This is a genomic window from Streptomyces sp. NPDC001732 (assembly GCF_053596315.1).
This window is the reverse complement of the sequence record NZ_JBSFFY010000003.1, coordinates 1-56811: the sequence shown is the minus strand read 5'-3', so window position 1 is coordinate 56811 and position 56811 is coordinate 1. Positions and strand designations below refer to the sequence as shown.

The window sequence follows — 56811 nt, the reverse complement described above, 5'->3', positions numbered from 1 at the left end:
CCGACGAGCACGTCGCGCCGCCGGAACGAACCGAGGCGGCCTCATGACCCGCCGCGTCGCGGTCACCGGCATCGGCGTCGTCGCCCCCGGCGGCGTCGGTACGCCGGCCTTCTGGGACCTCCTCGCGAACGGGCGCACCGCGACCAGGGGCATCACGCTCTTCGACCCGACCGGCTTCCGTTCCCGCATCGCCGCCGAGTGCGACTTCGACCCGGCGGCGCACGGACTGGACGCGGACACGATCGCCCGGTCGGACCGCTACATCCAGTTCGCGATGGTGGCCGCCAGGGAAGCCCTCGACGACGCGGGCCTGGACGTGGAGAAGGTGGACCCCTGGCGCATGGGGGTGTCACTGGGCACCGCGGTCGGCGGCACCACCCGGCTGGAGCACGACTACGTCGCCGTCAGCGGCAGCGGCGCCCGCTGGGACGTCGACCCCGGCCCGGCGGGCCCGCACCTGGAGCGGGCCTTCTCGCCCAGCTCCCTCGCCTCGGCGGTGGCCGAGCAGGTCGGCGCGCACGGCCCGGTGCAGACCGTCTCCACCGGCTGCACCTCGGGCCTCGACGCGATCGGCTACGCCTTCCACTCCATCGAGGAGGGCCGCGTCGACGTGTGCGTGGCCGGGGCCTCGGACTCCCCGATCACCCCGATCACCGTGGCGTGCTTCGACGCGATCAAGGCCACCTCGGCGAACAACGACGACCCGGAGCACGCCTCCCGGCCGTTCGACGCCCGCCGCGACGGCTTCGTCATGGGCGAGGGCGGCGCCGTCCTCGTCCTGGAGGAGCTGGAACACGCACGGGCCCGCGGTGCCACCGTGTACTGCGAGATCTCGGGCTACGCCACCTTCGGCAACGCCTACCACATGACCGGTCTGACGCCCGAGGGGCTGGAGATGGCCGAGGCGATCAACCGGGCGCTGGACCATGCCCGGATGGACGGCTCGCAGATCGACTACGTCAACGCGCACGGCTCGGGCACCAAGCAGAACGACCGGCACGAGACGGCGGCCGTGAAACGGGCGCTGGGCGCGCACGCCCACGACATCCCGATGAGCTCGATCAAGTCGATGGTCGGTCACTCGCTCGGGGCCATCGGGGCCATAGAAATCGCGGCCTGCGTGCTCGCCCTGGTCCACCAGACGGTGCCGCCGACGGCGAACTACGAGAACCCCGACCCCGAGTGCGACCTCGACTACGTGCCGCGCACTGCACGCCCGCTGAAGCTGCGCAGCGTCCTCTCGGTGGGCAGCGGCTTCGGCGGCTTCCAGTCCGCGGTGGCCCTGACCCGGCCAGGTGGGAGGACACCATGAGAACCCGCAAAGCCCGGCGCACCGTCGTCACCGGCATCGGTGTCGTCGCCCCCAACGGCACCAACACCGAAGCCTTCTGGAAGCGGACGCACGAAGGAATGAGCGTCCTCGACCGGGTCACCCGCGAGGGGTGCGAACACCTGCCGCTGAAGGTCGCGGGAGAGGTGCGCGGTTTTGAGCCGGCCGAACTGATCGAGGAACGCTACCTCGTCCAGACCGACCGGTTCACGCACTTCGCGATGGCCGCCGCGGACATCGCGCTGGACGACGCCCGGCTGGGCCGCGCCGACTACGAGAACTCCCCGTTCGACGTCGGCGTGGTCACCGCGGCCGGCTCCGGCGGCGGCGAGTTCGGCCAGCGCGAACTCCAGCGGCTGTGGGGGCAGGGCTCCACCTATGTGGGCCCCTACCAGTCCATCGCCTGGTTCTACGCGGCCAGCACCGGCCAGATCTCGATCCGCGGCGGCTTCAAGGGCCCCTGCGCGGTCGTGGCCAGCGACGAGGCGGGCGGCCTGGACGCGCTGGCGCACGCCTCCCGCTCGATCCGCGGCGGCACCGAAGCGGTGGTGGTCGGCGCGGCCGAGGCCCCGCTGGCGCCCTACTCGGTCGTCTGCCAGCTCGGATACGCGGACCTGAGCACCGTCGACGACCCGCTCCGCGCCTACCGGCCGTTCACCTCGGGCGCCTGCGGCTTCGTGCCCGCCGAGGGCGGGGCGATGCTGGTGGTCGAGGAGGAGGAGTCGGCACGCCGGCGCGGCGCCAAGGTGCGGGCCGAACTCGCCGGACACGCCGCCACGTTCACCGGGGCGGCCAGGTGGGAGGAGTCCCGCGAGGGCCTCGCCCAGGCGATCATCGGAGCGCTGCGGGAGGCCGACTGCGCCCCCGACGAGATCGACGTCGTCTTCGCGGACGCCCTCGGCGTACCGGCCGCCGACCGGGCCGAGGCACTCGCGATCGCGGACGCGCTCGGCGCGCACGGCACCCGGGTACCGGTGACGGCGCCCAAGACCGGGACCGGGCGCGCGTACTGCGGCGCACCGGTGCTGGACGTGGCCGCCGCCGTGCTCTCCATGGAGAACGCGCTCATACCGCCGACCCCGAACGTCTACGAGGTGTGCCACGACCTCGACGTGGTCACCGGCTGCGCCCGCCCCGCCGAACTGCGGACGGCGCTGGTGCTCAGCCGCGGGCTGATGGGCTCGAACGCGGCGATGGTGCTGCGGGGCTCCACCGACACCCAATCGTGAGAAGGAGAAGTCCTCATGACCGACCGACTGACCTACACGGAACTCGCCGCCCTGATGAAGAAGGGCGCCGGTCTCACCGTCGACCCGCGCGACATGGAGAACCGCCCCGGCTCGGCCTTCGACGAGTTCGGCCTCGACTCGCTGGGCCTCCTCGGCATCGTCGGCGTGCTGGAGAACCGGCACGGCCGCGCGCTGCCGGCCGACGCGGACCGCTGCAGGACCCCGCAGGAATTCATCGCCCTCGTCAACAACAGCCTCATGACAGGAGCTTGACATGCCAGGACACACCGAGAACGAGATCACCATCGCCGCCCCCCTGGACCTGGTCTGGGACGTGACGAACGACCTGGAGAACTGGCCGCGGCTCTTCAGCGAGTACGCCTCGGTCGAGATCATCGAACGGAACGGGAACAGCACCACCTTCCGGCTGACGATGCACCCCGACGAGAACGACAAGGTGTGGAGCTGGGTCTCCGAGCGGACCGTGGACCGTGCCGGTCGCACGGTCCGCGCCCGTCGTGTCGAGACCGGCCCGTTCCAGCACATGGACATCCGGTGGCAGTACTCGGAGGTCCCCGGCGGGACGAAGATGCACTGGACCCAGGACTTCGCGATGCGGCCCGACGCCCCCGTCGACGACGCGTGGATGACCGACAACATCAACCGCAACTCCAAGATCCAGATGGAACTCATCCGGGACAAGATCGAGCAGCGTGACCGGGAGCGCCGTACGGCTCCGGCCGGCGCCCGCTGACCCGCCGTCCGCCCACGGCCCGCCACCCGGCCACCCGGCCGGGTGGCGGGCCGGGAACCAGAAAGGCATCTCCCGATGCACCACGCCCTGATCGTCGCCCGGATGGCACCGGGATCGGCGCCGGACATCGCCGAGCTGTTCGCGGCCTCCGACAGCACCGAACTGCCGCACCTCGTCGGCGTCACCAGACGCAAGCTCTTCCAGTTCGGCGACGTGTACCTGCACCTGATCGAGTCGGAGCGCCCGCCGGGCCCCGAGATCGCGAAGGTGACCGGGCACCCGCAGTTCAAGGACATCAGCGAGAAGCTCAGCGCCTATGTCAGCGCCTACGACCCGCAGACCTGGCGCAGCCCCAAGGACGCCATGGCCCACGAGTTCTACCGGTGGGAGCGCGACGCCACCTCCTGAGACGGACGATCGCCCCGGGCCCGGCCGAGAGGCCGGACCCGGGGCGATTTCCTGTCGTGCCCGGGGGAAGGAAGGTCAGTCGGGCACCACGCACTCGAACGCGTGCAGGTAGGCGTTGACCGGGACGACGTCGCCGATCAGCAGCCCGGCGTCCGAGATCCGGGTCACCAGGCTCTCCCTGGTGTGCTTCGCGCCGCCGACGTTGAGGAGCAGCAGCAGGTCCATCGCGGTGGTGAAACGCATCGACGGGGTGTCGTCGACGAGGTTCTCGATGACGACGACCCGGGCTCCCGGGCGGCCCGCGGCGACGACGTTGCGCAGTGTCCTGCGGGTGCTGTCGTCGTCCCACTCCAGGATGTTCTTGATGATGTAGAGGTCGGCCTCGACGGGGATGGCCTCGCGGCAGTCCCCGGCCACGATCCGGGTCCGGTCGACGAGCGCACCCCCGTCCCGCAGCCGGGCGTCGGCCCGCGCCACCACGCCCGGCAGGTCCATCAGGGTGCCGTGGAGCGACGGATGCTTCTCCAGCAGGCTCGCCAGTACGTGCCCCTGGCCCCCGCCGATGTCGGCGACCGAGGACACCCCGGTGAGGTCGAGGAGCTCGGCGACGTCCAGCGCGGACTGCACGCTGGAGGTGGTCATCGCCCGGTTGAAGATCTGCGCGGACTCGTGGGCGTCCTGGTGCAGGTAGTCGAAGAACCCCTTGCCGTGCACGTCCGCGAAGACGCTCCTGCCGGTGCGCACCGCGTCGTCGAGGTGCGGCCAGACGTCCCAGGTCCAGGGCTCGGTGCACCACAGCGAGATGTCGCGCAGGCTGTGGGGGTCGTCCTCGCGCAGCAGGCGGGACATCTCGGTGTGGGCGAACCGTCCGTCGGGGGTCTCGGCGAAGATCCCGTAGCAGGCCAGGGCGCGCAGCAGCCGCCGCAGCGGCACGGCCTCGGCCTTCACCAGCTCCGCGAGCTCCTGCGCGGTGGCGGGCGTCTCGCCCAGCGCGTCGGCGACGCGCAGCCGGGCGGCTGCGCGCACGGCGGCGGCTCTGGCGGCGCCGAAGACGAGTTCGCGCAGCTGCATGGCCGGCTGCGGGGGAGTGACGGGGTGGGGGAGCGCGGCGTGGACGGAGGCGGGCGGGGGGGTGGGACTCACGGTGGTCATACTGTTTCGCTTCTCCTCGGGCGGGGGTGCGCCGGTCAGCACATCCCGGCAGGTGTGGACTTCGCGCAGACGTTGTCGGCGAAGGTGTTGTTCTTGCCGGCGGGGTCCCCGTTGGCGAGGTCGGCCGGCTTGTTGCCGAGTACGACGTTGTCGCTGATGACGTGGCCGGTGTTCTTCGTGCCCACGAAGCTCTTGAACAGCACGATGCCGCCGGACATGGGCGTGTTGCCCGCGTTGTCGCGGATCGTGTTCGAGCGCACCTGGGTGTCCGCGGCGCCGGTGAGCACGATGCCGGAGCCCTGGAGGGCCGACAGCCGTTCGGTCGGGGCGCAGGACTTGTTGTTGCCGGTGATCCGGTTGGACCTGATCGTCATGGCTCCGGCCTGCGGCTTTCCTTCGTCGCCCACGACGAACACACCGCTGCAGTTGCCGGTGACGGTGTTGTCGCGGACCGTCAGGTTCCGTACCCGCCGGGCGGTGAAGCCGATCCGGTTGTCCGCCAGGGTGTTGTTCCGGAGCTCGGTGCCCCGGGTGTCGGTGGCGCCGCCCTCCTCGTCGACGCTGTTCGCGACGAAGATGCCCGCGTCACCGTTGGCGCGGGCAGTGTTGCGCTCGAACACCCCGCGGGTGGAATGCTCCTGGGCGATGCCCCAGACACCGTTGTGTTCGGAGGTCACACCCCGGACGGTCAGCCGGTCGGTCCAGGAGGCCCAGACGCCGTTCTTCTTGAAACCGGAGAGGGTCAGCCCGTCGATGCTCACCCCGTCCATGGTCCGGCCCGCACGGCCCAGCACGCAGATGCCGTTTCCGGCCTGCGCGCAGGCGCCGGTGGCCCGCGTGTCCGGAGTCGGGGGCCGGATCACGGTCCGGCTGCCGGAACCGCGCAGGGTCAGGCCGGGCGTGGTGACCAGGACGCTCTCGCGGTACGTGCCGGGCAGGACGACGACGGTTTCGCCCGACCCGGCGGCGTCCACCGCCTTCTGGATCGACTGACCGGGGTGGACCACGCGCGCGCTCTTGGCGCAGGCGGCCGGAACGATCGCGCCGAGGCCCGCGGCGGAGAGGACCACGACCGGCACAAGGATCTTGATCTTTCGTTTCCTCATGAGCCGAAGCTATGGGCGATCCTCTCCCGTTGCCACATAGGGTGAGCGGATGGGTTCGGAGCGTGCCCGAATGGGTGAGGGTGTGTTTCGAAAGTCCCGTCCGGCTGGGCACGGCCACCGCCCGCGGGCCTCCCGGACGGTTCCCCGCCGCGGTCCGGGCCCCGAGGCAGCCGGGGCCGATGGCCCGTCCGGGTGGTCCGCGGGGTTCAGTCGCCGGGCTCGGGCCGGGGCGCGACGACCGAGCGGGCCCACCGGTAGTCGGCCTTGCCGCTCGGCGAGCGCCGGATCCGCCCGGCGATCACCAGCCGGCGCGGGATCTTGTAGCCCGCCAGCCGGCTCCTGCAGTGCGCCTGGATGTCGTCGAGCGAGGGCTCGGACGCCCCTTCGCGCAGCTGCACCACCGCCGCGACGCGGTTGCCCCAGCGTGCGTCGGGCGCCGCGGCGACCAGTGCGTCGTACACGTCCGGATGGGCCTTGAGCGCCTGCTCGACCTCCTCGGGGTACACCTTCTCGCCCCCGGTGTTGATGCACTGCGAGCCCCGGCCGAGGACCGTGACGATGCCGTCCGCGTCGACCGTCGCCATGTCGCCGAGCAGCACCCACCGCTCCTCGCCCCGCCGGAAGAACGTCTCCGCGGTCTTGGCAGGGTCGTTGTAGTAGCCCAGGGGTACGTGCCCGCGCTGGGCGATCCGCCCCGGCTCGCCCGGCGCCACCGGCTCGTACGTGGCCGGATCGACCACCGCCGTACGGGAGTTGACCCGGAGCCGGAAGCCGTTCTCCGGGCCCGAGTCGTCCGTCGCCGTGCCGTTGAACCCGGACTCCGAGGAGCCGAAGTTGTTCAGCAGCAGCACCGTCGGCACGAGCGCCTGGAACTCCGCGCGCACCGAGTCCGACATGATCGCGCCCGAGCTGGAGACGGAGAACATCGACGAGCAGTCGGTGCCCTTCAGCGGGCCCTTCAGCGCGTCGATCAGCGGTCGCAGCATCGCGTCGCCCACCAGCGACACGCTGGTGACCTTCTCCTTCTCGATCGTGCGGAGCACCGCCTGCGGATCGAACCTGCGGTGGAGCACGACCCGTTGCCCGAAGTTGAAGCCGATGAACGCGGTGAGGGTCGAGGTGCCGTGCATCAGCGGGGGAGTGGGGAAGAAGGTGATCCCGTCCCCGCCCGCCGCCACCCGCTCGGCCAGCTCCTGCGGGGTCTTCACCGGCTCGCCGGTCGGCGCGCCCCCGCCGAGCCCGGAGAAGAACAGGTCCTCCTGGCGCCACATCACCCCCTTGGGCATCCCGGTGGTGCCGCCGGTGTAGATGATGAACTGGTCGTCGGCCGAACGCGGCGGAAAACCGCGCTCCGGGCTCCCCTCCGCCTCGGCCTTCGTGAACGCGACCGCCTCCGGGCCCCGGGCGCCCGCCGCCGGGGTCCCCACCCGGACGAGGTGGCGCAGCAGCGGGGCCTTCGCCGCGGCCGCCGCGACCCGTTCGTCGAACTCGGCGTCGAAGACCAGGGCAGCCAGGTCCGCGTCCCGATAGAGGTAGGTCAACTCCTCTTCCACGTAGCGGTAGTTCACATTGACGGGCACGATCCGCGCCTTGAGGCAGGCCAGTACGGTCTGCAGGTACTCCACCCCGTTGTACAGGTGCAGCCCCAGGTGCTCGCCGGGGGCGATGCCCGCTCGGATCAGGTGGTGGGCGAGGCGGTTGGCGGCCGCGTCCAGCTGCGCGTACGTGAGCCGGCGCTCCGCACCGGTGCCGGGGTGGTCGAGGCAGACGAGCGCCTCGCGTTCCGGGACCGCGTCGACGACCGACTCGAACAGGTCGGCAAGGTTGTACTCCACCGTTCCTCCTGACCCCGGAAGCTGACTGGCTCGGCGGTCATTAGAGCGCCGGGAGCCACAAGTGGGAAGGGGAGCCGCCGAAGAAAACTGACTGACTGTCAGAAAACTATTGAACTGGGCCCCCGCCTACTGCAACCTGTTCTGGGCCGTGTCCGGCGCATCCCGCCCGGCGGCCCGGGGTCCCGAGACGGGAGGCAGGCAATGGGCGGTACGGAACACCTCACCGTGCGGCGCGAGGGCGCCACACTGGTGCTCACCCTGAACAGGCCGGAGGCGAAGAACGCACTCTCGCTCCCGATGCTGGTCGGGCTGTACGACGGCTGGCTGGCGGCCGACGAGGACGACACGGTCCGCTCGGTGGTCCTCACCGGCGCGGGCGGCTGCTTCTGCGCCGGAATGGACCTCAAAGCCCTGGCTGGCCAGGGCATGGAAGGGGAGCGGTACCGCCACCGGACGGCCGCCGACCCCGATCTGCACTGGAAGGCGATGCTGCGCCACCACCGCCCCCGCAAACCGGTGGTCGCCGCGGTCGAGGGCCACTGCGTGGCGGGCGGGACCGAGATCCTCCAGGGCACCGACATCCGGATTGCCGGGGCGGGCGCCACCTTCGGCCTCTTCGAGGTCCGGCGGGGCCTCTTCCCCATCGGCGGCTCCACGGTACGGCTGCCCCGCCAGATCCCCCGCACCCACGCCCTCGAAATGCTCCTCACCGGCCGCCCCTACAGCGCCGCCGAGGCCGCCGCCATCGGCCTGATCGGCCGGGTCGTCCCCGACGGCACCGCACTGGAGGAGGCCCTGGCCGTCGCCGAGCGGATCAACGCCTGCGGACCGCTCGCCGTCGAAGCCGTCAAGGCGTCCGTGTACGAGAGCGCCGAACTGGCCGAGACCGAGGGCCTCGCCGCCGAACTGGAACGCGGCCAGCCGATCTTCGCCACCGCCGACGCCCGCGAAGGCGCCCGCGCCTTCGCCGAGAAACGCCCACCCGTCTACCGTCGCGCCTGAGCCGAGGAGGCAACCGTGCCCGACACCCTCAGCGCACCACTCGTGGTCGAGTTCCCCTTCACCCGCTCCCTCGGCCCGGTCCAGAGCGCCTTCCTCACCGGACTGCGCGAACGCACCGTGCTCGGCGTCCGCACCGAGGGGGGAAAGATCCTGGTCCCGCCCGTCGAGTACGACCCCGTCACCGCCGAGGAGATCCGGGAACTCGTCGAGGTCGCCCCCACCGGCACCGTCACCACCTGGGCCTGGAACCCCGCACCGCGCCGCGGCCAGCCCCTCGGCACCCCCTTCGCCTGGGTCCTCGTCCGGCTCGACGGGGCCGACACCTCCCTCCTGCACGCCCTGGCCGCGCCCGGCCCGCACGCTGTGCGCACCGGCATGCGGGTACGGATCCGCTGGGCGGCCGAACGGACCGGCGCGATCACGGACATCGCCTGCTTCGAACCGTACGAGGGCGACGGGGGCGGGCCGCCCGTCCCGCACGACGGCACGTTCCCCGACCCCGTCACCGGCATCGTCACCCCCGCCCGGCTCGACTACCGGTACACCCCCGGCCGAGCCCAGAGCGCCTACCTCCAGGCCCTGTCCGAGCGGCGCATCGTCGGTGAACGCTGCCCGTCCTGCGCCAAGGTGTACGTACCGCCGCGCGGCGCCTGCCCCACCTGCGGCGTCGCCACCGCGGAACAGGTCGAGGTCGGCCCGCGCGGCACCGTGACCACGTACTGCGTCGTCAACATCAAGGCCGCTCACACGGCGAATCTCGACATCGAGGTCCCCTACGTCTACGCGCACATCGCGCTCGACGGCGCGGACCTCGCCCTGCACGCGCGGATCGGCGGCATCCCGTACGACCAGGTGCGCATGGGGCTGCGCGTCGAACCCGTCTGGACCGAGGGCGTACGCCACCCCGACCACTACCGGCCCACCGGCGAGCCGGACGCCGACTACGACGCGTACAAGGAGCTGCTCTAGATGCGAGACGTGGCGATCGTCGCCTTCGCGCAGACGGACCATCTGCGGCGCACCGACGAACTCTCCGAGGTCGAGATGCTGATGCCGGTCCTGCACCGGGTCCTCGACGCGACCGGCCTGCGGGCGGGCGACATCGGCTTCACCTGCTCCGGCTCCAGCGACTACCTGGCGGGCCGGGCCTTCTCCTTCACCATGGCGCTCGACGGCGTCGGCGCCCACCCGCCGATCTCCGAGTCCCACGTGGAGATGGACGGCGCCTGGGCCCTCCACGAGGCCTGGGTGAAGATCCGGGCGGGCGAGGCCGACACCGCGCTCGTCTACTCCTACGGCAAGTCCTCGCCCGGGGAGCTCCGCGACGTCCTCACCCGCCAGCTCGACCCGTACTACGTCGGCCCGCTCTGGCCGGACTCCGTCGCACTTGCCGCGCTCCAGGCCCAGGCACTGATAGACGCGGGCGACACGGACGAGGCCGCCCTCGCCGCGATCGCCGCCCGCAACCGCGCCGCCGCCGCGGACAACCCGCACGCCCAGCTCGCCGGCCCGGTCCCGGCCGGCGACTACGTCGTGCGACCGCTGCGCACCGGCGACTGCGCACCGATCGGCGACGGGGCGGCCGCCGTGATCCTCGCCGCCGGGGACACCGCCCGGCGGCTGTGCCCCCGCCCCGCCTGGATCCGCGGCATCGACCACCGCATCGAGGCGCCCGGCCTCGGCGTCCGCGAACTCACCTGCTCCCCCTCCACCCGGCTCGCCGCGACCCGTGCCGGATTCTTCGAACGCCCCGTGGACACCGCCGAGTTGCACGCCCCGTTCACCTCCCAGGAGGTGGTGCTGCGCAAGGCGCTCGGACTCGACGACGGCGTCGCCGTCAACCCGTCCGGCGGGGCGCTCGCCGCCAACCCCGTCATGGCCGCCGGGCTGATCCGGCTCGGCGAGGCCGCCGCCCGCATCCACCGCGGCGAGTCCGACCGGGCGCTCGCCCACGCCACCTCCGGGCCCTGCCTGCAGCAGAACCTGGTCGCCGTCCTCGAAGGGGAGAGCGCTCATGTCAGCTGAGCCCGTGGCCGTCGTCGGCGTCGGCCAGACCGCACACGTCTCCGCCCGCCGGGACGTCTCCATCGCCGGACTGGTCCGCGAGGCCGCCGTCCGTGCACTGGACGACGCCGGACTGACCTGGGCGGACATCGACGCCGTCGTCATCGGCAAGGCCCCCGACTTCTTCGAGGGCCTGATGATGCCGGAGCTCTACCTCGCCGACGCCCTCGGCGCGGTCGGCAAACCCGTGCTCCGGGTGCACACCGCGGGCTCCGTCGGCGGCTCCACCGCGCTCGTCGCCGCCAACCTGGTCTCCGCACGGGTGCACCGCACCGTCCTCGCGCTCGCCTTCGAGAAGCAGTCCGAGTCCAACGCCATGTGGGGCCTCTCGCTGCCGATCCCCTTCCAGCAGCCGCTGCTGGCCGGCGCGGGCGGCTTCTTCGCCCCGCACGTGCGGGCCTACATGCGGCGCACCGAGGCCCCCGACACGATCGGCTCCCTCGTCGCGTACAAGGACCGGCGCAACGCGCTCAGGAACCCGTACGCCCACGTCCGCGACCCCGGCATCACCCTGGAGAAGGTGCAGGCCGCACCGATGCTCTGGGACCCGATCCGCTACTCGGAGACCTGCCCGTCCTCCGACGGCGCCTGCGCGATGGTCCTCACCGACCGGGCCGGGGCGGACCGCTCGCCGCACCCGCCCGCATGGGTGCACGGCGGTGCGATGCGCAGCGAGCCGACGCTCTTCGCCGGCAAGGACTTCGTCTCCCCGAGGGCGGGCAGGGACTGCGCGGCCGAGGTGTACCGGCAGGCGGGGATCACCGATCCGCGACGGGAGATCGACACCGCCGAGCTGTACGTGCCGTTCTCCTGGTACGAGCCGATGTGGCTGGAGAACCTCGGCTTCGCCGACGAGGGCGAGGGCTGGAAGCTCACCGAGTCCGGCGCCACCGAACTCGACGGGGACCTGCCCGTGAACCCCTCGGGCGGAGTGCTCTCCACCAACCCCATCGGGGCCTCCGGCATGATCCGCTTCGCCGAGGCCGCGTTGCAGGTACGGGGCCGGGCGGGCGAACACCAGGTGGCGGGGGCCCGGAAGGCGCTCGGCCACGCGTACGGCGGCGGGGCGCAGTTCTTCTCCATGTGGCTGGTCGGATCCGAACCGCCCACCGGCTGACCGCGTGCGCCCGCCCGCCCGGTGGGTAGCGTGGTCCCCGTGAGTGGCGAACGCGATCTGCGGACCCTGCTGAGCGGTTTGCGACCGGAGCTGAACCCCGGCCGCTACGTCTTCACGACCGTGCCCGGCGGTGCGGTGCCCGAGGGGGTGAACCCGGTCGCCACCGTCGTCGAACCCGAAGGGCTGAGCCTGGTCCTGCCGGAGGCGGAAGCCGTCTCGGCGGGGCTGGACCACGACTGGGCCGCAGGCTGGATCACACTCCGTGTCCACTGCGCACTGGACGCGGTCGGGCTCACCGCCGCCGTCTCCCTGGCCCTCACCGATGCGGGACTGAGCTGCAACATCGTGGCCGGATTCCACCACGACCACCTCTTCGTCCCGTACGACCGGGCCGAGGAGGCCGTCCACGTGCTGGAGACACTGGCCGCGGAATCCGGCTGAGGGACGGCCCGGCGGGCCCCGGCGGGCCGACCCGGACCGCCCGGCCGACCCCTCCGCGACCGGCCGGGCGGGGCCGTCGGCGCTCCGGCCTGCGCGGACCCGACTCTGCAACGTGAGCCCGGACACGTACCATGTCTGCATGTCCTTCCTCCGCCGCCGTAGCGCCGCCACACCCGCGGGCCCCGACTTCGACGTCCTGGCCATGGACCCGGGGGACTGGCCCGGAAATCTCGGCGCCGGCCTGCTGCCCGCCCCCGACGGGAGCTGCCAGGGCGTCTTCCTGCGCTACGACCTGTTCGGCGGACGCGGCCCCGCGATGATCATCGGCAACCTCCCGGAGGGCTCGCCCGCCCGCGAGACCGAGGAGGGCCAGGTCCCGTTCGAGGTCGCCCAGCTGCTGCTCGCGCTGGAGAACGACGAGCCGGTCGAGGTCACCGGCACCGAGGACATGCCCGTCATGCAGGGCGACAACCTGCTGATCGTCCGCCGGGTCAAGCTCTCCGAAAGCCGCATCTCCTGCGTCCAGTTCGACCGCAGCGACGGCGTGCTCGTCACCATCGCCAGCTGGGACCGGCCGATCACCGACGACCTGTACACCCTCCTGAAGCCGCTGCCCGCCGAGCTGTTCCAGCAGGGCTGAGAGAAACGTCCCGCCTCGTGGCCGCCCGCCTCTCGCGGGCGGCCACGGGCATGCGGGCTCCCGCCCGGACGGCCGTTACACGCCGCTCGCCGCGGTCCGGGCGAACAACGCGGTCACCCGCGCCGCCGAGACACCGATCCCCGTGGGACCGCTGATGTGCCACGGAACGCCGCTGCCCCGCTGCAGGTCCTGCTCGCGGTAGCGCCGGCAGTCCCGGTGCCAGATCAGGATGCCCGCGAGCCAGTGCTTGAGCTCCTGCACATACCCGGCCAGGACCTCCCGCGCCTCCGCGTCCAGCCCGAAGTCGTCGTAGAGCACCGGCAGTTCACGCTCGGCCACGTGCAGGAACTGCCGCAGCCGCGACTTCATCAGGTCGTGCACGATCGCCACCCCGGTCGGGTAGTCCACCCCGAAGAAGTTCTGCACGACCAGGACGCCGTTGTGCACCTCGCCCTCGTACTCGATCTCCTTCTGGTACGAGAACAGGTCGTTGAGCAGACACGCGTAGTCCGCCGCCGCGTTCTCCAGGGAGCGCATCGGCCCGCTGTGGTAGATCTCCGGCGGAACCCTTTTCCCGTGCCCCAGCCTGCACAGGCTCATCGTGAGGTCGGAGCCGAAGGTCATGCGCCGCATCTCGACGTAGTCCACCGGGTCGGGGATGCGGTTCTGCACCTGGTTCGCCAGCTCCCACACCCAGCTCGCGGTCATGTCCTCGACCGCCTTCCGGAACGCCCGCCGCCCGCTCGCGTCCATCGGGGCCGAGGTCTTCGCCCAGAGGTCGGCAAGTCCCCGCTCCAGCGCGTTGACCGGCTCGGGCGTCGCGGACCCGTCCAGCGGCATGAACGACGACAGCCGCTCGTTGGCGAGCTTGGCCCCCGCCAGGTCCCGGGGCCGCCCGTGCACCACCGGGAACCAGTCGTCCCCGTACGTCCCCCAGGTCAGCCACTGCGACGCCAGATCGAGCTCCTCCGGCGTCGCGTCCGGGTGCAGCCCCGCCGCGCACAGCGGCAGATCGGTCGCGACGAGCCGCTCCTCGTCCCAGATGTGCGAACCGGGCACCCCCGGCTGCGCCTCCAGGATGCCCATGCGGTTCGCCCAGTCGACGATCCGCAGTCGCGCCCCGTCCAGATGGGGGCTGAGCGTCGTGCCGAAGGGCAGCTCGAAGTCGGGCAGCAGGGACGGGCCGACCCGCTGGTAGGGCACATGGGTGTGGCTGCGCAGCCGGGCCGACTCCGAACGGGGGGTGAACCGGAGCGAGGCCGCGGCCATGCCGAAGCCGGTCGAGGCCGCTTCGACCGCACCGTCGTTCATGTAACGGCTGGAGCGCATGTGCCACTCGTGACCGCCGGACTGCCAGTCCTGCAGGCCCTTGACGTACGCGAGGACCGCCGCGGCCTGGGCGGGATCGAGACCCTTCTCCGCGCAGAGCGGGCCGAGTTCGGTGAGGACGGTGTTCTCGAACTGCTGCAGCCGGGACGTCAGAAGGTCGTTCACGGCCTCGGCGGCCTCCTGCGTGGAACAGCCGAGGAAGCGTTCGAGGACCAGCACCCCGTTGCTGTTCTCGCCCTCCTCCTCGACCTCCCGCTGGTACGAGAAGAGGTCGTTGCGCAGATGCACGCCGTCGGAGAAGGCGTCCCGCAGCACCCGCAGCGCCCGCTCCCCGGCCACCCGCTCGGGCACCTCCGCGCCGGCCGCGTACTCCACGAGCCCCGCCGACCACGGCGCACCGCCCACCTTGCGGCGCATCTCGATGTACTCGACGGGGTTCGCGATGCGCCCCTCGTCGATGTTGGCGAGCTCCCACAGCGACTCGTTGAGCAGGTTCTTCGTCGCCTCGGCGAACCTGACCCGCCAGGCGTCGGACATGCTCGGCACCGTCCGCGCCCACAGGTCGGCCAGCCCCGCCTCGACCGGATTCGTGGGCTTCGGCACCGGGGCCCCGCGGTCCATCGGCATGAACGCGGGCAGCCGGTCCAGATACCGCTTGCCGCCCTCCCGGTCGCGGGTGCGCTTGAACAGCTCCAGGAAGTGGTCGTCGAAGAAGAAGACCCACACGTACCAGTCGGTGACCAGACAGAGGGCCTCGGACGAGCAGTCGGGATGGGTGTACGCGCACAGCAGCGCGTAGTCGTGGGAGTCGAGATCCTTCTCGTCCCAGATGCCCGAACCCTCCACCATCCCTATGCTGCGGGCCCACTTCTTGGTGTGCACCCGCGCCTCCTCGACGTGGGCGTTGAGCCGCGCCGGATACGGAACATAGAAGTCCGGCAGGGTGAAGGGCTGAGGCATGTACGTCCGGCCTTTCCTGGATCGCCGCACGGCTGTCGCGCGGGCTCGATCGTGTCCGCGCGAGCACTACCCTTCGGCCGTTCGGGGCACGCATATCCAGGATTAGTCAGATAAAAAGAACGCTCATGGCTGGTGCCCGAGATGCGCCCGATGTCGTGCGACCGCTCCGCAAGAACCGGGTAACGGGCCACCGTCGACCATTGGTCGAATCTTTCCGCGCGCAGGTCAGACCCCCTTTCAGTGGTCTGGTCCACTGGCTCGGCCCGTGGTCTCACCTGATCCCTTGACGCGCTGTCATGTCAGGTCGGAGAGTGTGCGCGCACAGCGGAAGAGCGAGATCGGATCACGCACGGCTCAACACGCACGGCTCCAAGAAGGGTTGTCATGACGTCCAAGCAGAGGACCGGACTCGCACTCGCGCTCACCGGCGTCGGCGCACTGAGCATGGCACTGCTCAGTCCCGTGGCGCAGGCCGGAGCGGACGGGGTGCGGCCGGAATGCCCGCGCAGCCTCGCGTGCGACTGGGTGCCGGCGGCCTACCAGCAGACGGGCGACCCCGCCGACAAGGAGACGTACGGGAACTACGACACCGCGGACCGGCCGCACACCAACAAGGTCCGGTTCATCGTCCTGCACGACACCGAGGAAGACTTCGACACCACCCTGAAGATCTTCCAGAACCCCCTGAAGCAGGCATCCGCCCACTACGTGGTGCGCTCGGCCGACGGCCACGTCACACAGATGGTCAAGGGCAAGGACGTGGCCTGGCAGGCGGGCAACTGGTACGTCAACAGCCACTCCATCGGCATCGAACAGGAGGGCGTCGCCGTCGACGGCGCCAAGTGGTACACCCCCGAGATGTACCGCTCGACCGCCAAGCTGGTGCGCTACCTCGCCGCCAAGTACGACATCCCGCTCGACCGCCAGCACATCATCGGCCACGACGGAGTGCCGCCCACCACCGCGGCCGGAACCAGGAACATGCACTGGGACCCGGGCCCGTACTGGGACTGGAACCGCTTCATGAAGCTGCTCGGCAAGCCCACGGTGCCGAGCGCGCCCCGGAACAGCGAACTCGTCACCATGAACCCGGACTTCAAGGAGAATCAGCAGCTCTTCCGCGACTGCGAGAAGGGCGTGGACCTGCCGGTCCAGGGCTCCAGCGCCGTCCCGCTGCGCACCGCGCCCTCCGCCGACGCGCCCCTCTTCTCCGACCCCGGCCTGCACCCCGACGGCTCGCCCGGCACGAACTGCGCCGCCGACTGGGGCAGCAAGATCAGCGCCACCCAGCAGGCGGTCGTCGCGGACCACGCCCCCGGCTGGACGGCGATCTGGTGGTACGGCCAGAAGGCGTGGTTCCAAACCCCGGCCCACACCCGGAACACCACCCCGACCTCCGGCTACGTGGTCAGGCCGAAGGACGGCCGCACGGACGTCCCGGTGTACGGGGTGGCGTACCCGGAGAAGTCCGAGTACCCCGCGGACTTCGGGGACAAGCGGGTGGGCTCGCCGCTCCCGTACACGATCAAGGCGGGCCAGTCGTACCCCGGCGGTGGCGAGGCACCCACGGGTTACTTCTACGCGCCGACGATCGACTCCTCGGCCCCCTTCGACCACACGTACTTCGCCGGCGGGCAGAAGTACGTGACGGTGCAGATCGGTCACCGGATCGCCTTCGTGAAGGCGGCCGACGTGGACATCGTCCGTACGCGCTGAACCACAACGACGCGCCGCGGACCCGGTGTGTCGGCACCGGGCCCGCGGCGCGTCCCTCTGGGCAGGGTCAGCGAGTGCCGACCGCGGCTCGTACGGCCCTGCGGGCCATGGCGCAGTCGTCGTGCAGCCGGCGCAGCAGCAGCCGCTGCTCCTCGCTCGACGACAGTGCCCCGGGCCGGTCCTGACCGGCACCGGCGGGCCCCGGATTGCGCATGGCCCGTTGGACAGCCGTCTCGTACGTGCGGATCTCCCGGGTCAGCACCAGCATGAGGTTCACCAGGAATGCGTCACGCGCCGCGGGCCCCTTGGCCTGGGCGAGCTGGCTGATCTGACGCCGCGCCGCGGGCGCGTCCCCGAGAACCGTCCAGAGCGTCGCCAGGTCGTAGCCCGGCAGGTACCAGCCCGCGTGCTCCCAGTCCACCAGCACCGGACCCGTGGGCGACAGCAGGATGTTGGAGAGCAGCGCGTCACCGTGACAGAACTGCCCCATGCTCTGCCGGCCGCCCGCGTGCGCCAGGCCGTGCAGCAGCTTCTGCAGGTCGCCCAGGTCCCGGTCGGTGAACAGCCCCAGCTCGTGGTAGCGGGAGATCCGCGAGGCGTAGTCCAGCGGGGCGTCGAAGAGCCCCGGGGCCGGCCGCCACTCGTTGACCCGGCTGATCGCCCCGAGCACGGCCCGCACATCGGCACGGGGCGGGGCCTCCGACGGGTGTCTGGTCAGCGCCGCCACCCGGCCGGGCATCCGCTCGATCACCAGCGTGCAGTTCTCCGGATCGGCCGCGATGAGACGCGGCACCCGCACCGGGGGACGGTGCCGGACGAACGCACGGTATGCAGCTATTTCGTGCCGGAATCGCTCTGCCCACGCGGGCGAGTGGTCAAGTAAGCACTTGGCGACCGCGGTCGTCCGTCCGGTGGAGCCGACGAGCAGGACCGAACGGCCGCTGCGGCGCAGTACCTGCACGGGATTGAACTCGGGGCAGATCCGCTGCACCGAGGCGATCACCATCCTCAGCTGCGCGCCCTGCGGGCCGGACAGGTCCAGCCGCCCGCTGAGCGCCGGACCACCGGGACCCGCGGGTCGACGCGGGCGGACCGTGCCGGGCACCGGGTGAGCGGTGTGCGGAGCGAGATACGGTCCGCCGCCCGCCCCCAGGGGACGGAGCGGCCGGGGCGGGGCGGTCACGGAGGACGATGCTGTGTACATGGGCGAGACAGATCCCTTCGCGCGCCGACAAGTTGCGTGCGCCGCCCCGGCCGGCGACCGTTCGGCACCCTGGGGAGTACCTAGGGCTGCCGGGCGGGGTGGCGCTTTCCTACCTGACACCGAACTTCGGGTGGCAGACCATGTGGCGTGCCCTGGCGAACCATGGCGAATAGTCGCAAGGCATCTGACAGGGGGTTACTGTCAACACAGCCGAGAACCTGGGGGCTTGACGTGACCGGAGAACCCAACACCCGCCTGTCCGACCTGTTCGGCCTCGCCGGCTGGTCCAAGGGCGAACTCGCGAGAATGGTGAACAGACAGGCGGCGGCCATGGGCCATCCGCAACTGGCCACCGACACCTCGCGGGTGCGGCGTTGGATCGACATGGGGGAGTCACCCCGCGATCCCGTGCCCGAGGTGCTGGCCGCCCTGTTCACCGAGCGACTCGGTCGTGTCGTGACCATCGAGGACCTCGGGTTCGGCCGGCGCGGGCGTGCAGGGAAGCGGCGGGGCGTCGGGACGCAGCAGAATCCCGACGGGCTGCCGTGGGCGCCCGACCGGACGGCAGCGGTCCTCACCGAATTCACGGGAATGGACCTCATGCTCAACCGACGCGGCTTGGTGAGCGCGGGCGCCGCGCTCGCCGCAGGATCGACCATCACCGGCCCCATGTACGACTGGCTGCACACGGATCCCGTGCTGGCGGCCGACGTCCCACGGATCGACGACCCCCTGTACGCGGAGGCGGCCGGTTTCGACCGGTACGAGGCCGCACCCATCGGCTCGGAGGAGATCGAAGCGCTCGAACGGTCCGTCGAGGTGTTCCGCGCCTGGGACGCGTCACGGGGCGGCGGCCTCCAGCGCAAGGCCGTGGTGGGCCAGCTCAACGAGGTGGGCGGCATGCTCGCCTACCGCCACCCCGAACACCTGCGACGCCGTCTGTGGGGCGTGGCGGCCAACCTGGCGGTGCTCGCGGGGTGGATGTCCCACGACATCGGACTCGAACCGACCGCCCAGAAGTACTTCGTCATCGCGGCCCACGCGGCGCGCGAGGGCGGGGACCGCCCACGGGCGGGCGAGGCGCTCTCCAGAGCGGCCCGGCAGATGGTCCACCTCGGCCGTCCCGACGACGCCCTGGACCTGATGAAGCTCGCCAAGTCCGGTTCGGGCGACACGGTGCTCCCGCGCACCCAGGCGATGCTGTACACCATCGAGGCGTGGGCACAGGCGTCCATGGGCCGGGGCCAGGCGATGCGGCGCACGCTCGGCAAGGCCGAGGAGCTCTTCGTCTCGGACAGGACCGATGTGCCGCCGCCCAGTTGGATGCAGATGTTCGACGAGGCGGACCTGCACGGCATGCAGGCCCTGGCGTTCCGCACCCTCGCCGAGCACGATCCGTCGGCGGCGATCGTGGCCCAGCGCCACGCCAGGCAGGCGCTGGAGCTCCGGCCCGGCGGACGCCAGCGGTCCAAGATCTTCGACTACATCTCGCTCGCCTCGGCGTGCTTCATCGCCGACGATCCCGAGCAGGCGGACCGCTACGCGCGACTCGCCTTGGTGACGATGGGGGAGACCTCCTCGCACCGCACCTGGGACCGACTGCGCGAAATGTACCGGCTCACCGGCCAGTTCGCGGGCTACGCGAAGATCAAGGACCTGCGCGAGGAGATCAAGCTCTCCATGCCGCAGGCCATCGTCAAGCAGCCGAGGCGTTCCGCGGAGATCTGACCGGGGGCGCCACGACGAGGGGCGCCGACCGTCGACCGTCCGGACGCCACGGTCCGGCTGACGTCATGTCGTCCGACCGTAGCGGTCCGGCCCAACCACCGTCCGACCATCGGCCGCTCGGGCACTGCTCCGTGAACAGGCGGATTCGCCCTGCCGTGCCTCGTGCGCTGTCGCGGGTGTCCGTTCCTTTCGTACGGGTGCCGCCGTGCCGTGCTACGCCCCGAGGCGGGCGACGAGCACGCACGCGTCGTCCAGGCGCTCGGTGCCACCGAACTCCGTGAGGACGATCCGCAGGCACTCCTGCGCCGAACCGGCCTGTGCGAAGCGCGGTGCCAGAGCGAGCAGCGCGTCCGGCTCCGCATCCCGGCCGTGGGGACGGTTCAGCCCGTCGGTGCGCAGCACCAGCACATCGCCCGGCAGCAGGTGCACTTCGTCCTGCTCGTACGTGACCCCGGAGGTCGCGCCGAGCAGAACCCCGTCCGGTGGGGGCAGCGGGCGCCCCTTCCCGGCGCGGAACAGCAACGGCGCGGGATGCCCGGCCTGGGCCCAGGTCAGGGCGCCGGTCGCCGGATCGAACCGGCAGCACACCGCGCTGCCGAGAGCGGGTTGGACGGAGGTTTCCAGCAACTGGTTGAGATGTCCCATGAGAACGCCCGGCTCGATTCCGGCCACGGCCATTCCGCGCAGCGCGCCCAGCAGCATTGCCATGGCCGAGGTGGCCTGGATGCCGTGGCCGGTCAGGTCGCCGACCGTGAGGACGGTTCTGCCGTCCGGCATGTCCAGCGCGTCGTACCAGTCGCCGCCGATGAGTGAACTCGACTCCGAGGGGAGGTAGTGGGCCGCGACGTCCAGCGCGCCGGCTCCTCGCGCGGGGGACCGTGACGAACCCCGCCACGGGGGGAGCACGGCCTGCTGGAGCTCCACGGCCATGCGGTGCTCGGTCCACGCCCTGTCCTGGCGGCGACGGAGCGTGTCGTGGCTCTGTCGCACCGCCTGCTGGCTCCGCCGCAGTTCGCTGACGTCGCGCAGGACGGCCCACATGGAGGCGGTGCAGCCGTCCGTGTCGAGGACGGGCTCGCCCATCATGTGGAGCGTGCGGGTCCGGCGGTCGGGCCGCACGATGCGGAACTCGCCGTCTATCGGCTTCCCGTCCACCAGACAGCCCGTCACCAGCGCGGTGAGCAGGGGTTGGTCCTCGGGAACGAGGGTGGAGGGGAGTTCGTCCAGCGAGAGCGGGCCGGCTTCGGGGGACCTGCCGAAGATCGGGAACAGCTCCTCGGACCAGCTGACCTCGTCGGTGAGCAGATTCCACTCGGCGCTGCCCACCCGGCCGATCAGCGATCCCTGCCCCGATTCCTCGGGGGGCTCCGCCGCGACGTCCTGCGGCGGCGGGCCCCCGAGCTGCTCCGGCAGCTGCGGTCGCAGGCCGTCCCGCAGTTGCCCCAGATGCGTACCGAGGTTGTCGAGGTGGCGGACCGCCAGGTCGCAGAGCGCCCGCTGCCACCGCGCCTGCGGGTCCTCCTCGTCCACCGGGACCGCGTCGCGCCGCACGGCATCCACATCGCCGCGCAGCCGCCGGGTCCGGTCGATCAACGCGGCCACGGCATCGTGCTCGGGCGGTTGGGGGGCGGGGCGGTCCGCGGACAGCGGGGACGGCATCTCTACTCCGATACAGGCACGGCGCGGCCAGGTCTGAAGGGTGGACCGAAGACGACTGTGGCACAGGCCGGAGGAGCCCGTAAGGGGTTTGGCAACACTCGATGGGCTGTTGCTCCTGGCATATGCCACAGGCTGCGCGATGCGTCGATCCGTCGAACAGCTTTGCTGGCGGCGGACGTTGGCGCAAGTGATCCGGAGTGTGCAGACGGTTGCGCGCCCGCGCGTGTTCTCGCGGTCCATGCGCCGGGCCGGAAGGTGGCGAATGCGAAGAGGGGGCGCCCCGGGCGGTGACGGACTGCATGTCCACGGCTCCGGAGCGCGGGGTTCCGCCCCCGTTCCCGACCGGGGTGCGGGGGTGGGAATGCGGCCGGGTACTGCCGCGTTACGACACCAGAACGAAAACGAAACCCATTCCAATGAAGGGGTGGGGTTCGGTGGAGAGGAAGTCCGGAGGTGCCCATGGCCCGCAATGAGACCCGTCCCGTCGTGACGCTCCGGTCGACGGCCGGAACGGGGTGGAGCTACGTGACCCGCAAGAGTCGTCGGAACGATCCCGACCGGCTGGTCCTGCGCAAGTTCGACCCCGTCGTGGGGCGGCACGTGTCGTTCCGCGAGGAGCGCTGACCCGCCGGCCCGGAGGCGTCCCGTCTCCCGCGTCGCCCGCAGGGGTGGCGCTCCCGCAGCAGCAGAGGAGGGAATGGGCATGAAGCCCCGTATCCACCCCGTCTCCCGGCCGGTGGTCTTCCGTGACCGGGCCGCGGGAGCCGCCTTCCTGATCCGTACGACCGCGACCGCGGACGAGCGGGTGACCTGGGAGGACGGCCGGAGCTACCCGGTGATCGACGTGGAGACCTCGTCGGCGAGCCACCCGTTCTGGACCGGGGGCCGACAGGTGCTCGACCCGGCCGGCCGCGTCGAGCGCTTTTGTCGCCGCTACGGTGCCGAGGCGCCCGTCGGCGGCTGAGTGGCTCCATCGGCGGCCCGCCCCCGGTGCTGTGAGTCACAAGTCGGGGGCGGGTTTCCGGGAACGGAGCGTGGTGGTTTATCGTTCACCTACATGTGGATGTCGCGTACCGCGCCCACAGGACAAGCCGCCCCGGCTGGATTCCCCCGATCCGGCCGGGGCTTCTCCTCGACTCCGTCCTTTCGCCGCCCGCATTGGTCGGCCGTGCCGCCCCGGAGCCGTTCCCGGGGCCCCGCAGGGGCACCCGACCGGCCCACGAGCGATTGCGGAACCTCCATGTCCGACCCAGCGTGGGGTGACGTCGTGTGTGCCGATGGCGTACGGACCACCCCCCGACGAGGAGCGACATGGCTGACGCCCAGTGGAGTCCGGCGCCCAGGGCATGGGTCGCCGACGAGCGGCTGCCCGTGCTGGATGTCATCGAGCCACCGCGCCAGCGCCGACTCACCGTCCTGCTGCGGCTGTTGCTCCTGGTCCCGCACTTCGTCGTGCTGTTCTTCCTGGACCTCGCCGCAGTGGTGATCGTGGTCCTCGGCTGGTTCGCCGCCCTGTTCCTGGGCAGGCTGCCCGGACCGGTCTTCCGTTTCCTCGCCGGATACCTCGGCTACCACCTACGGGTCGGTGCGAGCAGCCTGCTGCTCGTGGACCGCTACCCGCCGTTCACCCTCGACCCGGCGCCGGACTACCCGGCCCGCATCGAGGTCGCCCCCACCACGCTCAACCGGCCGGCCGTCCTCTTCCGTCTGGTCCTGATGATTCCGGCGGCGATCGTGCAGGGCCTCGTCCTGTCCGGCTGGTGGACGGTGGCGATCGTTTGGTGGCTGATCACCCTGATCCTGGGCCGCATGCCGCGTCCCCTCTTCGAGGCCACGGCCGCCACGCTCCGCTACACGATGCGCTTCTACGCCTACTCCCTGATGCTCACCCCGGCGTACCCCAAGGGCTTCTTCGGCGACGACGACCTCTCCGTACCGCGACAGCAGATGCGTTCCGCCACCCGGCCGCTCGTCATGAGCGGCACGGGGAAGGCACTGCTCGTCCTGTTCCTGGTGCTCGGCGCGGCCACTTCCCTCACCACCTCCACCACGAGCACCTGGACGACCGAGTACGACGACGAGATGTGAAATCCCTGGCTCGCCCCGCGGCGCACGAGGCATGATCATGCGATGACATGGACCGCACCCGAAGTGACACGCAAGTCCGGCTCGCTGGTGGCCGATGAGCGGGAGATGCTCACGGACTACCTCGCGTGGTTCCGCAGCACCCTTCTGCACAAGTGCGCGGGCCTGACCGGGGAACAACTCGCCGAACAGACCGTCGAGCCGTCCAACCTCACGCTCCTGGGGCTGATCCGCCACATGGCGAAGGTCGAACGCGTCTGGTTCCGGGAGCGGTTCGCCGGCCGGACGCTCGACCCGATGTACGACCCGGAGAAGGGCAAGGACGCGGACTTCGAGGACCTCGACCCGGCCCGCGCCGCCGAGGACCATGCCCGCCTCGTCGAGGAATGGCGGCTGGCGGACGAGATCGTCGCGGGTGCCTCGCTGGACGACACCTTCACCCACGCCGGGGAGGTGTACTCACTGCGCATGATCCATCTGCACATGATCGCCGAATACGCGCGCCACATCGGCCACGCCGACCTGGTGCGCGAGCGTCTCGACGGGGTGACGGGAGGGTGACGCGTCCCTGAGAACGGCCGGGTCTCCACGGCGCGGCGGACGCCGCCGAACGCGTCCGGACCGCCCGGTCCCCGCCCGGTCCGGAGCCGACCGGGCAAGGGGACCACGGGGAAGGGCCCGCTACGTCGCGAGGCCGTCAGGAGCGGGTGCGCGCCGGGCATGCGGGACGGCGGGGACGTCGGGTGCGGCATGCCGCTCCTGGGGCCGGTGCGCCGGTTCCCCGGCGGCCGGCCGCAGGTCGGTCCAGTAGATGTCGAGCATCGTGCGCAGAGTCGTCGGTTCCTGGGTGGGGCCCGTGGGCACGGTCAGCCGGTCGAGGTGCCGCCACAGCTCGTGGTCCGCCGGCTCGGCGACGCCGCCGTCGCGGGCGTGGACCGCCTGGTGGCGCTGGACGGCCAGGGCCAGTTCACGGAGCGTCTCCCGGCTCTGCTGACCCGAGCTGTGGCTCTGCGCGCGGTTCACGTTCCGCTGCTCCTCGCCCAGTTCGGAGATGGCCCGCTGGACCCGCTGGTGAAAATTGGCGGTGCGGCGGCGCAGCGACTCGAACTCGGCGCGCGTCGCGAACCATTCGCGCTTGCCGGCCTCGCCCCGGGCGAGGCACTGGGCGTGGAACTCCTCCCGCTCGGTCTTGCGGCGGCGCAGGACGCTCGCGGTCCGTTCGTGGACGTGGGTGAGGATCTTCCGGGCCCGCGGCAGATTGTCGGGGTGGGTGATCGCCTCCCATGTTCTCGCGTCACGGGTGGGCGGGTGGATGTTCGAGGTGAGCATCTGCTCGAACTCCTTGTCGGCGAGCTGTGCGAGGTCCTGGGCGTCCACTACTGGCCTCCAAGCCGGTGTTGGGCGGTATGGGTCCAGCGTGGCGTACCGCACAGACAAGCACGTAGAAATCCGGAAATGGAATGCGCCAAAGCTGAGGGCCGCGGCAGGGTGGTCGCGAGGGCCCGGCGGCCGCCAGCCGGCGGTCCCGCACCGGCCGGCGGCCGACCGGCCCCGACCGGTGCGGGACCGTACCGGCAGCGTGTACGGCACACCCCACCGACGTCGTACGCGGTCCCCGGATCCGCGCCGTGACAGCGGCGGTCCACGGCGGGCCGCCGACCCCTCGTGAGGTGCAGGGACCGTCGTTCGGCTGTCCGAAACCGTACGTTCCCCAGGACTTCCACCACCGGTGGCGCACACCTCGGCCCGGGGCGGGCGGCCGTCGCACCGCTCAGGAGCGCCACCACGGCGCACGGACCTCGTCGTTCTTCAGGACCCCGCAGTTGAGGCCGTTGACGACCTCGTCCGCCTCGATGTCCCAGCCGACGACACCGTTGCCCTGGCGGCCCAGCTCCACCAGGCGCGCTCGCTCGGCCCCCTGCCCGGTGTCGATGTCGCACTCCACGACGCAGGCCGTCACCAATGGGCGGACGAGCGGGGCGCCCGGCCGTACACGGGCGCTGCTCCGGGCGACGAAGTAGGCGTACGTGATGCGCGAGACCACGACGGAGAGCACCGTGGTGAGCAGCGCGTTGCCGAGGAACACGCCGATCAGGACGTTGGGCCGGTTGGCCGGTTCCATGGCGACGAGCGCCTCGCTCGCCGCGCCACCGCCGCCCAGCGTCCAGGCCAGTTTGAGGACGGGCACGGCGAAGACGACCGCCAGCAGTACGAGGGGACCGGGGCCGCCGTGGAGGTCCTCCGACTCTTCGCTGTTGCTCATGGCCCAAGTCTTGGCGGGGGCCCGGAACCAGGCGAGGCGACCGTACGGGGCCGCCCCGCCGGGCGGTGGGCAACGGGCCGGTGGCCCGGCACGGACGGGCGGTCCGGTGCGGTGCGGCGAGGGGGCGGCCCGGGGCACGCGGCACGGAGGCGGTACGGGGAGCGGAAGCCCGGCCGGACGTCACCCGATCGGCGGTCTCCGGGCCGGTCCGTCACCCGGCCGGGGCGTCCGTGCCGCCATGACGAAAGCCGACCGCGGACGGCGGGCGATCCTCCCCGGCGTTGCGGGACCCCGCCCACGTTGGTCTAGTGAAAACACCTTCCCAGGGGCCGCGAGGAGACCTCGACGACCGATGAACCCCCGGATCCGGCGCACGGCGGTCCGGTCCGACGATTCCTCGCGCCCTCTCCCCGCCCCGCACACACCGGATGGTGATCATGACCATGTCCTCCTTCGGCTCCTTCGGCGGCCCGGACCCGTTCTCCGAACTGCTCAACCGCTTCTTCGGGATGTCTCCCGCCTCCTCGCCTCCCCAGGTGCAGCGGGTCCCCATCGGGCGGCTGCTGACGGAGTCGGCCCGTGAGCTGATCGGCCGCGCGACCACGCGCGCGACCGGCGACGGCAGCCGGGACCTGGACACCGAGCACCTGCTGTGGGCCGCCACCCAGGTGGAACCGGCACGCACCCTGCTCGCACGGGCCGGCGCCGATCCCGAACAACTGGCCAAACAGATCGAGGACGTCCTGCCCGGGGAGAGCGCCACACCGTCCGCGGAACCGAGCCTGACGCCCGCCGCCAAGCGCGTACTGCTCCGGGCGTACGAGCGCTCGCAGGCGGCCGGGGTCTCCTACATCGGGCCCGAGCACATCCTCGGCGCGCTCCTGGACACCAGGGAGTCCGGCGCGGCCAGACTGCTCGGCGCCTACGGCACGGACACCGACCGACTGCGGCGCGAGGCGGACAGTACGGCGAGGGCCGAGGGCACTTTGGCGACCGGTACGAGCGACACCCCCACGCTCGACGAGTACGGACGGGACCTGACCGAGGCGGCGAAGGCCGGGAAGCTCGACCCCGTCGTCGGCCGGGCCGACGAGATCGAGCAGACCGTGGAGGTCCTCTCGCGGCGTTCGAAGAACAACCCGGTGCTCATCGGGGAGCCCGGTGTCGGCAAGACCGCGATCGTCGAGGGCATCGCCCAGCGCATCGTGTCCGGGGACGTCCCCCGGACGCTCAAGGACAAGCGGGTGGTCGCCCTCGACCTCTCCGGGCTGGTGGCCGGCGCCCAGTACCGGGGCCAGTTCGAGGAACGGCTGAAGAACGTCATCGACGAGGTCGGGGCCGCCTCGGACTCGACGATCCTGTTCATCGACGAACTGCACACGGTGGTCGGCGCGGGGGCGTCCGGCGAGGGCGCGATGGACGCGGGCAACATCCTCAAACCCGCCCTGTCGCGGGGCGAACTGCACGTCGTCGGCGCGACGACCATCGACGAGTACCGCAAGTACATAGAGAAGGACGCCGCTCTGGAACGCCGCTTCCAGCCCGTCATGGTGCCCGAGCCGACGGTCGACGAGACCGTCCAGATCCTGGAGGGCCTGCGGGACTCCTACGAGGCGCACCACCAGGTCCGCTTCGCCGACGACGCGCTGGTGGCGGCGGCCGAACTCTCCGACCGTTACATCGGCGACCGCTTCCTGCCGGACAAGGCCATCGACCTCATGGACCAGGCGGGCGCCAGGGTGCGGCTGCGGTCGCTCGGCAGGTCCACCGAGGTCGTCTCCCGCGAGGACCGGCTCGCCGAGCTGAAGCGGGAGAAGGACGAAGCGGTGGCGGCCGAGGACTTCGAGAAGGCGTCCGGTCTGAAGGAAGAGATCGCCGAGACCGAGGCCGAACTCGCCGGCATCGAGGAACGGCGCGAGGGCGTCATGGACGTCACCACCACCGACATCGCCGATGTCGTCTCCCGCCGCACCGGCATTCCGGTCGCACAGCTCACCGCCGGCGAGAAGGAGAAGCTGCTCGCACTGGAGGACGCGCTGCACTCCCGCGTGGTCGGCCAGGACGAGGCGGTCACCGCGATCGCGGAAGCGGTGCGCCGCAACCGCGCGGGCATGGGCGACCCGAACCGCCCGGTCGGCTCCTTCCTCTTCCTCGGCCCCACCGGTGTGGGCAAGACCGAACTCGCCAAGGCACTGGCGGATCTGCTGTTCGGCGACGAGAAGCGCATGGTCCGCTTCGACATGAGCGAGTTCCAGGAGAAGCACACCATCTCGCGGCTCGTCGGCGCGCCTCCCGGATACGTCGGCCACGAGGAGGCCGGGCAGCTCACGGAGAAGGTGCGCCGCCGGCCGTACAGCGTGCTGCTCTTCGACGAGGTGGAGAAGGCCCACCCCGACATCTTCAACGCGCTGCTCCAGGTCCTCGACGACGGGCGCCTCACCGACGCGCAGGGACGGACGGTGGACTTCCGCAACACCGTGGTCATCATGACCTCCAACATCGGTGCCCAGCGCATCCTCGCCCACAAGGGGGACGTCTCCGAGATCCGGGACGACCTCATGGGCGACCTGCGGGGCCACTTCCCGCCGGAGTTCCTCAACCGCGTCGACGAGACGATCATCTTCCACGGCCTGGGCAAGGACGACCTCGGCCGCATCGTCGACCTCATGCTGGACGGCAGCAGGCGCCGCGTCCGCGCCCAGGGGCTGGAGCTGGACATCACCGAGGCGGCGAAGACCCTGCTCGTCGCGCACGGCCACCAGCCGGAGTTCGGGGCCCGCCCGCTGCGCCGCACGATCCAGACCGAACTCGACAACCGCGTCGCGTCCCTGTTGCTGAGCGGTGAGGCGGAGCCGGGCGACACCATCGTCGCCGACGTCCGGGACGACGCCCTGGTCTGCACGATCGGCCGCCCGAAGCCCTCCGACGAGCCCGGGGCCGGGGTCGGATCCGGGACCACCAGTACCGGGCCCGAGGCCGCCGGAGCCGGGTGACCATCACCTGAGCCGGAGCCGGAGCCGGAGCCGGAGCCGGAGCCGGAGCCGGAACCGGAGCCCTCCGGCCGGGGCGAGTCCAGTGCGCTCAAGGTGTGCGGGATCCCCGCCCCGGGCCCCGGCCCGCCCCGGTCCGGCCCACGGGAGGGCGGCAGGAACGAACGTTCACGGGGTGAACTCGATGGCACGTACGGGTGATTGCCCTTGGTCGTGATGCGACGTCACCCGGGAGTGGGGCTATCTCTGCTGCTTGTGATCGAGAAACTGCTGCGTGCCGCCACGGTGGCCGCTCTCACCGCCCTGTCCCTCACCCCGGCGGGCCCGGCGCTCGCGGACGAGGCGCCCCTCGTGCCGCAAGCGAGCCCGTGTGCCGCCGTCGTGGCGCCCGCCGGTCAGATCTGTGTGCCGTCGCCCAAGCAGTGCATCAAGGCGCCGTGCCCCCAGTACGCCCTCCTCCACATCCTCCCGTACCACTCCCTGCCCTCGTACGAGGAGGTCATGACCGGGCAGGGGCCAAGGCGCACCCTCTGACACAACCCCGGTGTCCTGCCGCGCGGACCGGCCACGCCCGTGGCCGCGCGACAGGACACCGGGCACAGGGGCCCCGGCGCCGTTCACTCCCACGGGGCCCGCGCCACCGGCGCCGCTCACTCCCAGGACGTCCGCACCGACCGTGCCACCGGCAACGCCCGGCCCCCCCACGGGGATCTCCCGCGCTCGCATGCTCAGCCCTCCCGACCATGATCGGGGCGTTGTCAGTGGGCGCAGGTATGTTCGGTTCGTGTCCAGCCGGTGTGGCGCGGACGTCCCCTTTCGTTGCATAGGAGTGGTGCGTTGTCGGATTGGGAGAGGTCGAGCACGGCGCGGGTGACAGCCCCCGCGCGGCCGCGGAAGCTCGCCAAGGTACCGTTCGTCGAACTGGCCGACGGGCGCCTGCAGGGCGTGGTGTCCAGCGGCTCGGACATCGGGCGGGTCTACGTCTCGTCAATAGCGGTCGGCACCTACGCCTTCGCCTGCAGCACCAACAACAACCGGCCCTGCGGCGGTGCGCGGGGATCGTTCTGCAAACACATCCAGGCCCTGATCGGCGAGGCGGTACTGCAGTACGGCGCCGAGCGCGTCGCCCGCTACCTGAAGGTCGACGTCGCGAACGGCGATCCGACCGCGACGGCCATCACCACCGAAATGGCCAACACCCGCCCGTCGCAGGGGGACACCGCGGCGGCCGCGCCCGTCTTCAGCCGGTTCCTGCGCCACCTCGCCTATCTGGAACTCGCCCCGACCACCGCGCCGTTGCCGGAGATGCAGTGGTTCCCGCCGACCAGGGCGGTGGCGTGATGCGCACCGACCTGCTCCACGAACCCATCGCCGGACTCGACGAGGCCCTGTCGGCCGTCGACGCCTTCGACCGGGCACTCGTCGCCGGACTGCTCCGCCCCCGGCCCGCCCAGGCCGCAGAGCTGATGGAGTTCGCCGACGCCCTCGCGGGCACACCGCTGGCGGGCAGGGTCGCCGAGGCCGCGGAGAAGGCGGCGGGCGGAGCCGCGGACGAGGACCACTTCGTCGCCCTCGCCGCCGCCCGCACCGCCCTGCTCGGCTCCGTCCACGACGCGCTGACGAGCCGCATACAGGAGGTGGTCGGCCGCCCCGGCAGCGAGGAGACCATCGCGGCGCCCGGCGAACAGCAAGCGGCGAACCTCCTTGCCGCCGCCCGTTCCTGGCTGTCCGACCTGGCCCGCTGCGGCTGGCAGGGCATCGACCACGAAGTGGTCTCCGGAGCGGCGCAAGTCGTCTCCGCGATGCTCCCGGACCCGGCGCTGCGCCGGCCGGCGGCACTCCTCGACGGCTTCGCCGCCGAACTCGCCGCGTCCTGTCCGGGCGCCTCACTGGAACGCATACCGGCACGCCGCTGGGCCGACCTCTGGGCCCGCGCGATGCTGCTGACACTGCCCGGCGCCGCCAACGTCCCCACGACCGGCACGGTCACCGGCCGCCTCCTGCCCCTCGGCATCGACGTGCACGAACACGCCACCGCCGTACAGGCCCAGGTCCACGCGGTGTTCGAGCCCGCGGACGGATCCACGCCCCGCCTGGTGCGCGCCGGTGTGTCGGCACCGAAGCCCGACACGGTCGTCGGCGCCGGACTCTGGCAGCTGCTGCGCCCCCACATGTCGCTCCTGGCCGCAGCCGGCGAAGGCCGCGCCATGAAACTCACCGACATGCCGATCACCTGCGAGAACGACCTGATCTGGGACGACGCGCACGCCCGTCCGGACAAGCCCGCCGACGCGTTCGTCACCGCCCGGGTCGCCCTGCCCACCGCCACCGGCGCGGCGACCGCCCCCCTGGACCGGCACCCGGCGCGCATCGCGGTTCCGGTGTTCCTGGAGGGCTACACCGCCCAACAGGACGACGACGCACTGACGTTCACCGTCGCCGGGCACCCGGTCGCCGTCGACCCGGACCGCGTTCCGGCCGCCGGACCGCTGACCCCCGAGGCCGTCGCGGCGTCCGGGGCGTGCATCGGACTGCTCCGCTGGGACGCCGGGTCCTACCGCCTCCAGCCCCTGGCCGTCGAGACGACCGTACGGAAGAAGACGGTCGCGATCCATGCCGGGGAATGGGCCGGAGGCACCACCGACAAGGCCGGTGTCAAGGCGGAGAAGGCCGCCACCGACGCCGTCGCCGTGCTGCGGGAGCGCGCCGGAAAGCTGCTGCGGAAATGACGGACCAGACGACCGGACGGCCCGCCGAGCACGCGACCCCGCAGAGCCCCGGGCCCGCCCCCCACGACAACCGCCGCCAGGTCCTGTACTGGCGACTCCTCGCCCGACTCTTCGACCACGAGGAGCAGGCAGCCCTGGAATCCGCCGGTCTCGGCATCGTCGAGGACATCGGCCTGCCGACCGCACTGCTGGACCCGCAGGCATCCGTCGACTCCATCGTGCAGCGCCACCCGGAGCTGGCCGCCGAGTTCGAAGGCCTGATGACGCCCGGCCCCGACGAGGAGGACGGCGCCGCACGCGACCGGGCCGCGGAAGTGCGGCGTGCGGCACTGGTGTCGAAGGTGCTGCTCAACGTCTTCGCCTCCGGCTCCGGCACGGTCACCGCCGGACAACTGGCACGCTGGCAGTCCGACGCCGGCTGGCTGGAACGCGCGCTCGGCTGCAAACCCGGCGAGCTGCGCGGCGGCCGGGCCGGGGGAGCGGCGGCAGGACGGGGCGTCAGCCCGACCGGCACCGGCGGCCGGGGCACGAACCCCGACCTCAGCCGGCTGATCCCGGCGATCGGCCCCGAACTCGGCGCCATCGAGGCCGACCTCGTCAAACGGATGCACCTGCGCGAAGTACTGGCCGACCCCGGGCTCGCCGCGCAACTGACCCCGAGCATGTCGCTGATCGAGCAACTGCTGCGGGACAAGGACAACCTCTCGGGCGTGGCCCTGGCCAACGCCAAGGCACTGATCCGCCGCTTCGTCGACGAGGTCGCCGAAGTGCTCCGCACCCAGGTGGAGAAGGCCACGGTCGGAGCCCTGGACCGCTCCGTCCCGCCCAAGCGGGTGTTCCGCAACCTCGACCTCGACCGCACGATCTGGAAGAACCTCACCAACTGGAGCCCGGAGGAGGAGCGGCTGTACGTCGACCGCCTCTACTACCGGCACACCACCCGCAAGACGACTCCCCAGCGGCTGATCGTCGTCGTGGACCAGTCGGGCTCCATGGTCGACTCGATGGTGAACTGCACCATCCTGGCGTCGATCTTCGCCGGACTGCCGAAGGTGGACGTCCACCTGATCGCGTACGACACCCAGGCACTCGACCTCACGCCCTGGGTGCACGACCCCTTCGAGACCCTGCTGCGCACCAACCTCGGGGGCGGCACCGACGGCACGGTCGCCATGGCACTGGCCCAGCCGAAGATCGCCGAGCCCCGCAACACCGTCGTGGTGTGGATCTCCGACTTCTACGAATGGCGGTCCGAGCCGCTGTTCGAAAGCATGGCCGCCATCCACCGCTCGGGAGCCAAGTTCATCCCGGTCGGCTCGGTCACCAGCTCCGGCCGCGGCAGTGTCAACCCGTGGTTCCGCGAGCGCTTCAAGGACCTCGGTGCGCCGGTGCTCTCCGGCCACATCCGCAAGCTCGTCCACGAGCTCAAGACGTTCATCGCCTAGAAAGGCCCCGAAAGATGTCCGACCTGTTGCGCGCCCCCGCCGAGATCAAGTACGCCGAGGAACTGGAGTGGCTGGAGTCCATCGACGACAACCCCAAGCCCTTCTCCTGGCGCCTGTCCCCGAAGATGGTCCGCCTGTTCATCCTCGGCTCCGAGCGTTCCGACGGCCTGGACCGGGAGATCTCGCAGAAGTGGTACGGCGACCGCAGTTTCGTCGAGCGCTCGATCGTCACCCTGGCCTCCGACCGCGGCCTGCTGCTCATCGGTGACCCCGGCACCGGCAAGAGCTGGCTCGCCGAGCTGCTGTCCGCCGCGATCTGCCGCAACTCCACCCTGGTGGTGCAGGGCACGGCCGGTACCACCGAGGACCACATCAAGTACTCCTGGAACGTGTCGATGGTCATCGCCAAGGGCCAGTCCCGCGAGTCGATGATCCCTTCGCCGATCATGACGGCGATGGAGGCCGGCGCGATCGGCCGGTTCGAGGAACTCACCCGCTCCACCAGCGACGTCCAGGACGCACTGATCTCGATCCTGTCCGAGAAGTACATCTCGGTCCCCGAACTGGACAGCGACAGCATCGTCTTCGCCAAGCCCGGATTCTCCGTCATCGCCACCGCCAACAGCCGCGACCGGGGCGTCAACGACCTGTCCTCGGCACTCAAGCGCCGCTTCAACTTCGTCCGCATCCCGGTGGTGACGAACAAGAAGAGCGAGGTCGAGATCGTCCGCTTCCGCACCGAGGAGCTGCTGCGCCGCCACCAGATCGACCTGGACGTGCCGCCGACACTGCTCGACGTGCTGCTGCAGAGTTTCGCCGACCTGCGGGCCTCCGCGGCCGCGGCGGGCAGCGACGACGAGAAGCTGGAGTCCGCACTGTCCACGGCCGAACAGATCGGTGTGCTCGAGGACGCGGTCCTGCACAGCAACTTCTTCGGCGAGGCCACCCTGACCGCGCGCACACTGGCGTCCTCGCTCGTCGGGTCCCTGGCCCGGCGCGAGCCCGAGGACCTGGCCATACTCAACAAGTACCTGCACGGCGTCGTCGAGCCGCGCAGCAAGGAGGAAGGCGGCTCCTGGCCGGAGTTCCTGGAGGGCGGCCGCGACGCGATCGCCACCCTGTCATGAGCGGTACACACCAGGGAACCTTCGAAGGGCTTCGCGCGCAACTGCAGGAGGCCGCCGCGGCGTTCGCCGACGGCCCCGACGCCCTGGAGGGCATCCTCCTCGGCATCGTCGACGACGTCGACCACGCGGTGCGCGAGCCGCTGGAGATCTTCCCCGTCTGCCACCACTCGCCCGCGTCGGCGACCGCGATGGCACGCCGCCTGCGCCAGAAGCAGCCCAAGGTCGTGTACCTGGAACTGTGCGAGGACATGGCGCCGCTGCTGACCGAGCTGCGCAACTGCAAGCTCCCGGTGGCGGTCCAGTCGTTCGCCGCCGAGATCGACGGCTTCCCCGCCGACTGGGCCCCGCTGTCGGTGGTCGCACCGATCACCGAGGCGTCGGCCGAGTACCAGGCGATCGCCTACGCACTCGACACCCCGGGCGTCGAACTCGTCCTCGTCGACCGTTCCTCGGACCACGTCTTCCAGTGGGACGTGCGCGGCACGCACACCGACGGGCCCGCCGACCAGGACGCGCCGCCCGCCGAGGAGGAGGCCGCGCTGCACGGCGACGCCGTCGGTGTGGAGATCGGCGATCTGCGGCCCCGCTTCGCCGAGCTGGAGGAACACCTGCTGCGCCACGGCAAGGTGCGGCACTGGTCGGAGTGGTGGCACCAGTACGTCGAGCTGCCGCTCGGCGACAGCGACCACGACACCTACCGTCAGGTGATGCTCCTGATCGGAAGCCTCTTCCGACGGCTGGCCCCCGGCGACCCGCACCGGGTACGGGTCGACGAGGACCGCGAACGCTACATGTGGACCAGGATGCGCGAACACCTGGCCGCGACCGGCGCCGACCCCGAGGACTGCCTCTATGTCTGCGGAGCGTTCCACGCGGCCAGCCGCGTCGCGGAGTTCGGCGTCCACGGCACCGACACCTTCGAGATCGCCCCGCCCAGCGCCACCAAGTGGCAGCACGGCCTGATCCCGTCCAGCCACGCGGCGATCGAGGCGCAGTTCGGCCTCGCCGCCGGCTCGGTGTCGATCGCCGCGACCGTCTGGGCGAAGAACCTCAAACGGACACGCGTGCAGCCCTACCGCCTGGAGGGACAGGCGGGGACGAAGAAGTCGAGGGCCAGGAAGACCGCGGCCGCGGCGGCCCCCGTACCGGCGCTCCCGCCCTCGGACAAGCTCACCGGCTTCCTCCAGCAGCCGCCCGTCCTGGACCGGCTGGACGAGGCCGAACTGCTCGGCTGGTCGGTGGAGATCGTGCGCGCCGCGCGCCGCAACGGCTACCTCTCCTCCACGGCCGACGCCATCGCGGTGTTCGAGTCGTCGATCCTGCTGGCCGGGATGCGCGACCGGGCCAGGCCCACGCCGTACGACTTCCAGGACGCGGCCGTCACCTGCATCGAGAAGGACACCGTGCCCGGCCGGCGCGACGTGCGTCGGCTCGTGGAGATCATGATGGGCGGTGACCGCGTCGGACAGGTCGGCTACGACGCGCTGCCGCCCCTGGCCCGCGACGTCCACGACCGGCTCGCACCCCTGAACCTGAAACTCCAGCAGTCGGGGGTACAACGGGCCCTGCTGGACATAGCCGCCCGGCCGGAGCTGGAACGCTGCTCCGACGTGCTGTGGATGCTGCGCACCCTGATGCCGCAGCAGGCCGTCCGGCCGATCATGGGCGAACGGAAGCTGGGGGAGCGGTCGATCCAGGAGTCGTGGGACCTGTCCCTCGGCACCCACCAGCGGGCACTCATCGAGCTCGGCTACGAGGGCGTCAGCATCGAGCAGGTCCTCGAACAGCGCCTGCGCCGCAAGGCGTACGACCGGCAGGCCACCGCGGCGACCGTCCTGGAAGCCGTCGAGGACGCGACGCTGTACCTGCGCAGCCGTCGCCTCGCGGACGAGCTGGGCACCCACGCGCTGGAGGTCCTGTCGGCCGAGCGCAGCGTCGACGGGGCACCGGAGGTACTGCGCCGGGTGCGGCGGCTGCTGGCGTACTACCGCACCAGCGAGCCGGTGCTGCCGCCCTGGATCGAGTCCTTCGTCAAGGCCGGTTACGCGCACTACTGCACCCTGCTGCCGACGGCGTTCACCGACGAGGACGCCACCGTCCGCCAGGTGGCGGCGATGCTGGGCTTCCTGTTCGGCATGGAGAGCCTGGCGCTGTCGCTGGGCTGCGACCGGGCACAGCTGGAACTGGCGGTCGCCCAGTCCCATCCGGAGGACTCGGCGAAGACGGCGCTGCTGTGGGCGGCCCAGACGCACCTCGGGAACCTCTCCCGGGCGGACCTGCGGGCGAGATGCGACGAACTGCTGGGCAACCCCCTGGTGGTTCCCTCCTATCCGCGCTACCTCAGCGGTTTCCTGCACGCGCTGGGGCCGGTGCCGGGTCTCACCGACTTCGTCGTGGAAGCGGTGTCGAACGCGTTCGCCCGGCTGCCGGACCCGGTGCTGCTGCCGTGGCTGCCCACCCTGATCACCACCCTGCGGTCGGGCTCCGAGCTGGCACCCCTGCTGATCCGTGAGGCCGGTCGGACCTTCCCCGGCAGGCTCGCGGCACTGGACGAGTGGGTACCGCCGTGGCTGGCACAGCCGGAACCGGCCGCGCGGCCGGTCCGGTCCACGGGCGGCGGCCGGGGCTGCGCGCTGCTGGCCGCCCACCCCGCGACGTGCGACGCGGTGGCGGACCTGCTGGGCTGCGAAGGGACGTGGCAGACGGCGGATCCCGGCCCCCCGGGTGCGGAACTGCTCGGCCGCCACCCGGAAACGGCCGAGGCTCTGGAGGCGCTGCTGGCCGGTGCGTGAGCCCGGCGGGTGAGTGCGCCCGCGACGGACGAAGTCGCCGAACGACGCCGGTGCGGTACGGGCGAGGGGGCCAGGCCCGTACCGCAGCGCGCGGTTCACGGCCCTGGCCGGACCTGCCGGTCACATCCGGTCAGGGCGCTGTGCGCGCATTCACCACGTCGGGGTGGAGCGGGCCGATCCACGCGGCGAAACGGTCCCACAGCTCGGCCTCGGTCGCCTCGACGACCTCATTGGGGTCCTCGACGGCCTCAAGACCGAAGTGGCGGCGCAGCCATGCCTGGAACCGCTCGTTGCCGGGACAGGGGTCGTAGTCCTCGTCCTCCTCCCGCTCGTCGAGGTACTCGACCTTCTCCCAGCTGCCCATGGGGGTCCAGCCGGAGGCCAGGACGCGGAAGAACTCCCGCAGGTCGCGGGCGACGAGGTTGATGCCGCCCTCGTCGCCCAGGAACACGACGGGCAGCGCGGCGAGATCGGGACGCTCGTCGAGCAGCCAGATCGCGTAGACCGAGCCGGAACCCGTGGCGAGCGCGAAGGTACGAAGACGGTCGGCGGTGCCGGGGTATCCGCCGTCGTCCTCGCCGAAGGCCTGCAATTCGAAGCCGGGGGCGTACCAACCGGGCACGCTCTCCTCGAACTCCTTGAGAAGGTTCAGCTCGGGAACTGGTGAGTACATGCCGCGACACTACCGCCGACGGAAGAACGTCCGGGGACACAATCCGATGGCAGTCCGCGCGCGCCCCGGCATACGGTCGGCCGCGTGGCCGACGAATGTTTCACGAATCCGCGGCTCGCCGCGATCTACGACGCGCTCGACCCCGATCGCAGCGACCTCGACGCGTATGTGCGCATGGCGGAGGAGTCCGGGGCGCGACGGGTGCTCGACATCGGGTGCGGGACGGGAGTGTTCGCGCTCCTGCTGGCCGACCGGGGCATCGAGGTCGTGGGCGTCGACCCGGCCGAGGCCTCCCTCGACGTGGCGCGGGGCAAACCCGGCAGCGAACGGGTGCGCTGGATCCACGGCGACGCGACGACGCTGCCGCCCCTTTCGACCGACCTCGCGACCATGACGGCGAACGTGGCCCAGGACGTCGTCGACCCGGAGGCGTGGCGGCAGACCCTGCGGGGAGCCCACGGGGCACTGCGACCCGGCGGCCTCCTCGTGTTCGAGACCCGGGACCCGGCCCGGCGCGTCTGGGAGGAGTGGAACCGCCAGGACTCGTACGGGGTCACGGGGATCCCGGGCGTCGGCGAGGTCGAGACGTGGGTCCAACTCCTCGACGTCAGCGGTCCGTTGGTGACGTTCCGCTGGACCTACGCGTTCGCGTCGGACGGGCGGGTGCTGACGTCGGACTCGACGTTGCGCTTCCGTGAGCGGCAGGAGGTCGAGGCCGATCTGGCCGCGCAGGGATACGTGGTGGAGGACGTGCGCGACGCTCCCGACCGGCCGGGCCGCGAGTTCGTCTTCCTCGCCCGGCGCCCCGGACCGGATCACGGGTGAGGGTGGGGGTGGGATTGTGTGACCGGTAAGGGAAAGGAACACATCCGATGAGGACGATGCGCCGGATCGCGCTGTACGCGGCGGTGCCGCTGGCCCTCCTGCTCGCGGCCGGCTACGGCTGGTACCGGACGAGCGACACCGGCAAACGATGGCGGTACGAGGACCGGCTCGCCACATACTGCGAGGGCCTGTTGCCGGTCGCCGAGTCCGCCGCGCTGACCTCGTACTCCACGGATGCCGGACTGTCCGGCGACCGCACGGGAGGCGGGGACGACAACCGCTGGAACGAGTGCCGGCTGGCGGACACCCGGTTGCTGGTCGCCCTGATCCCGCACGACGCCGTCCGCAACCGCAACCTGTCCGGCGACCCGCTCTCGTTGCTGAACGACCGGGGTTCCGACCGTCTGCCCGTCCCCGTCGGCGGCGGCTGGCAGGGCCACACCGACTTCCGCGACACCGGTGTCGTCCTCGACTGCACCGACCGGCCCGCCTCCCTCGTGGTGGCCGTGAGCGCCGACGAGTCGCACGAGAACGCCGCGGAGACCCGGCAGATCACCCGGCTGGCCACGGTCACCGCCGTCCGGGCCGCCGAGAAGTGGTCGTGCGGGGCCCCGCACGGCAACGGCGTGCCGCCCCTTCCCGTGCAGTCCGGCCACACCACACCCGGCAGGGCCACGGGCACCTGCGCCGGGGTGCCCGAGCCGGACGACGACTCCGTCGACTGGCTCCGTGAGACGAAAGCCCCCGGCACCGCCCTCCGGGAGACCTGTGCCCTCGGTGAGGCCAAGGCACGGGACGAGGAACCGTACTGGTTCGAAGCCTCGTTCGGCCCGTACGCGCAGCGGCTGCGCACCTCGGACGACGCACCCGACGGCTACCACCGCGACGCGGGTACCGACCTCCACCGTGCCTGGGCGAGCGCCGCGTGCGGCGACGGTCCGCGCGCACTCTTCGTCGTCAACGACACGGAATACGCCGCTCCGCCACGTGGCTGTCTCCGCACCGCACTGCGCGCCTTCGCCGAGAACACGGCGCGGCGCCACGGATGCACGGACCTGGAACTGCCCTCCTGACCCGCCGGTCGGCCACCGCCCCGCCGCTCCGGGCAGCTTCCGTCGCCGCGGGTTTCATCCCTTGGTCGGCCGTCCGCAGACTTTCGGCCGATCCGTGTCACCGGCCCCGCCGAGCAGACTGACGGCGATACACGGACCGCCCACCGAAAGGGAGCAACAGTGCATCGCAGCGAACACGGCCGAGGCATCAGCCGCAACCGGTTCCTGGCCGGGGCGGGGGCGATCGGGGCCGCCGCGGCGACCGGGAACCTCCTGGCCGGCGCACCCGCCCGAGCGACGGCACCGGCCGACCGGGACAGGAAGCACGACGGCGGGCGCGGCCTGCTGCACCGGGGAGTGTGCTACACGGTCGGCGCGGGCGAGACACCGGCCACCGCGTGGAGCACCGCCCGCATGCGCGCGGACGTCCGCGCCGTCGCCGAGGACCTGCACGCCACATCGATCGAGGTGACGGGTGACGGCGTCGAACGGCTCAACGCCACCGCGTCGGAGGCCGCCGAACAGGGGCTGCACATCTGGCTCCAGCCGACCCTGGGCGACCGGCCCGCCCACGAGATCCTCGACCACCTCGCCGAGACGGGCCGTCACCTGGAGCGGCTGCGCAGGCAGGGAGCCCGTGCGGACCTGAGCGTGGGATGCGAGTTCTGGCTGTTCGTGCCGGGCATCGTCCCCGGCGACAACGCGCAGGAACGCATCCGCAACCTCATGGCCGGCACCTACGATCCCGAACGGATGATGCGTCGCCTGGACGCGTTCACCCGGCGGGCGGCGGCGGTCGGCCGCTCGGTCTTCGGCGGCAGCCTGTCGTACGCCGCCGCGCAGGACGACGAGGTCGACTGGAACCTGTTCGACATCATGGGCATCGACTACTACTCGTACTACCCGAACCGCACGGATCACTTCCGTGAACTGCGGAAGTACCTGCGCCTGGGAAAGCCGCTGGCGATCACGGAGTTCGGCACGTGCGCGTACGCGGGGGCGCCCCGGGCGGGCGGGATGGGCTGGGACGTGGTCGACTACACCGCGCAACCACCGCGGATCAAGGGCGATCTGGTGCGCAGCGAACGCACCCAGGCCGCGTACCTCACCGAACTCCTCGGAATCTTCGAGTCGTTGGGCCTCTACGCGGCAATGGCCTTCGAGTTCGTCACCGCCGACGCCCCGTACTCCACCGACCCCCATCACGACCTGGACATGGCGAGCTACGCGATCGTCAAACCCGTCAAGGACCGGTTCGACGACCCGGAATCCGACTGGCACTGGGAACCCAAGCAGGCGTTTCACGCACTGGCCCGGTGCTACGGCCGGGCACGGCGTCGCTGACCGCCGCCGACGCGGGACGGAAGAAGCACCGGTGCGGGCCGGACCGTACGGAGACCCGGCACGCCCCACCGCCCCGCCTCGTACGGGACCGGCCGGGTGGGTCAGTGCTCCCGGTCGTCATGGTGACGTTTCAGCCGGCCAGGTGAGCGCCTTCAGGGTTCCGGCAGAACCGGCGATCCCGCTCGGCCAACTGTGCCCGCGGACCGGCTGAGCGCAGGACGACGTCCAGGGCCCGGTCGGGGTCCGCGGCATAGCAATTGCTGAACCACGCCATGTTCGCCTCGACCACCGCCCACTGATCGGCGGCACCGTGCCCAGGTGGGGCCAGGAGCCCGATGTCCACCACCACCGCGCTGGGCAGGCCATCGCCGCACGCGGCCAGGAGATCGTCCGCGAACTCCAGGACGGCGTTCTCATGGCGGTGCCCGTCCAGCCGCTCGGCGTCGAGACGGCCGAAAGTGGCGTACTGCGAACCCGTGCGGACCTCGCCGTCCAGGAGGTACAGGCGAAACTCCGCTGCCCAGGTCACCACGTCGCTGATCTGCACCGGCATGTCCGGTGGCAGCTCCGGCCCCGTCGGAAGACAACTACCGTCGGTGCAGACGGCGGCCGGGAAACTCTTGTCACTCGGCGGCTTGACGAACGCGGGCCGGGACAGACGGCGCGCCTCGCCCAGGGTCGCCATGGCGATGCGCCGCCCGGTGTACTCGGGGGGCAACGCGGCCAGCCAGTCGTCAGACGGCTCCAGGAGCGCGACCCCGAGGGAGTCCACGACACGTGCCGCGAAAACGGGGCCGCCGTAATAGTGGCCACCACGCCTCCCCGGCGCGGTGCCCGCATCGCCCCGGGCGGGAAGTACTTCTACATCCATCCCCCGTCGACGTGCCGATGCCGAGAGCAGCTCGCATGTCGTGGTGTATTGCGGTGCCAACGCCAGGAAACCTTGCTTCGTCACAATCCCTGACGATGCCACCGATCCGGCCGAACAGTCCACGGCATGCGGGCCCGTACCGAGGGCCCGCACCCCGGGGCCGACCGGCCGACGGCAGCGAGGACGGGCGGGGCGTGCGTCTGCCCGGGTTGCCGGGCACCCTGCCGGAGCCGTTCTCCGAGGCGTGGCGGCTGCTGCGCCGGGGAGAGGGTTTTCTTTCTCTCCCGGCGCCGTCGGCGTCACGGCGCCCAAAAAATTGGGAACACGCTGCCGGACGGAAAGGTAAGGTGCCCGGCATGCATCTCTACCAGATCTACGGCTGACGCGGACGGGGCAACGCCCCGCTGCCGTCCGGCACATCCATGTGCGCCCCGGCCAGGACTTTCTCCTGCAGCCGCGGAGCACCGATGCGCCGTGTCCTTTTCGCCGTAGACCTGAAACGAGTGATTCTCCATGTCCCGTCGCCGCGCCCATGTCGCGATGATCGGTATCCCCGCCGTCAGCCACGTCCTGCCCAGCATCCACGTCATCCGTGAACTGGTGGCCCGCGGCCACCGGGTGACCTACGCCAACGACCCCGTCATGGCCGAACGGATCGAGGCCACCGGCGCCGAGTTCGTCCCCTGCACCTCCACGCTCCCGGTCGCCGACAACAACTGGCCGGACGACCCCATCGCCGCGATGGACCTCTTCCTCGACAACGCCGTCCAGTCCCTCGGCCGGCTGCGCGCCGCCTACGACCACGACCCCGCGGACCTCTATCTGTACGACATCGGTGCCTACGCCGCGCGTGCCCTCGCCGAGATCCAGGGCCGCCCCCTGATGCAGCTGTCCCCGACGTTCGTGGCCTGGCAGGGCTACGAGCAGGAGATCGGCACGGCCCAGTGGCAGCTGCCGGGCGCCGAGGCGTACCGGGCGAAGTTCGCGCGGTGGCTCACCGACTGCGGGGCGTCCACCACCGATGTGGACACCTTCTCCGGCAGGCCCTCGCGGGCCCTGGCCCTGATTCCCCGCGCGATGCAGCCGCACGCCGACCGGGTCGACACCGACACGGTGACGTTCGTCGGACAGTGCCCCGGCCCGCGCGAGGGCGAGGAGACCTGGACCCGTCCCGCCGGGGCCGAGAAGGTCCTGCTGATCTCCCTGGGCTCGGCGTACACCCGTCGGCCGGAGTTCTACCGCCGGTGCCTGGCGGCCTACGGCGACCTGCCCGGCTGGCACGTGGTGCTCCAGATCGGGAAGTACACCGACCCGGAGGAACTCGGCGACATCCCGTCCAACGTCGAAGTCCACTCCTGGGTGCCCCAGCCGGCGATTCTGGAACAGGCCGACGCCTTCGTCACCCATGCGGGCATGGGCAGCAGCAGTGAAGGGCTGATGGCCGGTGTGCCGATGATCGCCGTTCCGCAGGGCGCCGAACAGTTCTTCAACGCAGACCGGCTCGTGGAACTCGGGGTGGCACGCCGCATCGACACCGGGGAGGCCACCGCACAGGCGCTGCGCACCGCGCTGAACGACCTGGTCACCGACCCGGAGGTGCGTCGCCGTTCGGCCGGGCTCCGGTCCGCGGCGCGCGCCGAGGGCGGCACCACCCGGGCCGCCGACCTCATCGAGGACATGCTGGGCTGACCCCACCCGCCCCGCCCCGGGCCGGGGTGGTGAACCGGCGCCCGGCCGTTCACCACCCCTTCCGGCGGGATCAGCCCTGCGGCAGGTCCGGCAGCGCCCTGCGCAGCCGGTCGAGGAGCGACCGGGCGGCAGGACCCGCCGGTCCGGGCGCCCGCCAGGCGAGAGCGACCCGGCCGCGCAGCTCGGGCCGGACGATCCGCAGCATGCGCAGCGGCCCGTCGACCGGCTCCTCGCCGGCCGGCAGCACGGCGACCCCGAGGCCCCGGGCGGCGAGCTGCGCGAGCACGTACGGGGAAGCCGCCTCGAAGGAGACCCGGGGCCTGAACCCGGCCCGGGAACAGGCGTGTTCGACCACCGCGCGCACCCCGGTGCCACGCGGCAGACAGATCAGCGGCCGGTCCCGCAGTTCGGCCAACGGGACCTCGGTGCGGTCGCCGCGGGCGAGGAGCGGGTCGCCGGGGGCGACGGCGGCGACCAGCGCCTCGTCGATCACGGTCTGGAAGGAGAGCCCGGCCGAGGGCTCCTCCTCGGTCTGCCCGAGGAGGGCGATGTCCAGCTCCCCGGCCAGGAGCGAGGCCCGCATCCGCTCCGAGGTGGCCTCGCTGAGCGCTATCTCCACCTCGGGGTGGGCGTCGTGGAAGTCGGCGAACAGCGAGGCCACGTCGAAGGAGTGACCGACGGCGCCGGAGACCAGCCCGATCGCGACCCGGCCGCGCAGCAGCCCGCCGAACTCGTCCGCCGTCTGCCGCACCCCTTCCACGGCGGCCAACGCGGCCCGCGCGTACGGCAGTACGGCCCGGCCCACCTCGGTCGGTGCCACCGACCGGCCGGAGCGGTCGAGCAGCGGCTGCCCCAACTCCCGTTCCAGTCGGCGGATCTGGGAGCTCAGCCCGGGTTGGGCGAGATGCAGCCGGGCGGCGGCACGGGTGAAGCCGGCCTCCTCCACGACGGCGACGAAGTACTGGAGCTGCCGAAGTTCCATAACCAATGATTCTAGATCGAAGCACAACCATGTATTGGACTTATGGAAGGGGCCTCCGCACCCTTGAACACATGGGGAAGACGACCGGACGCACGGGCAATGGGACCGACATCAGGGCCATGATCGCGGCGGAACGCCGGGAACTGGCGGACCTGCTCGACGGCCTGCGGGCCGACCAGTGGGACGAACCGAGCCTCTGCGCGGGATGGCGGGTGCGTGAGGTCGCGGCCCACATGTCGATGGGATTCCGGTACTCGCTGCCGGCGACCGTCGCCGAACTCGTGAAGGCGCGCGGCCTTCACCGGATGACCGACCGGGTCGCCCGCCGGGACGCGCGCGCCCACTCCACCGCCGAACTCGCCGTGTTCCTGCGGGACAACGCACACCATCCGTGGAGGCCGCCGGTCGGCGGGCTCGCGGCGGCGCTCGGCCACGACGTGGTGCACGGACTGGACATCACCGTCGCCCTCGGTGTCGACCGGCGCGTCCCCGAGGACCGGCTGCGCGTCCTGCTCGACAGCACCCGGCCCCGGAACCTCACGTTCTTCGGCGCGGACATCGACGGGGTGCGGCTGTGCGCCGACGACCTGAACTGGTCCTTCGGCACCGGCACACCCGTGTACGGCGCGGCCCAGGACCTCCTGCTGGTCACGTTCGGCCGCAAGCTCCCGGCCGGCCGGCTGCGGGGTGTGCAGGGCGGCCGTTTCACCGGGGCCTGACCGAAGCCGGCGGTTCCGACCGAGGTCCGCGGGTTCCGACCGAGGCCCGCTCCACCGGAGTCCGGTCGCGGTGACTCTTCCGGAGCCGGGGCCTCCGGCCGCAGTGACCTTTTCGGACCCGGGGCCCCGCGTCCGGCCGTTTCCCGAGCCCGACCTTGCACGCGGCAACGGTGTCCGGCGGCCGGGCATCCGGCTCAGCCCAGGAAATCCGCGACGGCCGCCACGAACCGGTCGGCGTCGTCGAGCCAGGGGAAGTGTCCCGCCCCCGGCTGCACCACGAGCGAGGCGTCGGGGAACAGCCCCGCGAACTCGGCCGCCGACCGGGGCGGACTGTTCAGGTCGAACTCACCGGTGAGCAGCAGGACCGGCGCATCGAAGGCGGCGAGCGCCGCACGGGTGGCCTCCGGATCGAACGCGCCGTCGCTCGCGAAGCGGGCGACGGCCTCCTCGTTGTCCGGCCGGCCGTCCGCGTGGTGGCGCCGTGCCACCGCGTCCCAACGACCGTAGAGGAAAGGGGCGACGGCCTCCCGGTCACTGCCCGTTCCCCCGGCTATCGCCTCCAGGGCCGCGAACGCCGGGGGGAACCACGGCTCCTCCCTCCGTGCCAGCGCCGCCTCGCGCCGCATCTCCCCGGTCACCGTCAGGCCGACGGCCCGGGTGCTGGGGCCGATCAGGGCCAGCCCGCCGACCCTGTCCGGGTGCTCGGCGGCGTACCGCACCGCGATGTTCGTGCCGGCGGAGTGGCCGAGCAGATCCATCCGCGCGAGACCGAGGTGGTCGCGCAGGGCCTCGATGTCGTCGACCAGGCGGTCGCAGCGGTAGGAGGAGGCGTCGTCGGGAATCGCGGACCGGCCCGTTCCGCGCAGATCGGGGACGATCAGCCGACGGTGCGCGGCCAGGCCGCCCAGGTCGCCGAGGTAGCGGGAGTCGGCGGGGCCTCCCGGAACGCAGACGACCGGGGCGCCGTCGCCGTGCACACGGTAGGCGAGCCGGGTTCCGTCAGGTGCGGAGAAAGTGGGCATGGCGCGAAGCCTGCCACTCATAACCAGGTTGTACAACCAGGTTATGGAAAGTCGCTCGGGGTGTATAACCGAGCTGTGGCAGTCGAAGAGGACACCCCCCGGCGGCTCGGGGAACTGACCGAGGAACAGGCCGGACGCATGCTCGCCGACATGAACGAGGTCATTCGTGCGGGGGAGGAGATGCGGAAGCTGCGGGCCGAGATGATCCAACTGTTCGTCGGCCTCGGCTGGACCCAGGACAGGATCGCCCGGCTCGCCGGCATGAGCCAGCCCGCCGTGTCCAAACAGGTGGCGCGGGGCGGGACGGGCGAACCGCCGCCCATGACGGAACTCTCCCTCGACCAGCGCGACGCGCCCTGGCTCGAGGGCCGATTGTGGGGCCTGGCCGAGGAGATCTCCGAGGCCTTCCCCGACACCGCCCGCTGTACGCGCTGCGTGAACGCCCTGGCCCGGGGGCGGAAACGCTTCACCCCCCGGAACGTCGACGAACTGCGGCGCCTGGTCGAGGAGGACCTCGGAGCACACCGGGAGCAGTTGCCCGGCAGCTACCGGGAGGCGTACGACCGGATCAGCCGTGGCCTCGACGTGCCCGCCGAGACCACCGCCACCGCGTCGGCGTCCGTGCGCCGCACCCTCGCCCACCGGCTCCAGCGCGACCGGCTCGGGGCGGGCACCCGGACGTCCGCCCCCGGCCGGACGTCGCACGACGACTGACGGCACCCGGCCCGGGGCCGCGCTCCCGGACCCGTCCGCCCCGCGAACGGAAGCCCGGTGGCCCCGGCCCCGTCCCATCTCTTCCTCGTCCCGTCCCGTTCCTGTCCCGTCCGGGACGCGTCCGGGACGCCCGTCCCCTGTTCCCCCGTGTCACCGCCGCTCCCAGGATCGATTCCGACAGCAACGCTTCGACCCGAAGGAGAGACATGCGTACTCGACTCGTGCTTGCCGGCGCTGTGATGGGAGCCGCCCTGCTGACGGGCGCCACCTCCGCCACCGTCCAGGCGGCACCCGTTCCCTCCGGCACGAACACCACGTCCGTCGCACCGATCGCCGACTCGTGGATCTACGTCGGCACCTACAGCACCCACCAGGCGTGCTACAACGACGGCGTGAATTCCGCCTACTCCCAGTGGGACTGCAAGCAGTCCAGCAGCGGCAAGTGGCAGCTCTGGGTGAACGACGAGTCCTGAGCCCGGCGCTCTTCGGGCATGTGCCCCGCCGAGGCGGGTCCCGGGGCGCCCACGCGCCCCGGGACCCGTCCGGACCCCTTCTGTAAGGTGCGTCGCGTGAGTGACATCTACGAGCTGGTGGTCACGGTCGACCTGCGGGACGAGCTCTCCGAGCAGGAAATCGCCGAACTGCGCTGGCACCTGGGAACCGGGCCGCAACCCGGGCAACTGTCCATCGTGACCGCGTCTCCTGCCGTGGTCCGGGACGAGTCGGGGGAGTCGGTCGTCGAGGGCGAGCCGTATCCGCTGCTGGCGAGGACCGGCGACACCTGGCGGGTGGGCGGTGCGTACTGCTCGGCGCTCGCCGTGCGGGGCGAGCCGCCCCGGAAGGGCTGGGCGCTGACCTCCCGCCAGGAGATCCACCCGGACGAATTCGAGGAGGTCGGCGAGCTCCTCGAATGGCTCGCCGCCCGCGCGCACGACATCCACCGGGTCCCGGACGGCACGACGGTCCGGATGGGATATCTGAGGTTCTACGAGGACCTGACGCCGGACGTGCTCGAAGTGAAGGACGGCCGGGTCGTCTGGCCGACGTGACCCCTGCCCTGCGGGGCGGGTGAGCGGGCCGACGGGCCGTCAGCAACCCATGGCCAAGCCCCTGTTCACCGTCGTGAACACGCCGGGCCCCGCGCGCTTCCCCGCCGGCACCGACACCACCACCGGCCGATCGGGCCCCGGCCGCGCCCCCTTCACCGCAGGAGCAGCACAGTGCACCGACTCGCCCACGCCGACATCGAGGCCGCCACCGGCCGGACGGCGGATCACGTCCGCCCCGTCACCGTGACCCGGGCCGAGCCGGCGGAGACCGTCCGTACCGTCCACCGCAGCACCCCGGGCGACGGCGGGGCCGAGCCCTGCGAGGTGTGGCCGGCACTGGAATTCATGCAGCACACCGGTTCGTTCAAGGCGCGCGGCGCCCGGAACTTCATCCAGGCCCACCGCGACTCCGGCACCCTCCCGGGCGTCGGGGTGACGATCGCCTCCGGCGGGAACGCCGGACTCGCCTGTGCCTGGGCCGCCCGGCAGCAAGGAGTGCGCGCGACCGTGTTCCTGCCCACCACCGTCCCGCAGGTGAAGATCGCCGGGCTCCGTTCGTACGGCGCCGACGTGCGCCTGGTCGGGACCCAGTACGCCGAGGCCCCGGCCGCCTGCGAGGAGTTCGCCGCCGGGACCGGCGCGCTCGCCGCCCACGCCTACGACCACCCGCTGACCGCGGCCGGGGCGGCCACCCTGCTGGAGGAGATCCACCGGCAGGTTCCCGGCCTGGACACCGTGGTGGTCGCGGTCGGTGGAGGCGGCCTGTTCGCCGGTGTGGCCACCGCGGCCCGGCACCACGGCATCCGCACGGTCGCCGTCGAGCCGGAGAACTGCCGCGCGCTGAACGCCGCCCTCGAAGCCGGCCGCCCGGTCGACGTCTCCGTGGACTCGGTCGCCTCCGACTCCCTCGGCGCCCGCCGCGCCTCCGCCATGGCCCTGCCCGCCGCCCAGCAGTACGACGTGCGTTCCGTGCCGGCGCCGGACGACGAGATCGTCCGCGCCCGCCGGGCCCTGTGGGACCGCCGCCGCCTCGTCGTCGAACCCGGCGCCGCGACCGCCCTCGCCGCACACACCACCCCGCCCACCGGCCCGGACCGCGGCTACCGGCCCCGTGCCGGGAGCGGATCGCCGTCGTCCTGTGCGGGGCGAACACCGACCCCGGCGACCTGGTCGAGGACCGGCCGGGGGCCTGAACGGCATTCCGGGCGACAGCGGCAGGCCGCCGCTGTCGCCCGCTCCACGTGCCTGCGCCCGGCGGTCAGGCGGAGTAGCCCTTCGGGGGTATCAGGGTGGCGAGCTGGTCGAAGGAGAGCCAGTAGATCTGGTTGCCGCCGAAGGAGGCCGGGTCGGCGATGAGAACGGTACGGTTCGCGTCGTCGTACCCGATGACCGTGAAGTAGTGGTAGATCGTCTGGTCCGACGGGTAGCCGGGCGGCTGGTTGCCGGGCGGGGCGACGATGTTCGTCACCAGCGGGTAGTTGTTGTCGATGTCCAGGACGACGTCCCTCCACAACAGGTCCCTCTGGGCCTGGGTGGGCGGATCGTTCGGCATCTCCTTGGTCTCGTACCAGCCGGTGCCGAGGTTCGCGTTGAGGACGCCCGTGACCTGGCTGATGTGATCGGTGCCCGCCTCGGTCGTGCCGAGCTGCCAGGCCAGGTCCGCCTGGCTGGGCGGGGCGATGCGTGCCGACAGTGCGATACGGGTCGCGGCGGGACCGCACCAGTAACCCGTCTGCTGCACCTGGTAGTCGATCTGCAGTGTGTGCGCGCTCGCGGTCTTCACACCGCCGACCCGCAGACGGGTGCCCGGCCTGTTGTGTCCGCCGAGGACGGCGGTTCCGGCCTTCGAACCGTGGGCGAGCACCGACACCGGGCCGGGGCGGGCGGGTTCCGCCTGGGCCGCGGCCGGGGTGACGAGCGCGCCGAGGGCGGCCACGACGACTGCCGCGGAAAGGAATCTCCTGTGCATACGGGCTCCTGGGGTGAGGGGTCGGGAGAAAGGCGGGCACGGCCCGGCGGGCGAGTGCGGCCCGAAGGACGGGCGAGCGGGCCGGGGTTCGTGCGGTGGTGCGTGTGCGGGACGGCCGCGGCCCGGAGTGCGTGCGCGGTGCACGGCGGACGAGGGACGGCGCGGCCGGCGCGGGATCAGGGGATCGGGGGAACGGTGGGGCTCTCCCGGGCGAGCAGGTCCCGGGCGAATGGTTCCCACTGCGCGTAGCGGTCGGGGTACGCCGAGACCTGTACGGCCTGGCAGACCTCGCCCGGCGGCATCGTCTGCCAGCCGTCGATCTGGATCAGTCCGGGATTGCTGCCGAAGGGGGCCACACCGTAGAAGGACTTCGACGACGTGGCGACGTCGGTGATCTGCTCGGGGGTCCCCCAGCCGGTGCTGGGACGCTGCTGGAAGATGCCCAGGGAGTCATGGTCCACGGGGACCAGGTAGTTGACGAACTTCGACTCCTGCATGGCCGTCATCAGCGCGATGACCTGGCCCTGTTCGGGAATTTCCGCTCCCTTGCCGACACCGATGACGGTGCGCGCGTTGGCGAGTTCTTCGGGTCCGAGATCGGCCGCGGTACGGAAAGTGCGGAGCAACTCGGCGTCGGAGGCGTGGTGCAGGGCGCCGGCGGTCGCGCCGTCGACCCGCCCGGTCGTGGGCAGGCCGTGACGCTCCTGGAACCACGCCACGCCGTGTCCCGGGCCGGCTTCTCCGGCTTCGGCGGCCGGGGTGCGGGACGAGGACGCCTGGGCCGTGCCGGGTGCGGCGAACAGCGTGCCGGCGACGGCGAGCGACGCGGCCGCGGCCGCGGTGCGGGCGAGGGCAGTGCGTAATGCCACTGCTTCATCTCCTTCGTGCGGGTCGTCACCCCGCCCGTCCGCCTCGTGCACGGGTCGTGTCGCTCCGTGGCCCTGCTGCCGCGCGCGTCGCGCGGCACGCCCGTTCCGGCCCGGGGCCCGAGGGAGCGCTCTGGGCGCGTCGCCGGGAAACCGGGCCGAGGGCGGACGGTGGTGACAGGGCGTGGGGGAGAGGCGGCGGGGGAGGGACTGTGGGGGGTGGGGGTGTGCGCGCGACAGCCCCCACAGCATCCTTGCGTGGTCATGACAGACGCAAGGTCCGAAAGGCCAGGCTTACCGCCTGGCGTCGGGCGGTGTCGGCCATCCCTCTGGGCGGGGGGCCTCCCCCCGCTCGCAACTGCGCAGCAGTGCACGCCCTTCCGCGGTCGCGACGTGCAACGACCGCCCGTCCCTGCGGGTCGTGGTCACCAGGCCGGCCGCGCGCAGCACCTTCATGTGCTGGCTGATCGCCGGGTGCGTCACCCCGAGGAGCCGGGCCAGGCCGACGGTGGAGGAGCCGGTGCGAACCGCCTGGAGGACCGCGGCGCGCGTGTGCCCGAGCAGCGCCCCCAGCGCGCCGCCGGTCCGTTCCGGGGGCGTGGGCCGGGCCCAGTTGGTCGCGTGGTCGATCGGGTACACCAGGACGGGGGGAAGTTCGCCGTCGGCGAGCGTGACGGGCGTGGGCCAGCAGAAGAACGAGGGCTGCAGGGTGAGCCCGCGGCCGTCGAGGTGGAGGTGGTGGTCCACGGGGTAGTCGGCCTCCAGCACCGGGGGCCGCCAGCGGAGCCGCGGTCCGAGAGCGGTCAGCAGTCCTTCCGTCCCGCCGTCCAGGAGGCTGTGCAGGCGGGCGATGCGGTCGGCGTCGACGTGGGCGTGGATGCGCGGCCAGAACGGTGCCAGTGCTTCCTGGTGGTACGTGCGCAGGGCGTGCCCCAGTCGCAGGAGGGTGTCACCGTCCCCGCCCGCCAGCGCGTCTGTCCAGCCCGGGAGGCGACGCGAGGCGGCCACCCGCGCCAGGTCCCTGCGCAGCCGCGGGCCGGGGGTGTGCACCAGGGTGTCGACCGCCGTCTGGAACGTCTCGCCGCCGCGGGTGGGGGTGAGGAAGTCCGGGGAGCAGCCGTGGGGCGGCAGCAGCGGTGACAGGAACCTGCAACTGTCCGGGAGGCGCGGCCGCACCCATCGGCGCCATTCGCCGAACACTCCTTCCCCGTCGCGCCGTTGGAGGGTCTGCACGCTGTTGCTGATCTCCCACAGATGGTCCGGACCCGAGGCGACGCGCACCCGCCCCAGGTCCTCGGACGTGAAGTACACCCGCAGCACGGCCAGTCGACCCCCGTTGCCCGACTCCATGGACGAACCCCGTACCGACACGGAGCAGAGCCCCAGCCGATCCCCGCACGGCGACTCCTGTCAAGATGCTCGGCCGACTCGCGCCCCGGCCCGCACTCCGGTCAGCGCCCCGTCCCGCGACCGCCCTTTCCCGGCTCGGCGCGACGGCGTGGGGGTGCTGCCGGAGCCACGGGAACCGGCCCGGGACGGAGACCCGGGCCACACTGCGTCGACGTGGCCGCGGCGCCGTGGCCGGCCGGGGCGAGCAGGACCTCGTGCTGTCCGTACTGTCGGAGGGCCTCGCGGCCGAGTGCTGGTTCCAGCGGTACGACGCGCTGCGGACGATCGCCCGCATGGGCACCGGGGCGGCCGGGCTGCTGCCCGGCCTGCGCGGACTCCGGCAGTCGCCCGAGGAGAACGGCGGCCGGGTCGCGGGCACCCCCGCGGTGGCGCCGTGGCGGGCGGGCAGGGACCCGGAGGAGTCCCTGCCCGCGCTGCTGCATGCCTGGTCGGAACACCGGGACAACCGCCCCGGGGCGGCCGGGGCGTGGGCGCCGATGGGACCTGTGGCCGCTGCCGCCGTCCCGCTGCTCCGCCAGGAGCTCGCCGCTGCCCTCCGCCCCGGCCGGGCACGGGTGGGATAGCGGACCGGAGCACCGGGGAAGGGAGCCGAGCCCACGAAGGGGCCGGAGTGTCACCGGACCACCGCCCGTGAACCGATCCTCACGCGAGGAGGGCGTGATCGCACAGGGAGACACGACTCCGGCGGCGTACTTCTGCCACGACGGGGGAAAAACCCTTCTACGAGAGGTCGCCAGAACCTCGTGACCAGCACGAGCGACGCGTGTGGGCACCTCCTCGTACGCCACCTCCCGGGAGCCGTGCACCGCGGCGACGGACCGGCCCCCCGGAGGGACCCGAGGGTCCTGCCCGCCCGTGGAGAGCCGCTCCTCGCAGGAGTACTCCGATGACCACCACACTCAAGATCACGTCTTTGCCCCCCGCACGCCGTGACCACCTCCTGAGCCTTGCCGAGGACGTCCACTTCCCCGCGGCACGGCGGCTCTTCGAGGAACACACCGTCGCCGACCGCTTCTGGATCCTGAGGACCGGCGCGGTGACCCTCGACTCCCAGCTGCCCCACCGGCGCCGCGCGGAGATCGAGACCCTGGGACCGGGCGACCTGGTCGGGCTGTCCTGGCTCTTCCCGCCCTACGAGTGGGAACTGGGCGCCGAGACGCTGAGCCCCGTCCGGGCCCACGAATTCGACGCGGCCCAAGTGCGGGCGCTGTGCCGGGCGGACCCCGAGTTCGGATTCGAGATCAGCCAATGGGTCGGCATGGTGCTCACTCGACGGCTGCACGCGACCCGCGGCAGGCTGCTCGACCTCTACGAATCCGCCGCACGGGCCTGACCCGCCCACGGGGCCGCCGCTGTCCGCGGGGGCGGCCCCGTCCGTATCGCTCGCCGGTCCATCGGACCACGGAGTCCGGAAGACCGGCGCGGCTCGCGCCTGCCCGGCCGCGGGCGGCCGGGCAGGGCGGACGCCTGGCCGGTGCGGGCGATGTGAGTACGCTGGATGAGGTGGCTGCCGTCAAACGCCGGACACGGTGAAGAGGGCGCCGTCGGAGTCGCGGATGACACAGGCGTCCTCCGGGGCACCGGTGAGTGAGGGAACCGGTGATGATTCGCCCCCGGCCGCGACGGCGGCCGCTGCGGCCCGTCCGCGGTCCTGGACACGGAAGTCCACGTTCCACCGGGGCCGGACCTTCGGGTCGGGAGCGTCCTCGACGCCTCCGCCGCGCAGGGTGGCGACGGTACGTCCCGCGGCCTGCACGACGATGTGGTCCTGGGCGTAGTCGACCGTGCAGCCGCCGGGCGGCCGGGCCCAGTCGAAGACCTCCGCGTAGAAGATGGCGGCGTCGAACGCGTCGCGGGTCCGCAGGTCCAGCCGGACCGGGGCGCCGTACGGGCCCACCGGCCAGGACAGGGCCGGGCCTTCCCAGAACCCGAACACAGCCCCGTCGCGGTCGGCGGCGATCCCGGCCCGACCCTCGCCCAGGGGAAGGGGCCCCACGGCGAGCGTGGCGCCGCGCTCGCTGATCCGGCCCGCCGTCTCGTCCGCGTCCTTGACAGCGAAGTACGGGGTCCAGACGGGCGGATGGCCCTCGCCCGGACAGCACCCGATCCCTGCGACCGGCTCGTCCTGCGACAGAGCCACCGAGAAGTCGTCACCCAGGGCGCTCTCCCTGAACTTCCACCCCAGAACGGCGGCGTAGAAGGCCTGCGTCGCACTCAGGTCCCGCGTCAGCAGGTTCACCCAGCAGGGCGCGCCGGTCACCGGCATGATCTTGTCGAAGGCCGTCATTCGGAACTCCTTCGGATGCGCGGACGGGACAGCCACCGGGCGACGGGACGGCCACCGGGCGGCGGGGCAACGGGGACAGTCGCCGGGCGCACCGGGCGGCGGGGCGGCCTGCGGCCGTCCCGGACCGCCGACGCCGCACCGCGCGCGTGTGCCCGCATGCCGTCGGGTACGGACGCACCGCCCCGGCGACCGGGCCCTCACCGGCCTGTGACCGGCCGGCTCGCGATGCGTCCCGGTGCGGGGCCCGCAGACCGGGCCTCGCCCCGCGCACACGGCTCTTCCGCGGTGCGACGGCGGGCCGGGAACTCCGCGGCCACGTCGTGTCGCACCGGGCCGGGCCCATGTCCCCACCCTGGCGCCGATCGCACTCCACCGCACATCAACGCCGCGACGCCCGCGCCCGATCCCGCACCACCCGGACGGTCTTCGGCCGCCCGTGCCCGCTCCGGCTTTGGAACGTCGTGGGCGATCCGGCCCGACCGCCCGCGGGAGAGGACAATGGAAGTGAGGAAACGCCGCCGGGCCGCGGAGGACCGCACTCCCGCCGCTTCCACGAAGGCCCTCCCCGCGCGGCTGCGCCTCCCCGGCCGCACTGCCGCGGGACCGGCCCTGTCCGGACCGGTCCGTGCCCGGCACAGCGGCGCGACGACGAGGGAGAGGACATGGCACGGGTGGTGGTCGAAGGCACCGACATCGTCGTGCGCCTGTCCTGGTGGGAGAAGGCGATGGCACGCCACCGCGATGTGCGCGTCCCGGTCACGGCACTGCTCCGGCCCCGGGTCGAGCCCGACTGGTGGCGTGCGCTGCGCGGCGAGCGCGGCCGGGGGACCTGGATACCCGGGCTGCTGTACACGGGTGTCCGCCCTATTCGGGAGGGGCGGGACTTCGTGTCGATACGGGAGGGCAGACCGGTGCTGTGCGTGGAACTGCGCCGGGGCGCACCGTACAGCCGGCTGGCGGTCTTCGTCCCCGATCCCGAGGAGGCGATGCGGGTTCTGCTGCCGCTGGCCCCGCGGGACCGGCTGGGGAGGTGAAGCGGACGGACCACTCTCCCGACAGCCGACCCGGGCCCCTCCGCGAAGGACGCCGGGCCCGGGAAGGACAACGGACGATGAAGGGAGGCAACCATGGTGCGGGCAGTGGGCATCGACCTGGGAACGACGAACTCCGTGGTGTCCGTGCTGGAGGCGGGCGAGCCGACGGTGGTCGCGAACACCGAGGGTGCGCGGACCACACCGTCGGTGGTGGCCTTCGCCAAGAGGGGCGAGGTGCTGGTCGGCGAGGTCGCCAAACGACAGGCGGTGACCAACGTCGAGCGCACCGCTCGGTCGGTCAAACGCCACATGGGAGACCCCGCGTGGCATTTCCCGGAATCCGGCGACATCGACGGCAGACGCTACACCGCGCAGGAGATCTCCGCGCGGGTGCTGCAGAAGCTGAAGCGGGACGCCGAGGCGTACCTCGGGGAGGACGTCACCGACGCGGTGATCACCGTCCCCGCGTACTTCAACGACTCCCAGCGCACCGCGACCAAGGAGGCGGGGCAGATCGCGGGCCTGAACGTCCTGCGGATCATCAACGAGCCGACGTCCGCGGCACTGGCCTACGGACTGGACAAGGAGAACGACCAGACGATCCTCGTCTTCGACCTCGGCGGCGGCACCTTCGACGTGTCGCTCCTGGAGATCGGCGAGGGCCTGGTGGAGGTGAAAGCCACCAACGGTGACACCCACCTCGGCGGTGACGACTGGGACCAAGCGGTCGTCGACCACCTGGTGAAGCAGTTCAGGAACGGCTACGGCGTGGACCTGTCCAAGGACAAGATGGCTCTCCAGCGGCTGCGCGAGGCCGCGGAGAAGGCGAAGATCGAACTGTCCTCCGCGACCGAGACCACGATCAACCTGCCCTACATCACCGCGTCCGCCGAGGGCCCGCTGCACTTGGACGAGAAGCTCACCCGCGCCCAGTTCCAGCAGCTCACCGCGGACCTCCTGGAGCGCTGCAAGAAGCCGTTCCACAACGCGATCAAGGATGCCGGGATCAAGGTGTCGGACATCGACCACGTGATCCTGGTCGGCGGCTCCACCCGGATGCCGGCGGTGACCGATCTGGTGAGAGAACTGACCGGCAAGGACCCGCACAAGGGTGTGAACCCGGACGAGGTCGTCGCCATCGGTGCCTCGCTCCAGGCCGGTGTCCTCAAGGGCGAGGTCAAGGACGTCCTGCTGCTCGAC

53 protein-coding genes and 1 pseudogene (1 of these 54 only partly in view) are annotated in these 56811 nt (G+C 71.8%); 38 read left to right on the top strand and 16 right to left on the bottom strand.

Annotated elements, in window-relative coordinates:
• The 6 genes from ACWCXX_RS05285 to ACWCXX_RS05260 form a co-directional block, all read left to right on the top strand.
• Positions 1–47: the end of a cupin domain-containing protein gene (locus tag ACWCXX_RS05285; protein WP_451124494.1), read on the top strand. Its footprint begins 388 nt before the window's first position; only the last 47 of its 435 coding nucleotides appear in the window; its start codon lies beyond the left edge, outside the window; its stop codon occupies positions 45–47.
• A complete protein-coding gene (locus ACWCXX_RS05280) occupies positions 44–1312 on the top strand; it encodes a beta-ketoacyl-[acyl-carrier-protein] synthase family protein (protein WP_451124492.1) in 1269 nt (422 codons plus the stop codon). The genes ACWCXX_RS05285 and ACWCXX_RS05280 overlap by 4 nt, the downstream gene beginning before the upstream one ends.
• Complete coding sequence (locus ACWCXX_RS05275) at positions 1309–2559, top strand: ketosynthase chain-length factor (RefSeq protein WP_451124490.1); 1251 nt, start codon at positions 1309–1311, stop codon at positions 2557–2559. The genes ACWCXX_RS05280 and ACWCXX_RS05275 overlap by 4 nt, the downstream gene beginning before the upstream one ends.
• Before the next feature lie 15 nt (positions 2560–2574).
• A complete protein-coding gene (locus tag ACWCXX_RS05270; protein ID WP_451124488.1) occupies positions 2575–2832 on the top strand; it encodes an acyl carrier protein in 258 nt (85 codons plus the stop codon).
• 1 nt (position 2833) lies between these two features.
• A complete protein-coding gene (locus tag ACWCXX_RS05265; protein ID WP_451124486.1) occupies positions 2834–3313 on the top strand; it encodes an SRPBCC family protein in 480 nt (159 codons plus the stop codon).
• A 75-nt stretch (positions 3314–3388) separates the two neighbouring features.
• On the top strand, positions 3389–3721 hold the full coding sequence (locus tag ACWCXX_RS05260; RefSeq protein ID WP_451124484.1) for a TcmI family type II polyketide cyclase: 333 nt from the start codon (positions 3389–3391) through the stop codon (positions 3719–3721).
• Between the two features lie 75 nt (positions 3722–3796).
• Here the strand turns inward: ACWCXX_RS05260 and ACWCXX_RS05255 are convergent, their stop codons facing one another.
• The 3 genes from ACWCXX_RS05255 to ACWCXX_RS05245 all read right to left on the bottom strand — a co-directional run bounded on the left by ACWCXX_RS05255 (position 3797) and on the right by ACWCXX_RS05245 (position 7814).
• Positions 3797–4873, bottom strand: a complete 1077-nt coding sequence (locus ACWCXX_RS05255) for a methyltransferase (RefSeq protein WP_451124482.1) — start codon at positions 4871–4873, stop codon at positions 3797–3799.
• A 35-nt stretch (positions 4874–4908) separates the two neighbouring features.
• Positions 4909–5979, bottom strand: a complete 1071-nt coding sequence (locus ACWCXX_RS05250; RefSeq protein ID WP_451124480.1) for a right-handed parallel beta-helix repeat-containing protein — start codon at positions 5977–5979, stop codon at positions 4909–4911.
• Positions 5980–6185: 206 nt separating this feature from the next.
• A complete protein-coding gene (locus ACWCXX_RS05245) occupies positions 6186–7814 on the bottom strand; it encodes an acyl-CoA synthetase (RefSeq protein WP_451124478.1) in 1629 nt (542 codons plus the stop codon).
• A gap of 201 nt (positions 7815–8015) precedes the next feature.
• Between ACWCXX_RS05245 and ACWCXX_RS05240 the strand changes: the two genes are divergently transcribed.
• The 6 genes from ACWCXX_RS05240 to ACWCXX_RS05215 all read left to right on the top strand — a co-directional run bounded on the left by ACWCXX_RS05240 (position 8016) and on the right by ACWCXX_RS05215 (position 13078).
• The gene (locus ACWCXX_RS05240) at positions 8016–8816 is read left to right on the top strand and encodes a crotonase/enoyl-CoA hydratase family protein (RefSeq protein ID WP_451124476.1); all 801 of its coding nucleotides are present in this window, start codon (positions 8016–8018) and stop codon (positions 8814–8816) included.
• A 15-nt stretch (positions 8817–8831) separates the two neighbouring features.
• Complete coding sequence (locus ACWCXX_RS05235; protein WP_451124474.1) at positions 8832–9785, top strand: Zn-ribbon domain-containing OB-fold protein; 954 nt, start codon at positions 8832–8834, stop codon at positions 9783–9785.
• Positions 9786–10841, top strand: a complete 1056-nt coding sequence (locus tag ACWCXX_RS05230) for a thiolase domain-containing protein (RefSeq protein WP_451124472.1) — start codon at positions 9786–9788, stop codon at positions 10839–10841.
• Positions 10831–11997: a thiolase domain-containing protein gene (locus ACWCXX_RS05225; protein ID WP_451124470.1), complete on the top strand. Its 1167-nt coding sequence runs from the start codon at positions 10831–10833 to the stop codon at positions 11995–11997. The genes ACWCXX_RS05230 and ACWCXX_RS05225 overlap by 11 nt, the downstream gene beginning before the upstream one ends.
• Positions 11998–12036: 39 nt before the next feature.
• A complete protein-coding gene (locus ACWCXX_RS05220) occupies positions 12037–12438 on the top strand; it encodes an ACT domain-containing protein (protein WP_451124468.1) in 402 nt (133 codons plus the stop codon).
• A 139-nt stretch (positions 12439–12577) separates the two neighbouring features.
• Positions 12578–13078, top strand: a complete 501-nt coding sequence (locus tag ACWCXX_RS05215; RefSeq protein WP_018550733.1) for a hypothetical protein — start codon at positions 12578–12580, stop codon at positions 13076–13078.
• 75 nt (positions 13079–13153) lie between these two features.
• Here ACWCXX_RS05215 and ACWCXX_RS05210 read toward each other — a convergent pair whose 3' ends face one another.
• Positions 13154–15367, bottom strand: coding sequence for a terpene synthase family protein (locus ACWCXX_RS05210; protein ID WP_451124466.1), 2214 nt, complete (start codon positions 15365–15367; stop codon positions 13154–13156).
• A 384-nt stretch (positions 15368–15751) separates the two neighbouring features.
• Here ACWCXX_RS05210 and ACWCXX_RS05205 point away from each other — a divergent pair, with 384 nt between their 5' ends.
• Positions 15752–17083: an N-acetylmuramoyl-L-alanine amidase gene (locus ACWCXX_RS05205; protein ID WP_451124464.1), complete on the top strand. Its 1332-nt coding sequence runs from the start codon at positions 15752–15754 to the stop codon at positions 17081–17083.
• Between the two features lie 67 nt (positions 17084–17150).
• Here ACWCXX_RS05205 and ACWCXX_RS05200 read toward each other — a convergent pair whose 3' ends face one another.
• Positions 17151–18287 (bottom strand): aminoglycoside phosphotransferase family protein, encoded by a 1137-nt coding sequence (locus ACWCXX_RS05200; RefSeq protein ID WP_451124462.1) that lies wholly within the window; start codon positions 18285–18287, stop codon positions 17151–17153.
• A 231-nt stretch (positions 18288–18518) separates the two neighbouring features.
• On the opposite strand from ACWCXX_RS05200, the gene ACWCXX_RS05195 reads away from it, so the two are divergent.
• Positions 18519–20015 carry a DNA-binding protein NsdB gene (locus ACWCXX_RS05195; protein ID WP_451124460.1) on the top strand — a complete coding sequence of 499 codons (1497 nt, stop codon included), beginning with the start codon at positions 18519–18521 and terminating at the stop codon, positions 20013–20015.
• A 213-nt stretch (positions 20016–20228) separates the two neighbouring features.
• Here ACWCXX_RS05195 and ACWCXX_RS05190 read toward each other — a convergent pair whose 3' ends face one another.
• Positions 20229–21674 carry a PP2C family protein-serine/threonine phosphatase gene (locus tag ACWCXX_RS05190; RefSeq protein WP_451124458.1) on the bottom strand — a complete coding sequence of 482 codons (1446 nt, stop codon included), beginning with the start codon at positions 21672–21674 and terminating at the stop codon, positions 20229–20231.
• Between the two features lie 459 nt (positions 21675–22133).
• Between ACWCXX_RS05190 and rpmG the strand changes: the two genes are divergently transcribed.
• The 4 genes from rpmG (at position 22134) to ACWCXX_RS05170 (ending at position 24320) form a co-directional block, all read left to right on the top strand.
• A complete protein-coding gene (rpmG, locus tag ACWCXX_RS05185; RefSeq protein ID WP_451124456.1) occupies positions 22134–22298 on the top strand; it encodes a 50S ribosomal protein L33 in 165 nt (54 codons plus the stop codon).
• Positions 22299–22377: 79 nt separating this feature from the next.
• A complete protein-coding gene (locus tag ACWCXX_RS05180; RefSeq protein ID WP_451124454.1) occupies positions 22378–22638 on the top strand; it encodes a type B 50S ribosomal protein L31 in 261 nt (86 codons plus the stop codon).
• 347 nt (positions 22639–22985) lie between these two features.
• On the top strand, positions 22986–23762 hold the full coding sequence (locus ACWCXX_RS05175) for a DUF4389 domain-containing protein (protein WP_451124452.1): 777 nt from the start codon (positions 22986–22988) through the stop codon (positions 23760–23762).
• 42 nt (positions 23763–23804) lie between these two features.
• Entirely contained in the window at positions 23805–24320 is a 516-nt protein-coding gene (locus tag ACWCXX_RS05170; RefSeq protein ID WP_451124450.1) for a DinB family protein, read from the top strand.
• Between the two features lie 120 nt (positions 24321–24440).
• On the opposite strand, the gene ACWCXX_RS05165 is transcribed toward ACWCXX_RS05170, so the two are convergent.
• Positions 24441–25136 (bottom strand): hypothetical protein, encoded by a 696-nt coding sequence (locus ACWCXX_RS05165; RefSeq protein ID WP_451124448.1) that lies wholly within the window; start codon positions 25134–25136, stop codon positions 24441–24443.
• 394 nt (positions 25137–25530) lie between these two features.
• A complete protein-coding gene (locus tag ACWCXX_RS05160) occupies positions 25531–26022 on the bottom strand; it encodes a hypothetical protein (protein WP_451124446.1) in 492 nt (163 codons plus the stop codon).
• Positions 26023–26459: 437 nt separating this feature from the next.
• Between ACWCXX_RS05160 and ACWCXX_RS05155 the strand changes: the two genes are divergently transcribed.
• The 7 genes from ACWCXX_RS05155 to ACWCXX_RS05125 all read left to right on the top strand — a co-directional run bounded on the left by ACWCXX_RS05155 (position 26460) and on the right by ACWCXX_RS05125 (position 37105).
• Positions 26460–29015, top strand: coding sequence for an ATP-dependent Clp protease ATP-binding subunit (locus ACWCXX_RS05155; RefSeq protein ID WP_451124444.1), 2556 nt, complete (start codon positions 26460–26462; stop codon positions 29013–29015).
• A gap of 252 nt (positions 29016–29267) precedes the next feature.
• Positions 29268–29546 (top strand): hypothetical protein, encoded by a 279-nt coding sequence (locus ACWCXX_RS05150; RefSeq protein ID WP_451124442.1) that lies wholly within the window; start codon positions 29268–29270, stop codon positions 29544–29546.
• Between the two features lie 303 nt (positions 29547–29849).
• A complete protein-coding gene (locus ACWCXX_RS05145) occupies positions 29850–30353 on the top strand; it encodes a hypothetical protein (protein ID WP_451124440.1) in 504 nt (167 codons plus the stop codon).
• On the top strand, positions 30323–31741 hold the full coding sequence (locus ACWCXX_RS05140; protein ID WP_451124438.1) for a hypothetical protein: 1419 nt from the start codon (positions 30323–30325) through the stop codon (positions 31739–31741). The genes ACWCXX_RS05145 and ACWCXX_RS05140 overlap by 31 nt, the downstream gene beginning before the upstream one ends.
• Positions 31738–33186 carry a vWA domain-containing protein gene (locus ACWCXX_RS05135; protein ID WP_451124437.1) on the top strand — a complete coding sequence of 483 codons (1449 nt, stop codon included), beginning with the start codon at positions 31738–31740 and terminating at the stop codon, positions 33184–33186. Before ACWCXX_RS05140 ends, ACWCXX_RS05135 begins: the two co-directional genes overlap by 4 nt.
• Positions 33187–33200: 14 nt before the next feature.
• Entirely contained in the window at positions 33201–34313 is a 1113-nt protein-coding gene (locus ACWCXX_RS05130; RefSeq protein ID WP_451124436.1) for an ATP-binding protein, read from the top strand.
• Complete coding sequence (locus ACWCXX_RS05125) at positions 34310–37105, top strand: hypothetical protein (RefSeq protein WP_451124434.1); 2796 nt, start codon at positions 34310–34312, stop codon at positions 37103–37105. Before ACWCXX_RS05130 ends, ACWCXX_RS05125 begins: the two co-directional genes overlap by 4 nt.
• A 130-nt stretch (positions 37106–37235) precedes the next feature.
• Here ACWCXX_RS05125 and ACWCXX_RS05120 read toward each other — a convergent pair whose 3' ends face one another.
• Positions 37236–37778 (bottom strand): hypothetical protein, encoded by a 543-nt coding sequence (locus ACWCXX_RS05120; RefSeq protein ID WP_451124432.1) that lies wholly within the window; start codon positions 37776–37778, stop codon positions 37236–37238.
• An 84-nt stretch (positions 37779–37862) separates the two neighbouring features.
• On the opposite strand from ACWCXX_RS05120, the gene ACWCXX_RS05115 reads away from it, so the two are divergent.
• The 3 genes from ACWCXX_RS05115 (at position 37863) to ACWCXX_RS05105 (ending at position 40999) form a co-directional block, all read left to right on the top strand.
• Positions 37863–38603 (top strand): class I SAM-dependent methyltransferase, encoded by a 741-nt coding sequence (locus tag ACWCXX_RS05115; RefSeq protein ID WP_451124430.1) that lies wholly within the window; start codon positions 37863–37865, stop codon positions 38601–38603.
• A 47-nt stretch (positions 38604–38650) separates the two neighbouring features.
• Positions 38651–39676 (top strand): hypothetical protein, encoded by a 1026-nt coding sequence (locus tag ACWCXX_RS05110; protein WP_451124428.1) that lies wholly within the window; start codon positions 38651–38653, stop codon positions 39674–39676.
• Between the two features lie 159 nt (positions 39677–39835).
• The gene (locus tag ACWCXX_RS05105; protein WP_451124426.1) at positions 39836–40999 is read left to right on the top strand and encodes an abortive phage infection protein; all 1164 of its coding nucleotides are present in this window, start codon (positions 39836–39838) and stop codon (positions 40997–40999) included.
• Positions 41000–41129: 130 nt separating this feature from the next.
• Here ACWCXX_RS05105 and ACWCXX_RS05100 read toward each other — a convergent pair whose 3' ends face one another.
• A complete protein-coding gene (locus tag ACWCXX_RS05100; protein WP_451124424.1) occupies positions 41130–41870 on the bottom strand; it encodes an ATP-grasp domain-containing protein in 741 nt (246 codons plus the stop codon).
• 513 nt (positions 41871–42383) lie between these two features.
• Between ACWCXX_RS05100 and ACWCXX_RS05095 the strand changes: the two genes are divergently transcribed.
• A complete protein-coding gene (locus tag ACWCXX_RS05095; protein WP_451124422.1) occupies positions 42384–43559 on the top strand; it encodes a macrolide family glycosyltransferase in 1176 nt (391 codons plus the stop codon).
• 70 nt (positions 43560–43629) lie between these two features.
• Here ACWCXX_RS05095 and ACWCXX_RS05090 read toward each other — a convergent pair whose 3' ends face one another.
• Positions 43630–44541 carry a LysR family transcriptional regulator gene (locus ACWCXX_RS05090; RefSeq protein ID WP_451124420.1) on the bottom strand — a complete coding sequence of 304 codons (912 nt, stop codon included), beginning with the start codon at positions 44539–44541 and terminating at the stop codon, positions 43630–43632.
• Between the two features lie 71 nt (positions 44542–44612).
• Here ACWCXX_RS05090 and ACWCXX_RS05085 point away from each other — a divergent pair, with 71 nt between their 5' ends.
• A complete protein-coding gene (locus ACWCXX_RS05085; protein ID WP_451124418.1) occupies positions 44613–45260 on the top strand; it encodes a maleylpyruvate isomerase family mycothiol-dependent enzyme in 648 nt (215 codons plus the stop codon).
• A 194-nt stretch (positions 45261–45454) separates the two neighbouring features.
• On the opposite strand, the gene ACWCXX_RS05080 is transcribed toward ACWCXX_RS05085, so the two are convergent.
• Entirely contained in the window at positions 45455–46282 is an 828-nt protein-coding gene (locus ACWCXX_RS05080) for an alpha/beta fold hydrolase (protein ID WP_451124416.1), read from the bottom strand.
• Positions 46283–46357: 75 nt separating this feature from the next.
• Between ACWCXX_RS05080 and ACWCXX_RS05075 the strand changes: the two genes are divergently transcribed.
• The 4 genes and pseudogenes from ACWCXX_RS05075 to ACWCXX_RS05060 all read left to right on the top strand — a co-directional run bounded on the left by ACWCXX_RS05075 (position 46358) and on the right by ACWCXX_RS05060 (position 49238).
• Positions 46358–46996: a sigma-70 family RNA polymerase sigma factor gene (locus ACWCXX_RS05075; RefSeq protein ID WP_451124414.1), complete on the top strand. Its 639-nt coding sequence runs from the start codon at positions 46358–46360 to the stop codon at positions 46994–46996.
• A 206-nt stretch (positions 46997–47202) separates the two neighbouring features.
• The gene (locus ACWCXX_RS05070; RefSeq protein ID WP_451124412.1) at positions 47203–47469 is read left to right on the top strand and encodes a hypothetical protein; all 267 of its coding nucleotides are present in this window, start codon (positions 47203–47205) and stop codon (positions 47467–47469) included.
• A gap of 96 nt (positions 47470–47565) precedes the next feature.
• Positions 47566–48045: a hypothetical protein gene (locus ACWCXX_RS05065; RefSeq protein WP_451124410.1), complete on the top strand. Its 480-nt coding sequence runs from the start codon at positions 47566–47568 to the stop codon at positions 48043–48045.
• 171 nt (positions 48046–48216) lie between these two features.
• Positions 48217–49238, top strand: a pseudogene (locus ACWCXX_RS05060) (serine/threonine dehydratase).
• Between the two features lie 65 nt (positions 49239–49303).
• On the opposite strand, the gene ACWCXX_RS05055 reads toward ACWCXX_RS05060, so the two are convergent.
• From ACWCXX_RS05055 to ACWCXX_RS05045, 3 genes are all read right to left on the bottom strand, one after another.
• The gene (locus ACWCXX_RS05055; protein ID WP_451124408.1) at positions 49304–50014 is read right to left on the bottom strand and encodes a C39 family peptidase; all 711 of its coding nucleotides are present in this window, start codon (positions 50012–50014) and stop codon (positions 49304–49306) included.
• A gap of 176 nt (positions 50015–50190) precedes the next feature.
• Positions 50191–50883, bottom strand: coding sequence for a peptidoglycan-binding domain-containing protein (locus ACWCXX_RS05050; protein WP_451124406.1), 693 nt, complete (start codon positions 50881–50883; stop codon positions 50191–50193).
• Between the two features lie 291 nt (positions 50884–51174).
• Entirely contained in the window at positions 51175–52200 is a 1026-nt protein-coding gene (locus ACWCXX_RS05045; protein WP_451124925.1) for an ArsR/SmtB family transcription factor, read from the bottom strand.
• Positions 52201–52484: 284 nt separating this feature from the next.
• Here ACWCXX_RS05045 and ACWCXX_RS05040 point away from each other — a divergent pair, with 284 nt between their 5' ends.
• Both ACWCXX_RS05040 and ACWCXX_RS05035 read left to right on the top strand, forming a co-directional pair.
• Positions 52485–52853 carry a hypothetical protein gene (locus ACWCXX_RS05040; protein ID WP_451124404.1) on the top strand — a complete coding sequence of 123 codons (369 nt, stop codon included), beginning with the start codon at positions 52485–52487 and terminating at the stop codon, positions 52851–52853.
• Between the two features lie 323 nt (positions 52854–53176).
• The gene (locus tag ACWCXX_RS05035; protein WP_451124402.1) at positions 53177–53623 is read left to right on the top strand and encodes a cyclic nucleotide-binding domain-containing protein; all 447 of its coding nucleotides are present in this window, start codon (positions 53177–53179) and stop codon (positions 53621–53623) included.
• Positions 53624–53803: 180 nt separating this feature from the next.
• Here ACWCXX_RS05035 and ACWCXX_RS05030 read toward each other — a convergent pair whose 3' ends face one another.
• A complete protein-coding gene (locus tag ACWCXX_RS05030; RefSeq protein WP_451124400.1) occupies positions 53804–54577 on the bottom strand; it encodes a VOC family protein in 774 nt (257 codons plus the stop codon).
• A 662-nt stretch (positions 54578–55239) separates the two neighbouring features.
• Between ACWCXX_RS05030 and ACWCXX_RS05025 the strand changes: the two genes are divergently transcribed.
• Both ACWCXX_RS05025 and ACWCXX_RS05020 read left to right on the top strand, forming a co-directional pair.
• Positions 55240–55611 carry a hypothetical protein gene (locus ACWCXX_RS05025; RefSeq protein ID WP_451124398.1) on the top strand — a complete coding sequence of 124 codons (372 nt, stop codon included), beginning with the start codon at positions 55240–55242 and terminating at the stop codon, positions 55609–55611.
• Positions 55612–55704: 93 nt separating this feature from the next.
• Positions 55705–56811: Hsp70 family protein (locus ACWCXX_RS05020; RefSeq protein ID WP_451124396.1), on the top strand; the 1107-nt coding region annotated here is incomplete at its 3' end.

Excerpts from the sequence above, each read along its gene's own strand:
- ACWCXX_RS05155 (WP_451124444.1), top strand. The coding sequence starts at position 26,460 with ATGACCATGTCCTCCTTCGGCTCCTTCGGCGGCCCGGACCCGTTCTCC.
- ACWCXX_RS05215 (WP_018550733.1), top strand. The coding sequence starts at position 12,578 with ATGTCCTTCCTCCGCCGCCGTAGCGCCGCCACACCCGCGGGCCCCGAC.
- ACWCXX_RS05225 (WP_451124470.1), top strand. The coding sequence starts at position 10,831 with ATGTCAGCTGAGCCCGTGGCCGTCGTCGGCGTCGGCCAGACCGCACAC.
- ACWCXX_RS05210 (WP_451124466.1), bottom strand. The coding sequence starts at position 15,367 with ATGCCTCAGCCCTTCACCCTGCCGGACTTCTATGTTCCGTATCCGGCG.
- ACWCXX_RS05265 (WP_451124486.1), top strand. The coding sequence starts at position 2,834 with ATGCCAGGACACACCGAGAACGAGATCACCATCGCCGCCCCCCTGGAC.
- ACWCXX_RS05035 (WP_451124402.1), top strand. The coding sequence starts at position 53,177 with ATGACCACCACACTCAAGATCACGTCTTTGCCCCCCGCACGCCGTGAC.
- ACWCXX_RS05100 (WP_451124424.1), bottom strand. The coding sequence starts at position 41,870 with ATGGATGTAGAAGTACTTCCCGCCCGGGGCGATGCGGGCACCGCGCCG.
- ACWCXX_RS05160 (WP_451124446.1), bottom strand. The coding sequence starts at position 26,022 with ATGAGCAACAGCGAAGAGTCGGAGGACCTCCACGGCGGCCCCGGTCCC.
- ACWCXX_RS05240 (WP_451124476.1), top strand. The coding sequence starts at position 8,016 with ATGGGCGGTACGGAACACCTCACCGTGCGGCGCGAGGGCGCCACACTG.
- ACWCXX_RS05230 (WP_451124472.1), top strand. The coding sequence starts at position 9,786 with ATGCGAGACGTGGCGATCGTCGCCTTCGCGCAGACGGACCATCTGCGG.
- ACWCXX_RS05180 (WP_451124454.1), top strand. The coding sequence starts at position 22,378 with ATGAAGCCCCGTATCCACCCCGTCTCCCGGCCGGTGGTCTTCCGTGAC.
- ACWCXX_RS05085 (WP_451124418.1), top strand. The coding sequence starts at position 44,613 with ATGGGGAAGACGACCGGACGCACGGGCAATGGGACCGACATCAGGGCC.
- ACWCXX_RS05250 (WP_451124480.1), bottom strand. The coding sequence starts at position 5,979 with ATGAGGAAACGAAAGATCAAGATCCTTGTGCCGGTCGTGGTCCTCTCC.
- ACWCXX_RS05190 (WP_451124458.1), bottom strand. The coding sequence starts at position 21,674 with ATGCCGTCCCCGCTGTCCGCGGACCGCCCCGCCCCCCAACCGCCCGAG.
- ACWCXX_RS05270 (WP_451124488.1), top strand. The coding sequence starts at position 2,575 with ATGACCGACCGACTGACCTACACGGAACTCGCCGCCCTGATGAAGAAG.
- ACWCXX_RS05090 (WP_451124420.1), bottom strand. The coding sequence starts at position 44,541 with ATGGAACTTCGGCAGCTCCAGTACTTCGTCGCCGTCGTGGAGGAGGCC.
- ACWCXX_RS05125 (WP_451124434.1), top strand. The coding sequence starts at position 34,310 with ATGAGCGGTACACACCAGGGAACCTTCGAAGGGCTTCGCGCGCAACTG.
- ACWCXX_RS05120 (WP_451124432.1), bottom strand. The coding sequence starts at position 37,778 with ATGTACTCACCAGTTCCCGAGCTGAACCTTCTCAAGGAGTTCGAGGAG.
- ACWCXX_RS05080 (WP_451124416.1), bottom strand. The coding sequence starts at position 46,282 with ATGCCCACTTTCTCCGCACCTGACGGAACCCGGCTCGCCTACCGTGTG.
- ACWCXX_RS05135 (WP_451124437.1), top strand. The coding sequence starts at position 31,738 with ATGACGGACCAGACGACCGGACGGCCCGCCGAGCACGCGACCCCGCAG.
- ACWCXX_RS05095 (WP_451124422.1), top strand. The coding sequence starts at position 42,384 with ATGTCCCGTCGCCGCGCCCATGTCGCGATGATCGGTATCCCCGCCGTC.
- ACWCXX_RS05205 (WP_451124464.1), top strand. The coding sequence starts at position 15,752 with ATGACGTCCAAGCAGAGGACCGGACTCGCACTCGCGCTCACCGGCGTC.
- ACWCXX_RS05175 (WP_451124452.1), top strand. The coding sequence starts at position 22,986 with ATGGCTGACGCCCAGTGGAGTCCGGCGCCCAGGGCATGGGTCGCCGAC.
- ACWCXX_RS05055 (WP_451124408.1), bottom strand. The coding sequence starts at position 50,014 with ATGCACAGGAGATTCCTTTCCGCGGCAGTCGTCGTGGCCGCCCTCGGC.
- ACWCXX_RS05030 (WP_451124400.1), bottom strand. The coding sequence starts at position 54,577 with ATGACGGCCTTCGACAAGATCATGCCGGTGACCGGCGCGCCCTGCTGG.
- ACWCXX_RS05280 (WP_451124492.1), top strand. The coding sequence starts at position 44 with ATGACCCGCCGCGTCGCGGTCACCGGCATCGGCGTCGTCGCCCCCGGC.
- ACWCXX_RS05275 (WP_451124490.1), top strand. The coding sequence starts at position 1,309 with ATGAGAACCCGCAAAGCCCGGCGCACCGTCGTCACCGGCATCGGTGTC.
- ACWCXX_RS05110 (WP_451124428.1), top strand. The coding sequence starts at position 38,651 with ATGAGGACGATGCGCCGGATCGCGCTGTACGCGGCGGTGCCGCTGGCC.
- ACWCXX_RS05200 (WP_451124462.1), bottom strand. The coding sequence starts at position 18,287 with ATGTACACAGCATCGTCCTCCGTGACCGCCCCGCCCCGGCCGCTCCGT.
- ACWCXX_RS05130 (WP_451124436.1), top strand. The coding sequence starts at position 33,201 with ATGTCCGACCTGTTGCGCGCCCCCGCCGAGATCAAGTACGCCGAGGAA.
- ACWCXX_RS05260 (WP_451124484.1), top strand. The coding sequence starts at position 3,389 with ATGCACCACGCCCTGATCGTCGCCCGGATGGCACCGGGATCGGCGCCG.
- ACWCXX_RS05025 (WP_451124398.1), top strand. The coding sequence starts at position 55,240 with ATGGCACGGGTGGTGGTCGAAGGCACCGACATCGTCGTGCGCCTGTCC.
- rpmG (WP_451124456.1), top strand. The coding sequence starts at position 22,134 with ATGGCCCGCAATGAGACCCGTCCCGTCGTGACGCTCCGGTCGACGGCC.
- ACWCXX_RS05255 (WP_451124482.1), bottom strand. The coding sequence starts at position 4,873 with ATGACCACCGTGAGTCCCACCCCCCCGCCCGCCTCCGTCCACGCCGCG.
- ACWCXX_RS05170 (WP_451124450.1), top strand. The coding sequence starts at position 23,805 with ATGACATGGACCGCACCCGAAGTGACACGCAAGTCCGGCTCGCTGGTG.
- ACWCXX_RS05070 (WP_451124412.1), top strand. The coding sequence starts at position 47,203 with ATGCGTACTCGACTCGTGCTTGCCGGCGCTGTGATGGGAGCCGCCCTG.